At 41.2% G+C, this 54,840-nt stretch carries 73 protein-coding genes, 1 tRNA gene and 1 other RNA gene (1 of these 75 only partly in view); 6 read left to right on the top strand and 69 right to left on the bottom strand.

Annotation, left to right across the window (positions count from 1 at the left end; genetic code table 11):
• The 10 genes from comA to M1F74_RS08095 form a co-directional block, all read right to left on the bottom strand.
• Positions 1-1,359: the 5' portion of a peptide cleavage/export ABC transporter gene (gene comA, locus M1F74_RS08140; RefSeq protein ID WP_247946798.1), read on the bottom strand. The gene continues 795 nt to the left of window position 1, outside the view; only the first 1,359 of its 2,154 coding nucleotides appear in the window; the start codon lies at positions 1,357-1,359; its stop codon lies off the left edge, out of view.
• A gap of 210 nt (positions 1,360-1,569) precedes the next feature.
• Positions 1,570-1,779, bottom strand: coding sequence for a bacteriocin immunity protein (locus tag M1F74_RS08135; protein ID WP_247946797.1), 210 nt, complete (start codon positions 1,777-1,779; stop codon positions 1,570-1,572).
• A gap of 24 nt (positions 1,780-1,803) precedes the next feature.
• The gene (locus tag M1F74_RS08130) at positions 1,804-1,992 is read right to left on the bottom strand and encodes a hypothetical protein (protein ID WP_195217117.1); all 189 of its coding nucleotides are present in this window, start codon (positions 1,990-1,992) and stop codon (positions 1,804-1,806) included.
• 71 nt (positions 1,993-2,063) lie between these two features.
• Entirely contained in the window at positions 2,064-2,288 is a 225-nt protein-coding gene (locus tag M1F74_RS08125; protein ID WP_080585587.1) for a bacteriocin immunity protein, read from the bottom strand.
• A 3-nt stretch (positions 2,289-2,291) separates the two neighbouring features.
• Positions 2,292-2,474 carry a Blp family class II bacteriocin gene (locus M1F74_RS08120; protein ID WP_009729537.1) on the bottom strand — a complete coding sequence of 61 codons (183 nt, stop codon included), beginning with the start codon at positions 2,472-2,474 and terminating at the stop codon, positions 2,292-2,294.
• A gap of 24 nt (positions 2,475-2,498) precedes the next feature.
• Entirely contained in the window at positions 2,499-2,690 is a 192-nt protein-coding gene (locus M1F74_RS08115) for a class IIb bacteriocin, lactobin A/cerein 7B family (protein WP_000180812.1), read from the bottom strand.
• A gap of 318 nt (positions 2,691-3,008) precedes the next feature.
• Complete coding sequence (locus M1F74_RS08110) at positions 3,009-3,245, bottom strand: acyl carrier protein (protein ID WP_000136450.1); 237 nt, start codon at positions 3,243-3,245, stop codon at positions 3,009-3,011.
• A gap of 3 nt (positions 3,246-3,248) precedes the next feature.
• Positions 3,249-4,241 (bottom strand): phosphate acyltransferase PlsX, encoded by a 993-nt coding sequence (gene plsX / locus M1F74_RS08105; protein ID WP_247946796.1) that lies wholly within the window; start codon positions 4,239-4,241, stop codon positions 3,249-3,251.
• Positions 4,238-5,008, bottom strand: coding sequence for a DNA repair protein RecO (recO, locus tag M1F74_RS08100; RefSeq protein WP_125840616.1), 771 nt, complete (start codon positions 5,006-5,008; stop codon positions 4,238-4,240). The genes plsX and recO overlap by 4 nt, the downstream gene beginning before the upstream one ends.
• The gene (locus tag M1F74_RS08095) at positions 5,005-6,174 is read right to left on the bottom strand and encodes a pyridoxal phosphate-dependent aminotransferase (protein WP_247946795.1); all 1,170 of its coding nucleotides are present in this window, start codon (positions 6,172-6,174) and stop codon (positions 5,005-5,007) included. The genes recO and M1F74_RS08095 overlap by 4 nt, the downstream gene beginning before the upstream one ends.
• A 148-nt stretch (positions 6,175-6,322) precedes the next feature.
• Here M1F74_RS08095 and M1F74_RS08090 point away from each other — a divergent pair, with 148 nt between their 5' ends.
• A complete protein-coding gene (locus M1F74_RS08090) occupies positions 6,323-7,333 on the top strand; it encodes a YeiH family protein (protein WP_033605809.1) in 1,011 nt (336 codons plus the stop codon).
• A 27-nt stretch (positions 7,334-7,360) separates the two neighbouring features.
• On the opposite strand, the gene M1F74_RS08085 is transcribed toward M1F74_RS08090, so the two are convergent.
• From M1F74_RS08085 to M1F74_RS07820, 54 genes are all read right to left on the bottom strand, one after another.
• Entirely contained in the window at positions 7,361-7,798 is a 438-nt protein-coding gene (locus M1F74_RS08085) for a CoA-binding protein (protein WP_033583537.1), read from the bottom strand.
• Positions 7,799-7,917: 119 nt separating this feature from the next.
• Positions 7,918-8,886: a ribose-phosphate diphosphokinase gene (locus M1F74_RS08080; RefSeq protein WP_000010182.1), complete on the bottom strand. Its 969-nt coding sequence runs from the start codon at positions 8,884-8,886 to the stop codon at positions 7,918-7,920.
• 214 nt (positions 8,887-9,100) lie between these two features.
• A complete protein-coding gene (locus M1F74_RS08075; RefSeq protein ID WP_247946794.1) occupies positions 9,101-9,595 on the bottom strand; it encodes a beta-class carbonic anhydrase in 495 nt (164 codons plus the stop codon).
• 72 nt (positions 9,596-9,667) lie between these two features.
• Positions 9,668-11,029, bottom strand: coding sequence for a DNA repair protein RadA (gene radA / locus M1F74_RS08070; RefSeq protein ID WP_080566762.1), 1,362 nt, complete (start codon positions 11,027-11,029; stop codon positions 9,668-9,670).
• A gap of 13 nt (positions 11,030-11,042) precedes the next feature.
• Entirely contained in the window at positions 11,043-11,558 is a 516-nt protein-coding gene (locus M1F74_RS08065) for a histidine phosphatase family protein (protein ID WP_185774583.1), read from the bottom strand.
• Between the two features lies 1 nt (position 11,559).
• Positions 11,560-12,003 carry a dUTP diphosphatase gene (locus M1F74_RS08060; protein ID WP_247946793.1) on the bottom strand — a complete coding sequence of 148 codons (444 nt, stop codon included), beginning with the start codon at positions 12,001-12,003 and terminating at the stop codon, positions 11,560-11,562.
• Between the two features lie 288 nt (positions 12,004-12,291).
• Positions 12,292-13,158 carry a CHAP domain-containing protein gene (locus M1F74_RS10095; RefSeq protein ID WP_282184759.1) on the bottom strand — a complete coding sequence of 289 codons (867 nt, stop codon included), beginning with the start codon at positions 13,156-13,158 and terminating at the stop codon, positions 12,292-12,294.
• An 18-nt stretch (positions 13,159-13,176) separates the two neighbouring features.
• Entirely contained in the window at positions 13,177-14,709 is a 1,533-nt protein-coding gene (locus tag M1F74_RS08045; protein WP_247946792.1) for a collagen-like protein, read from the bottom strand.
• A 55-nt stretch (positions 14,710-14,764) separates the two neighbouring features.
• Complete coding sequence (locus M1F74_RS08040) at positions 14,765-15,097, bottom strand: phage holin (RefSeq protein ID WP_247946791.1); 333 nt, start codon at positions 15,095-15,097, stop codon at positions 14,765-14,767.
• A gap of 3 nt (positions 15,098-15,100) precedes the next feature.
• Positions 15,101-15,517: a phage holin family protein gene (locus M1F74_RS08035; RefSeq protein WP_247946790.1), complete on the bottom strand. Its 417-nt coding sequence runs from the start codon at positions 15,515-15,517 to the stop codon at positions 15,101-15,103.
• A gap of 11 nt (positions 15,518-15,528) precedes the next feature.
• Positions 15,529-16,134 carry a DUF1366 domain-containing protein gene (locus M1F74_RS08030; protein ID WP_247946789.1) on the bottom strand — a complete coding sequence of 202 codons (606 nt, stop codon included), beginning with the start codon at positions 16,132-16,134 and terminating at the stop codon, positions 15,529-15,531.
• A gap of 17 nt (positions 16,135-16,151) precedes the next feature.
• Positions 16,152-18,182, bottom strand: coding sequence for a DUF859 family phage minor structural protein (locus M1F74_RS08025; RefSeq protein ID WP_247946788.1), 2,031 nt, complete (start codon positions 18,180-18,182; stop codon positions 16,152-16,154).
• An 11-nt stretch (positions 18,183-18,193) separates the two neighbouring features.
• The gene (locus tag M1F74_RS08020; protein ID WP_247946787.1) at positions 18,194-20,806 is read right to left on the bottom strand and encodes a phage tail spike protein; all 2,613 of its coding nucleotides are present in this window, start codon (positions 20,804-20,806) and stop codon (positions 18,194-18,196) included.
• On the bottom strand, positions 20,806-22,302 hold the full coding sequence (locus M1F74_RS08015; RefSeq protein ID WP_247946786.1) for a distal tail protein Dit: 1,497 nt from the start codon (positions 22,300-22,302) through the stop codon (positions 20,806-20,808). The genes M1F74_RS08020 and M1F74_RS08015 overlap by 1 nt, the downstream gene beginning before the upstream one ends.
• Entirely contained in the window at positions 22,302-25,250 is a 2,949-nt protein-coding gene (locus M1F74_RS08010; protein WP_247946785.1) for a tail tape measure protein, read from the bottom strand. Before M1F74_RS08010 ends, M1F74_RS08015 begins: the two co-directional genes overlap by 1 nt.
• Positions 25,251-25,482: 232 nt before the next feature.
• A complete protein-coding gene (locus M1F74_RS08005; RefSeq protein ID WP_247946784.1) occupies positions 25,483-26,091 on the bottom strand; it encodes a hypothetical protein in 609 nt (202 codons plus the stop codon).
• A 14-nt stretch (positions 26,092-26,105) separates the two neighbouring features.
• On the bottom strand, positions 26,106-26,735 hold the full coding sequence (locus M1F74_RS08000; protein WP_247946783.1) for a Gp15 family bacteriophage protein: 630 nt from the start codon (positions 26,733-26,735) through the stop codon (positions 26,106-26,108).
• Between the two features lie 4 nt (positions 26,736-26,739).
• Entirely contained in the window at positions 26,740-27,096 is a 357-nt protein-coding gene (locus tag M1F74_RS07995) for a hypothetical protein (RefSeq protein ID WP_247946782.1), read from the bottom strand.
• Between the two features lie 51 nt (positions 27,097-27,147).
• Positions 27,148-27,609 (bottom strand): phage tail tube protein, encoded by a 462-nt coding sequence (locus M1F74_RS07990; protein ID WP_247946781.1) that lies wholly within the window; start codon positions 27,607-27,609, stop codon positions 27,148-27,150.
• A 3-nt stretch (positions 27,610-27,612) separates the two neighbouring features.
• Positions 27,613-28,017 carry a minor capsid protein gene (locus M1F74_RS07985; RefSeq protein ID WP_247946780.1) on the bottom strand — a complete coding sequence of 135 codons (405 nt, stop codon included), beginning with the start codon at positions 28,015-28,017 and terminating at the stop codon, positions 27,613-27,615.
• Complete coding sequence (locus M1F74_RS07980; RefSeq protein ID WP_247946779.1) at positions 28,014-28,409, bottom strand: minor capsid protein; 396 nt, start codon at positions 28,407-28,409, stop codon at positions 28,014-28,016. Before M1F74_RS07980 ends, M1F74_RS07985 begins: the two co-directional genes overlap by 4 nt.
• A complete protein-coding gene (locus M1F74_RS07975; protein ID WP_126420223.1) occupies positions 28,409-28,741 on the bottom strand; it encodes a putative minor capsid protein in 333 nt (110 codons plus the stop codon). The genes M1F74_RS07980 and M1F74_RS07975 overlap by 1 nt, the downstream gene beginning before the upstream one ends.
• Positions 28,731-29,132, bottom strand: a complete 402-nt coding sequence (locus tag M1F74_RS07970) for a hypothetical protein (RefSeq protein ID WP_247946778.1) — start codon at positions 29,130-29,132, stop codon at positions 28,731-28,733. The genes M1F74_RS07975 and M1F74_RS07970 overlap by 11 nt, the downstream gene beginning before the upstream one ends.
• 12 nt (positions 29,133-29,144) lie before the next feature.
• Complete coding sequence (locus M1F74_RS07965) at positions 29,145-29,345, bottom strand: hypothetical protein (RefSeq protein ID WP_213952413.1); 201 nt, start codon at positions 29,343-29,345, stop codon at positions 29,145-29,147.
• Positions 29,338-29,580 carry a Rho termination factor N-terminal domain-containing protein gene (locus M1F74_RS07960; RefSeq protein WP_247946777.1) on the bottom strand — a complete coding sequence of 81 codons (243 nt, stop codon included), beginning with the start codon at positions 29,578-29,580 and terminating at the stop codon, positions 29,338-29,340. Before M1F74_RS07960 ends, M1F74_RS07965 begins: the two co-directional genes overlap by 8 nt.
• A gap of 15 nt (positions 29,581-29,595) precedes the next feature.
• Positions 29,596-30,465, bottom strand: a complete 870-nt coding sequence (locus M1F74_RS07955) for a hypothetical protein (protein WP_247946776.1) — start codon at positions 30,463-30,465, stop codon at positions 29,596-29,598.
• A 14-nt stretch (positions 30,466-30,479) separates the two neighbouring features.
• Positions 30,480-31,049 carry a hypothetical protein gene (locus M1F74_RS07950; protein ID WP_247946775.1) on the bottom strand — a complete coding sequence of 190 codons (570 nt, stop codon included), beginning with the start codon at positions 31,047-31,049 and terminating at the stop codon, positions 30,480-30,482.
• 118 nt (positions 31,050-31,167) lie between these two features.
• Positions 31,168-31,425 carry a hypothetical protein gene (locus M1F74_RS07945; RefSeq protein WP_247946774.1) on the bottom strand — a complete coding sequence of 86 codons (258 nt, stop codon included), beginning with the start codon at positions 31,423-31,425 and terminating at the stop codon, positions 31,168-31,170.
• A complete protein-coding gene (locus M1F74_RS07940; protein ID WP_247946773.1) occupies positions 31,418-33,073 on the bottom strand; it encodes a phage minor capsid protein in 1,656 nt (551 codons plus the stop codon). Before M1F74_RS07940 ends, M1F74_RS07945 begins: the two co-directional genes overlap by 8 nt.
• 95 nt (positions 33,074-33,168) lie before the next feature.
• Complete coding sequence (locus M1F74_RS07935; protein WP_282184758.1) at positions 33,169-34,677, bottom strand: phage portal protein; 1,509 nt, start codon at positions 34,675-34,677, stop codon at positions 33,169-33,171.
• Between the two features lie 17 nt (positions 34,678-34,694).
• A complete protein-coding gene (locus M1F74_RS07930) occupies positions 34,695-35,984 on the bottom strand; it encodes a PBSX family phage terminase large subunit (protein ID WP_282184757.1) in 1,290 nt (429 codons plus the stop codon).
• Positions 35,974-36,687 carry a phage terminase small subunit gene (gene terS, locus M1F74_RS07925; protein WP_213952405.1) on the bottom strand — a complete coding sequence of 238 codons (714 nt, stop codon included), beginning with the start codon at positions 36,685-36,687 and terminating at the stop codon, positions 35,974-35,976. Before terS ends, M1F74_RS07930 begins: the two co-directional genes overlap by 11 nt.
• Positions 36,688-36,976: 289 nt before the next feature.
• The gene (locus M1F74_RS07920; RefSeq protein WP_247946771.1) at positions 36,977-37,426 is read right to left on the bottom strand and encodes a DUF1492 domain-containing protein; all 450 of its coding nucleotides are present in this window, start codon (positions 37,424-37,426) and stop codon (positions 36,977-36,979) included.
• Positions 37,427-37,501: 75 nt separating this feature from the next.
• Entirely contained in the window at positions 37,502-37,762 is a 261-nt protein-coding gene (locus tag M1F74_RS07915) for a hypothetical protein (protein WP_247943245.1), read from the bottom strand.
• Positions 37,759-37,887, bottom strand: coding sequence for a hypothetical protein (locus M1F74_RS10090; RefSeq protein WP_282184756.1), 129 nt, complete (start codon positions 37,885-37,887; stop codon positions 37,759-37,761). Before M1F74_RS10090 ends, M1F74_RS07915 begins: the two co-directional genes overlap by 4 nt.
• Positions 37,884-38,111 carry a hypothetical protein gene (locus M1F74_RS07910; RefSeq protein ID WP_247946770.1) on the bottom strand — a complete coding sequence of 76 codons (228 nt, stop codon included), beginning with the start codon at positions 38,109-38,111 and terminating at the stop codon, positions 37,884-37,886. Before M1F74_RS07910 ends, M1F74_RS10090 begins: the two co-directional genes overlap by 4 nt.
• A gap of 103 nt (positions 38,112-38,214) precedes the next feature.
• Complete coding sequence (locus M1F74_RS07905; RefSeq protein WP_247946769.1) at positions 38,215-38,913, bottom strand: DUF1642 domain-containing protein; 699 nt, start codon at positions 38,911-38,913, stop codon at positions 38,215-38,217.
• A complete protein-coding gene (locus M1F74_RS07900) occupies positions 38,910-39,065 on the bottom strand; it encodes a DUF7204 family protein (protein ID WP_247946768.1) in 156 nt (51 codons plus the stop codon). Before M1F74_RS07900 ends, M1F74_RS07905 begins: the two co-directional genes overlap by 4 nt.
• Before the next feature lie 379 nt (positions 39,066-39,444).
• Positions 39,445-40,845 carry a virulence-associated E family protein gene (locus M1F74_RS07895; RefSeq protein ID WP_247946767.1) on the bottom strand — a complete coding sequence of 467 codons (1,401 nt, stop codon included), beginning with the start codon at positions 40,843-40,845 and terminating at the stop codon, positions 39,445-39,447.
• Positions 40,829-41,656 (bottom strand): bifunctional DNA primase/polymerase, encoded by an 828-nt coding sequence (locus tag M1F74_RS07890; RefSeq protein ID WP_247946766.1) that lies wholly within the window; start codon positions 41,654-41,656, stop codon positions 40,829-40,831. The genes M1F74_RS07895 and M1F74_RS07890 overlap by 17 nt, the downstream gene beginning before the upstream one ends.
• Before the next feature lie 11 nt (positions 41,657-41,667).
• Positions 41,668-42,060, bottom strand: a complete 393-nt coding sequence (gene ssb / locus M1F74_RS07885; protein WP_247943251.1) for a single-stranded DNA-binding protein — start codon at positions 42,058-42,060, stop codon at positions 41,668-41,670.
• Positions 42,060-42,350: a hypothetical protein gene (locus M1F74_RS07880; RefSeq protein ID WP_247946765.1), complete on the bottom strand. Its 291-nt coding sequence runs from the start codon at positions 42,348-42,350 to the stop codon at positions 42,060-42,062. Before M1F74_RS07880 ends, ssb begins: the two co-directional genes overlap by 1 nt.
• Positions 42,350-43,060: an ERF family protein gene (locus M1F74_RS07875; RefSeq protein WP_247943253.1), complete on the bottom strand. Its 711-nt coding sequence runs from the start codon at positions 43,058-43,060 to the stop codon at positions 42,350-42,352. The genes M1F74_RS07880 and M1F74_RS07875 overlap by 1 nt, the downstream gene beginning before the upstream one ends.
• Before the next feature lie 11 nt (positions 43,061-43,071).
• Entirely contained in the window at positions 43,072-43,386 is a 315-nt protein-coding gene (locus M1F74_RS07870) for a hypothetical protein (protein WP_247946764.1), read from the bottom strand.
• Between the two features lie 11 nt (positions 43,387-43,397).
• Positions 43,398-44,573, bottom strand: coding sequence for a DEAD/DEAH box helicase family protein (locus M1F74_RS07865; RefSeq protein WP_247946763.1), 1,176 nt, complete (start codon positions 44,571-44,573; stop codon positions 43,398-43,400).
• Positions 44,542-45,006 (bottom strand): hypothetical protein, encoded by a 465-nt coding sequence (locus tag M1F74_RS07860; protein ID WP_247943256.1) that lies wholly within the window; start codon positions 45,004-45,006, stop codon positions 44,542-44,544. The genes M1F74_RS07865 and M1F74_RS07860 overlap by 32 nt, the downstream gene beginning before the upstream one ends.
• A complete protein-coding gene (locus M1F74_RS07855; RefSeq protein WP_247943257.1) occupies positions 45,003-45,485 on the bottom strand; it encodes a siphovirus Gp157 family protein in 483 nt (160 codons plus the stop codon). Before M1F74_RS07855 ends, M1F74_RS07860 begins: the two co-directional genes overlap by 4 nt.
• Positions 45,478-46,200, bottom strand: a complete 723-nt coding sequence (locus tag M1F74_RS07850; protein WP_348771768.1) for an HNH endonuclease signature motif containing protein — start codon at positions 46,198-46,200, stop codon at positions 45,478-45,480. Before M1F74_RS07850 ends, M1F74_RS07855 begins: the two co-directional genes overlap by 8 nt.
• Before the next feature lie 13 nt (positions 46,201-46,213).
• Entirely contained in the window at positions 46,214-46,444 is a 231-nt protein-coding gene (locus M1F74_RS07845; RefSeq protein WP_049524821.1) for a hypothetical protein, read from the bottom strand.
• Positions 46,445-46,786 (bottom strand): hypothetical protein, encoded by a 342-nt coding sequence (locus tag M1F74_RS07840; protein ID WP_125409062.1) that lies wholly within the window; start codon positions 46,784-46,786, stop codon positions 46,445-46,447.
• A gap of 12 nt (positions 46,787-46,798) precedes the next feature.
• Positions 46,799-46,990: a hypothetical protein gene (locus M1F74_RS07835; RefSeq protein WP_247946761.1), complete on the bottom strand. Its 192-nt coding sequence runs from the start codon at positions 46,988-46,990 to the stop codon at positions 46,799-46,801.
• On the bottom strand, positions 46,987-47,181 hold the full coding sequence (locus M1F74_RS07830; protein ID WP_247946760.1) for a hypothetical protein: 195 nt from the start codon (positions 47,179-47,181) through the stop codon (positions 46,987-46,989). The genes M1F74_RS07835 and M1F74_RS07830 overlap by 4 nt, the downstream gene beginning before the upstream one ends.
• On the bottom strand, positions 47,178-47,450 hold the full coding sequence (locus M1F74_RS07825) for a hypothetical protein (RefSeq protein WP_247946759.1): 273 nt from the start codon (positions 47,448-47,450) through the stop codon (positions 47,178-47,180). The genes M1F74_RS07830 and M1F74_RS07825 overlap by 4 nt, the downstream gene beginning before the upstream one ends.
• 281 nt (positions 47,451-47,731) lie before the next feature.
• Positions 47,732-47,923, bottom strand: coding sequence for a DNA-binding protein (locus M1F74_RS07820; RefSeq protein WP_001112858.1), 192 nt, complete (start codon positions 47,921-47,923; stop codon positions 47,732-47,734).
• Between the two features lie 296 nt (positions 47,924-48,219).
• Here M1F74_RS07820 and M1F74_RS07815 point away from each other — a divergent pair, with 296 nt between their 5' ends.
• The 4 genes from M1F74_RS07815 to M1F74_RS07800 all read left to right on the top strand — a co-directional run bounded on the left by M1F74_RS07815 (position 48,220) and on the right by M1F74_RS07800 (position 50,764).
• On the top strand, positions 48,220-48,579 hold the full coding sequence (locus M1F74_RS07815) for a helix-turn-helix domain-containing protein (protein ID WP_247946758.1): 360 nt from the start codon (positions 48,220-48,222) through the stop codon (positions 48,577-48,579).
• Between the two features lie 21 nt (positions 48,580-48,600).
• Positions 48,601-48,981, top strand: a complete 381-nt coding sequence (locus tag M1F74_RS07810) for an ImmA/IrrE family metallo-endopeptidase (protein ID WP_247946757.1) — start codon at positions 48,601-48,603, stop codon at positions 48,979-48,981.
• A gap of 18 nt (positions 48,982-48,999) precedes the next feature.
• Positions 49,000-49,464, top strand: coding sequence for a TM2 domain-containing protein (locus M1F74_RS07805; protein ID WP_247946756.1), 465 nt, complete (start codon positions 49,000-49,002; stop codon positions 49,462-49,464).
• Between the two features lie 157 nt (positions 49,465-49,621).
• A complete protein-coding gene (locus tag M1F74_RS07800; RefSeq protein ID WP_247946755.1) occupies positions 49,622-50,764 on the top strand; it encodes a tyrosine-type recombinase/integrase in 1,143 nt (380 codons plus the stop codon).
• Positions 50,765-50,844: 80 nt separating this feature from the next.
• On the opposite strand, the gene ffs is transcribed toward M1F74_RS07800, so the two are convergent.
• An RNA gene (gene ffs, locus M1F74_RS07795) (signal recognition particle sRNA small type) lies at positions 50,845-50,941 on the bottom strand.
• A 32-nt stretch (positions 50,942-50,973) separates the two neighbouring features.
• Entirely contained in the window at positions 50,974-51,441 is a 468-nt protein-coding gene (gene tadA / locus M1F74_RS07790) for a tRNA adenosine(34) deaminase TadA (RefSeq protein ID WP_247946754.1), read from the bottom strand.
• A 265-nt stretch (positions 51,442-51,706) separates the two neighbouring features.
• On the opposite strand from tadA, the gene M1F74_RS07785 reads away from it, so the two are divergent.
• Positions 51,707-52,252: a hypothetical protein gene (locus tag M1F74_RS07785; protein ID WP_247946753.1), complete on the top strand. Its 546-nt coding sequence runs from the start codon at positions 51,707-51,709 to the stop codon at positions 52,250-52,252.
• A 480-nt stretch (positions 52,253-52,732) separates the two neighbouring features.
• Here the strand turns inward: M1F74_RS07785 and M1F74_RS07780 are convergent, their stop codons facing one another.
• From M1F74_RS07780 to M1F74_RS07770, 3 genes are all read right to left on the bottom strand, one after another.
• Positions 52,733-54,019 (bottom strand): adenylosuccinate synthase, encoded by a 1,287-nt coding sequence (locus M1F74_RS07780; RefSeq protein WP_084850916.1) that lies wholly within the window; start codon positions 54,017-54,019, stop codon positions 52,733-52,735.
• Between the two features lie 242 nt (positions 54,020-54,261).
• Positions 54,262-54,498, bottom strand: coding sequence for a sigma(X)-activator ComW (gene comW, locus M1F74_RS07775; RefSeq protein WP_000939505.1), 237 nt, complete (start codon positions 54,496-54,498; stop codon positions 54,262-54,264).
• Positions 54,499-54,764: 266 nt separating this feature from the next.
• Positions 54,765-54,838: transfer RNA gene (locus M1F74_RS07770), tRNA-Asn, on the bottom strand.
• Positions 54,839-54,840 lie beyond the last annotated feature (2 nt).

Below are 54,840 nucleotides of genomic sequence, written 5' to 3'. Positions count from 1 at the left end.
AACCTGCGCTGTCTGAAGTTTGGTTTGCAGGTTGATGATATTTTCCAAAGGATTGGTAAAGTAAATAAGCAAAGTATTATAGGTAATCAACTGGCCCAAACTCATTTTCCCATCCATGACGAGTACTGCTCCCATCCAGAGAACGGCAATATTGAGCAGGAGCTGAGCAGCTTTTTTTAGAGCCTTTTGCTGACTTTCTGCCCGACTGTAGGTAAAGGATTTTTTCAGATAAGCTACAAATTCCTTATCAATCTTTTGATAGCGTGAACTTTCACTGGTCAAAGACTTAATGGTCTCAATACCGTTGATGTCCTCGATGATAGAAGAAGACAGAACCGCATTGGCTTCCATAGTGTCCCGATTCATCTTTTCAAAAGGCTTCATAAAGGCAAAGATAATCGCTGTATAAATGGGAAGTGCAAGCAGACTGATGAAAAAGAGCGTTATATTTTGTGAAAACAAGACAAGCGAGATAATCAAAATCGTCGACACATCTAGGAAAATCGAAAGAATGGTCGAAGCCAGCGCGTCAATGATACTGTTAGCATCCGTGAAACGAGACACGATTTCACCTGTCCTGCGTGTCGCAAAAAAGGACATCGGCAGGTGAAAAACATGCTTGATGTAGGACAAAATCACATCGATGGACAGGCGTTGCCCCAGAACAAGTAAAAGATATTCCTGCGCATAGGACAAAATCTGCTGGAGAATATAGACGATGACCAAACCAATAGAAATAATTCCCAGCGTCGAACGCATCTGGTCTGGTACGTAACTATCAATGATAGACTGCAGATAATAAGAACCTACAATGTTAATCAGGGTCACCAAGAGTGTCGCTAGGACGATATTGGTAATTAAGCCACGCTGTTTGAATAAGATTGGCAAGAAGGATAGGAGCCCCTGTTTTTTCTCCTTATGGGGTTTATAGTCTGGAGATGGCGCCATAAAGAGACTGACCCCTGTCCATTCTTGCGCAAATCGCTCACGGCAAATCTTCGTCAGCTTAACACTAGGATCTGGATCAGCGATGTGGATCGTCTTCTTGTCCTGACCAATCACCACATAGTAGTGAAGCAATTTCCCTTCCTTGAGCACATGAGCCACAAACGGAAAGGTCAAATCGGGCAAATCAAAGAGCGTCATATCCGCCTTGATAGCCCGCGTTTCAAAACCAATCTCCTCTGCTACCTTTACAAGCCCCAAAGCAGTCGTCCCATCCATGGTCGTCTTGGCTAACTCTCGTAGATGAGCCAAGGAGTAATAACTACCGTAGTAACCAAATACCATGGCCAAGGAAGCCACGCCACAATCCATCTGATCCACCTGAGGACGATAGTGCCTTTTCCCAAATTTCATATCCATCTCCTTTTTTCTAATAATCTCTAAAAACTTTGTAAGATTATTTTAACCAAACAAGGAAGAAATAAGGGAATTATTTCTGAAAAAACTATTTTTACGCCTAAAACGCACTTTAAAAAGCATAAACTATCGTTTAAATGTAAAAAGGCAGAACGAAAGTTCTGCCTGCTTAAAGCAACCGTTAAAAAATGAATGCCCAGAAATAAATTATTCTGAAATGATATTTTCTTTACTTTTATAAAGTAAGATAAAGGTCATCAAAAATAATGAAATCGTAGGTATATCAAAACATTCAAACCATGTAGGTAAATTTATTTTGTTTACATCAGCCACAATTCTAATCATTAGATAAGCCATTGAACTAAACAATACAATAAACTCTAGCCAAGCTTTTCCTAGTAATTGAACGACTTTCATCTCAAACTCCGATCTGATGGTTCATCAATTCCCTATCTTACTTTCTTTTGTTTTGTACTTGTATCCTAGATAAAACAGACCAAGTAGAATTGGATAGGTTTCTGGATAAAACAAGGTGTTGATCGGATTTTTCATAATCAAATACGTTGCGATATAAATAATGATCGATACGACAAAATACCCCTCAGCAAATCCTAATAAGAATTTTTTCATGATAGACTCCTATTTACCTGAAAAGAAAGGCGGGAAAACTCCACCATTTACATGCATAAAATCCTTTCCATTCAGATTGATCTTTTATAGTTTTGATTATTTTTCGTCAAATCCTTACAAAAAATACCAAAATAGCCCGAAGCAAGTAAACCAACTACAGTCCATTGCCAATCAAAGGATACTAATGAACCTGTACGAATCACATGAAGTACAAGATTGAGAGCTATAGCCAAGAAAGGAACTATAGTAGCTAATTTGGGTAAGAGTGTATTGAGATTAAGGTTCCGATTGTTCATAGTCTAACGCCCTCTGTATCCATTATAGACTCCCAATCCAAGTGTACCTCCTGCTACAGTAGCCGCTGCTCCATAAGCTGCTACTGCTTTCCAGCCTACAAGCACTACCGTACCTATCGTTAATGTAATAACACCGCCTTGAACCTCTTCAAGTTCTTGAAAAGATAATTCTTGAAATTGTTTCATTGTTAAGCCTCCTTTCTAATCATATTAAGGTCGCAATGCTTTTCCAATAGCATATCCTGCTCCATAAAGAGCTCCTCCAATTGTAACCACAGCACCTGCTACTTTTCCTGCTAAAATAATTCCAGCTGCTGTAATAATCAATCCCCCATTCACATCCGTCAACTCTTCTTCTGTAAGAGCTGCAAAGTTCTGTTCCATTTTGTCAAAGTTTGTCATCTTTTTTCTCCTTATTTTTTTCTATATATCTAATCTTTAACCTCTAAGCCACTTAAATAGCCAGATTGGGTAAATTACTGAAATCATTTTCTTATCTCCTTCCCTTTTTCCTTACCTATCTATTCGAAAAACAATTCGAAAATGAACAATTCATTCATTTTTATTTTAAAAACCACTTAATGAACCACGGATAAAGACCGGTCACATACATAAACATTCCTCCTTTTATCTTTCTCATCTCTTTATTCGCAATTTCTACTAAAAATTTTTCTTTTTTCTGCAAACAAAAAGGCAACATGATTTGCATGTTGCTTTTTGCTATTCTTTACTTTTGACAACTGCTACCACATCTCCTACACTTTGCAGTTGGTCAATTTCCTCATCACTGATTTCAATTCCGAATTCATCTTCTAGTGTCAAGACGAACTCCATCAAGTCAACTGAGTCCGCATCGAGATCGTCTTTCAAACTCAAAGATTCTGTCACGACAAAGTCCTCTCCCTGTCGCTCTTGAATAATGGTCACAATACGGTCAAAAATTTCTTTTTCTGTCATTTGTTATTCTCCTGAAAATTCACGCGCAGTCTGGGCAACTACGTCTGTTTCTAGCATAGTACGAATCTGGCGAATCGTACTATACACAGCCTTGGCATCACTTGAGCCATGAGTCTTGACAACCGGTGCCTTAACACCAAACAAGACTGCTCCACCAACATCTGAATAGTTGAGTTGCTTTTTCAAACCTCTAAAGCTATCCTTGAGAAGAAGAGCACCTAGTTTCGCTCGAAGACCACCACCTGTGATAGCTGTCTTAAGCAAGCCCATGATACCCATGGCTGTCCCTTCAATAGATTTGAGAACAGCGTTTCCCGTGAAACCATCTGCCACAACAACATCCGCAACGCCATTCATCAAATCACGCGCTTCCACGTTTCCGACAAAATTCAAGCTTTCATCCGCTGCTAGCAGGGCGTAGGTTTCCTTACGAAGAGGATCACCCTTGCTACTTTCTGTTCCATTATTGAGCAAACCAACACGTGGTTTCGAAATCCCACGAACATTTTTCGCGTAAAAGGAACCCAAAACAGCGTATTGGTGCAGATGATGAGCTGTATTTTCTGCATTGGCTCCAAGATCTAGCATGTCAAAGCCCTTGCCATCAATGGTCGGTAAGGTCGACATGAGTCCAGGACGGTCGATATTCTTGATACGACCTACAATGAAGAATCCTGCAGCCAACAAGGCACCTGTATTCCCAGCCGAGAGAACAGCGTCTGCCTCTCCTTCTTTGACTGCCTTAGCCGCTAATACCATACTGGCATTTTTCTTCTTACGAATAGCTTTTGTCGGCTCATCATCAAAATCAATCTTCTCATCCGTATGGATAATGCTGACGCGTTCTGTCGCTGTTAGATATTGCTTGATTTTGCTTTCGTCTCCATAGAGTTGAATCTCAATATCTGAAAAGTCAGCAAGGGCTTGATTGACACCCTCAACGATGGCTTGAGGTGCGTAATCGCCCCCCATAGCATCTACTGCAATTTTTTTCATTTATCTTCCTCTTTTAGTAATTGTCCCCAGTCTGCTAGGGAATCAATAAATTTCTTTGATTTTAGGTGAATTCCAACATACTCTTCGTAGATTTGGTCTATAAACTTGCGCAAGTCTTGCTTGATTTCAGGCTTGAGCGAAATTGTCTCCAAGGTCTCAAAATCAATAGCTTGAAATTGATTGAGCAGATAAGGGATATTGGGATTTAGATGACAACGTCTCTCATCTTCATGATAATGCTCTGGGCAGAGGCAGGCTCCATATTTAAAAGAAAAGTCAAAAGCCTGACCGACCCGATGACAAAAGACACACTCATTAAAATTAAGGCTAATCCCAAATCGGGTCAAGATTTGAATTTCAAAAATATTGGTCAAAACCTGATAATCCAAACCCTCTTCCATCAACTCCAAAGTCTTTTGCAAAAAAGCAAACAAGGGAGCATCCTGCTGATTATCCTGCAAACTAGCATCTGCAAGGGCAGCCACATAGGTCGCATAAGCCATAACAAAGAGATCACTATTAATCTTGGGAAAGGTCATCACCTCATGGTAGTCTTCGATATAGCTGAGTCCATCATCATTGATTCGCAAGAGAAACCGAGCCAACACCAAGGGCTGAATAACAGGGGCCAGTTTGGACTGACCAGCGTGTTTGACGAAAAACATGCGCTTGCCCGCTTGCTCGGTAAAAATCTTGACTAACTTGTCATCCTCACGAAAGTTACGATTGTAGAGCACCAAGCCTTGACTCGTGATAGACTGAATCATGCTTCTCTCATGTACTCCTCAAGTCGTTTCATAGCCTCTCTGATCGTTTCCATGCTGGCTGCATAAGACAGACGCACATAGCCTTCTCCATACTGACCAAAAGCAGCACCCGGAATAAAGGCAACAGCCTTCTTCTGGGCAAAATCCTTCAGAAAAGCAAAGGAGTCTTGATTGTAACCTGCTGGAATCTTAGCAAAGATATAGAAGGCACCGTCTGGTTTGATAATCTCAAAACCAAGATTAGTCATCTTCTCAATAATATAATCCCGACGCTGGATGTATTCCTTCTTCATAGGCTCTGCGTCGTTTTTACCAGCGGTCAAAGCCTCCACCGCAGCATGTTGAGCCATAGTGTTTGCGGCAGTAACCAAATATTGGTGACTCTTGATTAACTGAGCTGTAAAAGCTGCAGGAGCAAAGATAAAGCCTAAACGCCAACCTGTCATAGCATGAGACTTAGATAAACCATTGATAATAATAGACTGGTCTCTCAGCATAGTTCCCAAAGATACATGGGCTTGCCCTGTATAGGTCAATTCCGAGTAAACCTCATCACAGACAACAAAAATCTCATACTTGCGTAAAACGTCTGCCAAGGCTTCCAACTGCTCCCGACTATAGGTAATTCCTGTCGGATTAGCCGGATAGTTGAAAATGACAGCCTTGAGCTTGTCGCCTTGATCCAAAATGGCCTTTTCCAACATTTCAGGAGTCAAGACAAAGCCATTTTCAGTTGTATCAATCTCGACAATCTCTGCCCCAACTAGATTGACAATCGGCTCATAGCCTGGATAGGCAGGGGCTGGCAAGAGAACCTTGTCTCCTTCTTCCAAGATAGCTGTCAAAGTAGCAGATAAAGCCTCTGTCGCTCCGATAGTAACCAAGATTTCATTTTCAGGATTGTAGTCCAACTGGTATTTTTCTTTTACAAAATCACTGGCTGCCTGACGTAATGTTAACAGACCACTCATCCCTGTATAGTAGGATTGGTTCTGGTCGATGGCCCGCTTAGCCGCTTCCTTAACATGATCTGGCGTTGTAAAATCAGGTTCCCCCAAGGTCAAACGCAGGACCCCAGGAATCTCCGAAATAGCCTGGTCAAACTGGCGAATCAACGAAACTTGAATCTTATCTAATTGTTTATTAAAGCGCTTAGTTAAGTCCATAGATACCTCCTACTCTCAAACCGTATCTCTATTATACTACAAAAGCCCCCCGACCGCAAAAATACATTATAGAATAGCTTTCCACTTTCTATTTTACTTTTCCCGTTTACAGGTCTATAATGGTAACAGATTATGATTGGAGGTTTTTATGTCATTTCTATCAAAAAATGGAGCAGGCATCTTGGCCTGCCTTCTCATTTCTATCATTTCTTGGTTTCTAGGAGGACTTTTCCCCGTCGTGGGTGCACCCGTTTTTGCAATCTTTATAGGAATGCTCCTACACCCCTGGCTCTCGCCCTACAAACAACTAGATGCAGGTTTGACCTTTAGTTCCAAAAAATTACTCCAGTATGCCGTCATCTTGCTTGGTTTTGGTCTCAATATCTCGCAAGTCTTTGCAGTCGGACAAACCTCACTCCCTGTCATCCTTTCCACCATTTCGATTTCCTTAATCGTCGCCTACCTCTTCCAGCGTTTCTTTGCACTAGATACAAAACTGGCTACCTTGATTGGTGTGGGTTCTTCTATCTGTGGTGGCTCTGCCATTGCTGCTACAGCACCCGTTATCCATGCCAAAGAAAAGGAGGTTGCCCAAGCCATTTCCGTTATCTTTTTCTTCAATATCTTGGCTGCGCTTATCTTTCCAACTCTAGGAACCTGGCTTCACCTATCTAATGACGGCTTTGCCCTCTTTGCAGGAACTGCGGTCAATGATACTTCTTCTGTAACGGCCACAGCTAGTGCCTGGGACAGTCTTTATCAGACCAATACCCTCGAGTCTGCAACCATTGTTAAACTCACACGCACCTTAGCGATCATTCCCATCACTCTCTTTCTCTCCTACTGGCAAAGTCGCCAACAAGAAAATAAACAAGGCGTACAACTGAAAAAAGTTTTCCCACTTTTTATCCTTTATTTTATCCTGGCCTCTCTCTTAACGACTCTACTTACCTCTCTTGGTGTGTCCAGTAGTTTCTTTACCCCTCTCAAACAACTCTCTAAATTCTTTATCATCATGGCCATGAGTGCTATCGGTCTCAAAACCAATCTAATTGCCATGGTTAGATCCAGTGGTAAATCTATTGTCCTCGGAGCTCTTTGCTGGATTGCCATCATCCTCACCAGTCTTGGTATGCAAGCATTGATTGGTACTTTATAATACAAAAGGTAGCCCATGGCTACCTTTTTATTGCTCAAGAATTAAGCGAGTATGTTCTCTCTTGATACAGCGATTCATCACGATGTCATCGCATCCTCCAGCACGCAAGATTTCTTCCGCTTCTAGATTTTCAAGTCCTAATTGCGCCCAAAAAATCTTGGCATCAGCCTTGAGAAAATCACGCGCCACATCTGGCAAAAACTCGCTCCGTCGGTATACATTGACAATGTCCACAGGAAAAGGAATCTCAGCTAGACTCGCATAAGCCTTTTCTCCCAAGATTTCCCCACCTGCAGCCTTGGGATTAACTGGAATGATTTTATAGCCCCGAGCTTGCATTTCCTTGGTTACTCGATTACTAGTTGTTTCCTCACGGTCAGACAAACCCACTACCGCTAACGTTTTACTGGTCGCCAGATACTGACGGATTACACCATCACTTGGATTGATAAATTCTTGACTCATAGAAATTCTCCTTTTTTCTCAGTATAGCACATTTTGAAAAGGCTTGCAGGTTTTGACTATAAAAATCTCCTAGCAAGAAAAGAAGCCTGCTAGGAGTTCTGTCTACTTCAAGTGAAAGATTAAATCTTTTTCTCAATACAAAATAGAGGAGAAAGAGGACGTTTTTCGTGGATACGAACGATGGCATCTCCTAAGAGGTGGGCAATAGAGATCTGTTCAATCTTATCAATCAAACGCTCTTCTGGCAGGTAGATGGTATCCAAAACAACCAATTTTTTAATAGCTGATTTTTGGATATTATCCATAGCTGGCCCTGAAAGAACTGGGTGCGTACAGCTTGCATATACTTCAACAGCACCTGCTTCAGCAAGAGCATCCGCTGCATGACAAATCGTTCCAGCTGTATCAATCATATCGTCAATCAAGATACAAGTCTTACCTTCTACCTTACCGATAATATTCATCACTTCACTGGTATTCATCTTGTCTACACTACGGCGTTTGTCAATAATCGCAATCGGAGTTTTCAAAAACTCTGCCAATTTACGAGCACGAGTCACCCCACCATGGTCTGGACTGACAACGACATAGTCAGAGCCAACCATACCACGACGTTCAAAATAGTCCGCAATCAATGGAGCACCCATCAAGTGATCTACTGGAATATCAAAGAATCCCTGAATCTGTGCAGCATGCAAATCAATCGTCAACAAACGATCCACTCCAGCCACTTCTAGCATATTTGCAACAAGTTTTGAAGTGATCGGCTCACGCGCACGCGCCTTTCTATCCTGACGTGCATATCCGTAGTAAGGCATGACAACGTTGACAGATTCTGCACTGGCACGCTTCAAGGCATCTACCATAATCAAAATTTCGAGTAGATTGTCATTTACAGGTGAACTCGTTGATTGTAGGATAAAGACGTGTTTTCCACGGATTGATTCTTCGATGTTGACCTGAATCTCCCCATCTGAAAATTGGCGAACAGTCGATTTCCCCAACTCTATCCCAATTTCTTGCGCCACACGCTCTGCCAATTCTCTATTAGAAGAAAGGGCAAACAGCTTTAAATCAGAAAAAGACATGATTTCCTCCGGTATTTATGTATCACTTGTTTTTTACACAACATTTTCCATTTACCATTGTAGCGCTTTTTCCTTTATTTTTCAATCAAAAATAAAACAAGGGCAAACATTTATACCCTCGTTTTTTGCTATTTTATATTAGCTATATTAAAACTAAAAATCCTACATTTTAAAAATCGATTTTATGCTAGGATGAGATTTTTTCGAGACAAAGTTAGTATACTTCTCTCATACTTCCTGTATCCACATCATAAACAGCACCTGATATAACCACATCATCAGGAATCAGTGGAGATTTTCGAAGCAACTGCATATCCTCTCTCACACTCTCTTCAACATCCTGGAATGGTAAAAAATCTTGATCAGATACATCAACTCCGAGCTCGTGTTTCAACTGTTCATGAAAACTTTCATTTTGAAAGGTTTGAGCTCCACAGTCTGTATGGTGAAGCACTACAATCTCTCTTGTCCCCATTTGTTGCTGGGAAATCACCAGTGAACGAATCATGTCTTCAGTTACTCGACCACCCGCATTCCGCAAGATATGTGCATCTCCAAGTGCCAAACCTAGAGCTTGCGCAACGTGCAGACGTGAGTCCATGCAGGTCACAATAGCCACTCTGGTTTTGGGTTTGATTGGCAGATTTAACTGTCCGTGTAGGGCAACATAAGCCTGATTGGCTTGCATAAACTGTTCAAAATACGACACGATTCCCTCCTTGAAAATTTGATAGCCAAATATTTCTCCTATCTTATCATTTTTAAGAAGATTTGTCACGGATTATGCAAAGACCTTTTTCAAAACCTCCTGAATGGTAGTCACACCAATCACCTGAATTTTCTTGGGCGGAGTGATTCCTGTCAAGGAATTCTTGGGTACATAAATCTTGGTAAAGCCCAGTTTTGCAGCTTCATTGATGCGTTGTTCGATACGATTCACGCGTCGAATTTCTCCGGTCAAGCCCAGTTCACCCACAAAACATTCCTGAGGGTTGGTAGGCTTGTCCTTGTAACTAGAGGCAATAGCCACTGCGACGGCTAAGTCAATGGCAGGCTCATCCAATTTCACACCACCAGCAGATTTGAGATAGGCATCCTGATTTTGCAAGAGAAGCCCTGCCCGTTTTTCTAAAACAGCCATAATCAGACTAGCACGATTGAAATCAAGTCCTGTCGTTGTGCGCTTAGCATTTCCAAACATGGTTGGTGTTACCAAAGCCTGAACCTCCGCTAAAATCGGACGGGTCCCTTCCATGGTCACAACGATTGACGAGCCAGTAGCTCCATCCAAACGCTCCTCTAGGAAAACTTGACTCGGATTGAGCACCTCAACCAATCCGCCCGACTGCATCTCAAAGATGCCAATCTCATTAGTGGAACCAAAACGATTTTTGACTGCTCTCAAGATACGAAAGGTATGGTGACGTTCCCCTTCAAAGTAAAGCACCGTATCCACCATATGTTCCAACATACGTGGACCAGCCAAGGTTCCTTCCTTGGTCACATGCCCTACGATAAAAATAGCAATGTTATTAGTCTTCGCCAACTGCATGAGTTCAGCTGTCACCTCACGCACCTGAGAAACAGACCCCTGCACCCCTGAAATTTCAGGAGACATAATGGTCTGGATAGAGTCGATGATGAGAAAATCTGGTTGGATGCGCTCCACCTCAGCTCGAACGCTCTGCATATTGGTTTCTGCATAGAGATAAAACTCGCTATCAATATCTCCCAAGCGCTCTGCTCGTAGCTTAATCTGCTGAGCAGACTCCTCCCCACTGACATAGAGAACCGTACCCACTTGGGACAACTGGGTTGAAACTTGTAGGAGAAGGGTTGATTTCCCGATTCCTGGATCCCCACCGATAAGGACGAGACTCCCTGGTACCACTCCACCTCCAAGCACACGGTTAAATTCCTCCATCTCCGTCTTGGTTCGATTGACGTTGATTGAAGTCACCTCAGCCAGTTTCATAGGCTTGGTTTTCTCACCTGTCAAGGACACACGCGCATTCTTGACCTCTGCAACCTCAACCTCTTCTACAAAAGAAGACCAAGACCCACAGTTAGGACAACGTCCCAGATATTTAGGGGAATTATACCCACAATTTTGACATACAAATGTCGCTTTTTTCTTTGCGATGATAAACCTCTTTCTAAATCTCTATCTCACACTCTATCACTTGGCAAAAATCAATTTTTTCATTAGGTACAAACTGGCGCATGAGCATTCGATGAGCGACAACTACCACAGTCTGATGTTCTCGATACTTAGTCATGCATTCTAGAAAACGAGACTTCATCTCCGCAGCTGTCTCATATTGAATAGAACTATTAGGAAGCAACTCCCCCTTGTTTTCTAAAAAAAGACATCTAGCTCTTTCAAAGTTCTCTATACCTGTTTCATAAACCTGCCATTCGTGTAACAAAGGCTCCACCCTCAAAGGAAGGCCAGTAGCACAAGAAACATAAGAAGCCGTTTCTAAAGCTCTCGTTACTGCTGAAGTCACTAGTAAGTTAGCTGATTGTAGTAAGGGATTTTGGCAAAGTTCCTGAGCTTGTTGTCGTCCCTTCTCAGATAAGGGGGCCAAATCCATCCCAAAACCTGTATAAGAACGTTCCTCTAACTCACGGTAATCTGGCTCCCCATGACGTACAAAGATAATCTTCATCTTAGTGCCCTGTTGATCCAAATCCACCAGTTCGCACGCCGTCTGCCTCATCTCCATCTGCGATTAAAAATGGTGCAAAGACAGCCTGAACCACACGTTCCCCAACTTCAAGAACCACTTCCTGGTCAGTAATGTTTCTCATCTGCGCAAAGATATGTCCCTCATTTCCAGGATTTCCATAATAATCCCCATCAATGACCCCAACAGAGTTAATCAAGACCAAGCCCTTCTTACGAGGATTTGATGAACGGTCATAAAGATAAAGCACTTCTGTCGGCTGCATATAGGCCTTAACACCTGTCGGAACTAAGACAATCTCACCCGGGGCAATCACCGTACGTTCTGCTACCTTTAAATCGTAACCTGCTGCATGCGCTGTCTCACGCTTCGGCAATAAATTTTCATCTGTAAAAGTAGAAACCAATTCAAAACCACGAATTTTCATAATCTTCTCTTTTCTATTATCATTTATTCTAGGCTATTTTATCTTATTTATTCGAAAAAAGCACGAAAAAAGAGCACACAACAGCTTATGAAGATACGATAATTTACACTGTTTCACAATACGTTGAAATTTAGAGCTTTAAAGCGAGAACAAAGTTGACTTTTTACATCATTTTACAGACATTTACGACATTTTTGCCCCTTTTTTGCCCCTTTTACAAACAAAAAAAACCGCAAGCGTGAGCCTGCGGTCAAGTGTAATTAAATTTTGAACTTCTTTCTATATTTTTTATTTGGTAGTAATCAAGCCGTCAGGCTCGATTGTAAATTCTGCTTTCTCAGCCAATCGGCCATCTTCAAGCATGAGATAGTAGCCACCATTATACGGCACGAAGCAGTCTGATTTCATATCGCCATTTTGAGCATCCAGGTAATACCACTTTTCATAGTATTTCACCCAGCCAGTCTGCATGGCACCATCTGCATTGAAGTAGTACCATTTTCCATTGATTTTCTTCCAACCAGTATTGGCCATGTATCCGTCCTTATCGAACCAATACCAATAGCCATCTGTGTGTTTTAACCAACGATTAGCATACATATAGCCTGACTCGTCGAAATAGAACCAGTTGCCATTAATCGCTTCAAATTTTGAGGTAGGGTATGAGCCATCTTTACGGCTCCACCACCAACCAGTATCGTCGTGTTTCCAGCCAGTTTGGTCTTCTTGAGGCGGCACGATATAGCCTACAATCGAATTTACTGAACGTTCATAATATCGACAAGGGCCACCGACATCGAGATAGTCCCAGTTGCCATCGATATTCTGTTCAATGGTCTTGATTGTAGAGCCGTCTGAATCTTCGTAAACAAGGCCAGTGTGACCGTAGTTCACACCGTCGCCTGCTACGAAGTTCTTGACGAAGAACCAACCAGCCTTTGGATACTGTGCCCCATAAACCACTTGTAAGCCTGCTGCTTCTGCTGAACGTAGTAAGTCAATAGCATTCCCCCAAAGTCGAGCACCAAAGAATTTATAAACGCCCATACACGTCAAGTCTGCGCACTGGTATCCATACATTCCATCATAATCGACACCAGCACCAGCGTCTGCTTTATCGATAAAGAATTGGATCATTTCATTAATTTTACTCATTTATTCTCCTTTTTCGTTTTAAGGTAACCTTGTAGGCCAAGGTTCGTCCGTTAAGTACATTATTGAGCTAACACGGATATCTCCAATATCTTTATTGGTAGGCACTGGGTCAGTAAACTGAAGTCTCAGCATATTACCATCTCCACTTCCTCCTAAATACCATGTCCCGTAGGGCGTTCCTGCGTCATTGTATATACCTCCAATAAGACTGAACTCGGAACGGAAACCTTGAGGTATTCCACCTAAACCTAAAATGAAACAATTTCGGTCACGGTCACTAGGTTGTAAGACATATCCGGGACCTCCCCGTCTTACAATACCAAACCAGCCCCAACTTAACCCACCAAATTGGTAAGTAACCATGTTATTTACACGTCTGATTTTTAAATAAGAAGCTCCTAGTTTTGACACAATAGGGAGGTTTATCCATCCAGTGTCACCCATTAGAACCTGCCATCCTTGGTTATCCGAACCGAAACGTTTGATCCACTTGAGAGCCTTGTTTGTAACAGCAGTATCAACATAGGTAGTCCCAACAGGGGCGGTAACTCGACCATTAGGCATCCCGACACCGTGTATCTCATACTCAGATACTTGCCCGCTAGTGTTTGCCGGGGCATTTGCCGGTAAGGTTACGCTGCCTCCTCCGTCCGATAGAATAAGCGTGTTTCCAGCTAAAGATATCTTTTGAGGAATGCCTACTCCGTCACGTCCATTTTCACCTCTAGGTCCAGTAGGCCCGACAGGTCCTTGTGGTCCAGCAGGTCCGATTGGTCCCTGTTCTCCTCTCGGTCCAATAGGTCCGATATCCCCTTTTGGTCCTGGTTGTCCTGTTAAACCTTGCTCACCTTTCGGACCGGGTTGTCCATCGAGCCCACGCTCGCCTTGAAGTCCTTGAGGACCAGGTAGGCCTTGTAACCCTTGAAGCCCCTGTGGTCCTTGAGGACCATTTTCTCCAGGCGGACCTGGAGGTCCAGGAGTAAGAGAAATATTCTGCAGCTCTTCCTTAGTAGCGAACTGATTCGTGTCGATTTCAGGCTTGGCTTCTAGCAGTGCTAACCGTCGAATGACTTCTGAGTCGTCATAGGTCGCACCTTCAATCTTGATATGCTTCAGCGCTTCCTCTAATTCCAACTTGGTCACAATATCAGTCACTGCCACAATGCGTTTAGTTTCCTTCTCGATAACAGGGGCACCGTCGAGCTTGTCGATTTCAGAAACGCGTACACCAAACGAGAACCTGAAAAGGTCTGCAGATTGCAGATCTTTTTCAGCATAGACAAAACCAGTCACAGTTTCGTCAGTCGTGATCATCGATGTATCAAATGGGATAGAAACGTGCTTATCTTCAACCGTTCCGACAACTTCCAAAAAGCGATTTGTTTTCTTGAAGTGGAATAAGACGGTCACTTTCTCAGCGTTGATACTGTTCAAGGTCAAGTCAATAAAAGCGCTATTCTTGTCATGCGAGTAGAATTCCTCGCTTACTTTGTCAGCGCCATCTCGGACATTTACACAAATGTCCGTATCTTTTTTTATGGCCTTTTTCAAATGCTAACCTCCTTTCTAGTAAAAAAGAAAGAGAACCTAAAAAGGTTCTCTTGATTTATTTTTCAGACCATGCATCATTCATCTGCTTGACTGCAGATTCAACGAAAGTATCCAGGTCTTTGTCGGTCATGCCGATATTATACTTGTTAAGTTCTGCCCGAATTTTAATTCGAGCTTGTTCTAACTTCTCTTCACCTTTGTAGCCAGTTTCAGCTGATACTTGCTCAACTGCGTTGACGGCATTTCGGGCTAAGATTTCGACAATTTTGACGGTATTCTCACCGCCTTTTTTAATAAGGTACTCTTTAACAGTTTTGACTGCAATGCCAGCTAAAATGACAAGAATGCTAATTGCTGAATTGATAATGATTTCATTGATTTGTTGCATTTGTTATTCTCCTTTGTTTTTATCATCATCTTTCTCGAGCAAGCGCTGAAACGCTTTTAAAATTGGCTGAAAAAGAGTGATATTTCCTTTTAGTTTGCGGTAATTTTCAATAAGTGATTGAAAAGTAAATGCGATGTAACCGAGATAAATCGAGTACAAGAATGCGAAGCCTGTTTTTTCAGGAAGTAGAACGGACATCGGGATGAGGATCATCAGCAAGAGGACCCCTAAAATCTTACGAAGGAGTCCATTGATACCGATTTTACTCTTGTACTCGATGTCAGGGTTTGCGATAGCAGCAATCGTTCCAGTCAGGAAATCAATGATTTCCATTAAAACAATCAAAGAAAGAGCGTACAAGACCAGACCATCTTCAGTCTGGACTACGCTTCTGAAAAAATTAAAAAATTCGATTTGCATACAACCTCCTATTACTCAATACGAGGCATAACAATCGTCAAGACACCTTGCTGCAACATCTCAGCAAGTGATTGCTCTTTGTAAGTATAGCCCTCAGTGGCTTGCATTTGGAACTTAAAGATAGTTTGTGTGCCTTTTGGCCATTTTGCATTAGTATCAAATGGATAAGCACCTGAGATGATGTCCCCGTTTGAGTAGCGTGTGTCCTTAGCAAGTGGCTTGATGAATGCTGCGACCTTGCCATAAGCATGGGTAGGCATACCACCATTTTGAGATACTGCCAAGGCAATCAAGACCTCAGTGATAGCTGATACCGTGTCAAGATTTTCTTTAGTTTCTGTTGCTGCTTGCTCAGCTTGAGCCGCTGCCTCTTTGTTCTTTTGGAGTTCTTGAGCTACCTTGCTGAATTTTTCGTTTTCTGCTCGGTTTGGGAAATTCTCCTCATAGATCGACTCCAGAGCTAATTCAAAAAGCTCTGTGTTTGATAAGCTGATTTTATCAGCTGGTAGCAAGATTGGTACATTTGCCCCACTTGCATTGATCAATGTGACCTTAGTGGCTGATACTGCACCACTTCCGTCGTATTCTAAAGATTTTGAACCGTATTCTAATTTCATATAGTTTCCTTTCGTTTTTAAATTTTAAATGAAATATTGTCAAAATTGAGCCAATCAGCGTCAACGTTTCCCTTGACGACTATGTTACCGCTCGAATAGAGACCTAAAACAGCCGTGCCATAGCTATTATTTAGAGCTGATACAAACATAGTTTGTTTAGGTCTAAATCCGACAGGTAAGACACCAATAACTGTCTCTTTTGTTGTTCTGCCTTTGTAAGCCGTGCCTCTGATGTAAACCACTCCATCAAATGTTTTTGAGTACTGAACTTTGTCATAATCAGGATGATGTACCCAGCCGTTTTGCAAAGGTAGGACTTGCCAAGTAGAGTCTTGAGTATATTTTTGGATGTCATCTTTAGTAGCGATCTCTTTCCATTGAGATGGTCTCCATCTACTGTCATTGTTGTAAGTCCTAAAGAAAAACCTATTTGATGTTACCCCTGTGAAAAATTGGACGCCTTTCCAGCTATCAAGCCAAAAATTTTGATACAGACCCCAATCGTTGCCAGTAGGATTGTCGTCATATTTATCACTTCTCCAACCGAACTCAGTTCCTTGCTTATTCCAAACGTCGTTCCATTGAGCACTACCTCTACTTAGGCCCCCGTTATTATCAGTCAGTCGATACTGCTGAATAGGTTTGTCATCTACAAAGATGTCCCCTTTTACGTCAAGAGCACCACGCTCACGGATTTTGTTGACCCCAACTCCTGACCTGTCATAAGACAAAACCACGCTTTCCGTGGCCACGTTGACCATGAAATCAGACCGTGTGAACTTGTCCTCTAGTGTACCAATGACGACCCATGACTGATTAGCTAGATAATTGCCAGCTAGGTTAGCCTGAGAGTTGACTAGGGTTGAGATACTTGTCCAGGATCCAGTGGCTGGTCCTGTGTCTACTTGAAAGTTAGTAGTCCCAAGTCTTGCAACCTTGAATGTCAGGGTCATTGTATTTTTTTGACTACCTGAGACAGCCAAAGGCGCTATCTTGGCATTTCGTGTGACTGTTAATGTGCTAGAGGTTGAGCCCGTTCTTGCAATGCTAAAGCTCAATGCTGGAGCAAAATACTCAAGCACGGTTACAGATACCTCTTTAGTATCAGACCATCTACCACGGCTATCCGAGACTCTTGCTCTGATGTTGATGGTGCCGTGATAGTTCATAATACCAAGACCGCCACCGTTTGAACTTGTAGACTGGTTTTTGCCAACGATTTCAGCATAGTATCCAGTGATGGATGAGCCGTAAGAACCGACTGCGCCATTAAAAGCTACTTTGATGTTAGAGATTACCTGGATGAACGTGTTTCCGTTTGGGATAAGGTTCTGAGCAGCACCGTTCAAGTCTGACAGGGAAACTCCTGTAAATGTGGGTTTTACGTTACTTGGTACGCTAGCGGTCAAGGTTGTTGACTGCGTTCCTGTCTTAGTAGAGCCTGAGTAGGTGTCTACATAGATTGTACCTGTTCCACTCGCTGAGTTGGGAATGTCATTTGCAAAGTCAAGAGGGATCGTCCAGCTAGTAGATGTGTCTACATTCGTTGCAATCGTTCCACTCTTGCCAGCCCAAGCATAGCGCACTGTGTGCTTAAAACTTGAGCTTTGACGGTTGATGTTGATAGTAACTGAACTACCAATAACTCCAGCTCCCACGCTTACAGAGCTAGAGCGTGGGATAGTCGTTAGGCTGAGACTAGCTGATACTGTGATAGTCCCATGCAAGCCATTGTTAGGATTGAACGTACAAGAAATAGGGAGCTTTTTAGTCCCATCTGCATTGTGGCTGATTGTACTTGACCCACTAGCAAGAGTGTACTCCTCGCCTGATGTCTCCCACGTCGGGTAGCTGTAATGCACGTTACGACCGTCAAGATTAAGTGACAGCGTACTATCTCCCTGCTTATTGTGAGTATAATAAGCACCTGTACGGCTGACTGTCATCCGCCAGTTGACAGTTGAAGTGTTAGCCGTGATACTCTGAGATCCTTGATCTACATATACATTGAGATACAAGCTCCCGCTTGAATTACTAAATTTAGCCATTTTACTCCTTTCTATCCAACGTAGCGGATGACATTCATATCAGGATTGATATGATACTGCTCTTCTCTAAATCTGCCTATTTGGATAGTCTTAGAGAAGATACCATTTTCAATATGGATGACCCCTTGACTGATGTACATAACTTCTACACCAGCGCTAAACATTGAGATACGGCCGTTAGGGTTGAACATCATGCTAGAGCTACCATCATTCTTACCAATGACAAGCCCCTCATTTGAGGAACTCATATAGGTGTCAATGAAATTCCAGCGATCAGAGAGCTCTCCAAGATCCTTAGCAATGTTAGAAACACGCTGACTAGCTGAAATCAAATCTTTCTCAGCTTGTGCTCTTGCGGTCTCATTTGCATTGACAAAGTCCTTATAAGCCTTTATCCAATTATCAAGTGTGTCAGCACTAGCTTTAGCCTCAAGCTCGGCCTGGATAATTCCAGCTTTCTCATTTAGAGCGTTCAGCTGCTCCTGAGTTAGCCCTTGATCGGCTTTAGAATTAAGGCTATCCTCAATATCCTCAGGAGCTGGTATCCAATCAATAGGGACTGTCCCAGTATTGACTCTTAGATTTGAGATGATGACCGTTCCATCTGAACCTTTCTCAAAATTTAGATACAAGGCAATCTCTTCAATTAGATCACTTGTCCTACCGTTTGAGTATGGTTTCCACAGCCAAGGTTGAGAATACGTGCCAGATTTAACAGATGTAGTATCTATGTGTTGTATTCCTAAGGCTTTATCATCAGTAGTAAAATCCCACTGTTCTGGCGAACCGTTTCTATACTTAATTACACGATTAAGCCTAAAACCTTTGATGGTTTCAGAGGCCACATAATCAAACGTTAAATAAAGTGGTTGAACCGTTGGCCAATTCTGAGCTGATTGTGCTAGTGTATAGATTTTCCCTTGATTTCCTATAGTTGCTCTAGCAGTTCCTAGTGCAAAGTTACGAGCGCCAACCCTCACATTATCAAAGAGAGCTGTCCAGTTGTAGCTTGTAGGATCCTGACTGTCTGCCTCTGTAAAATCTGTGTAAGTCCCAAAATAGCGCTTGTTGGCGCTTGATGACGTACTGAACCCATCACGTCCGTCCTCTGAATTGGCCCAAGCTCTATGCAAGTACTGAGTTTTTCCTGCCGTTCCGTCAGACGTATTGATAAGAGTCAACTGGTCAGAGGCTACCTCTTTGTTATCAATCCACGCTGAGACTGTCAAAACCATCTTTTGGTTGATGTCGGCAGCTCTCACAATGTAACTAGAGCTTGTAGCCTTGATTACACCATTCACCACCCAGCGCCATCCACTGTTGATGACCTTGTTCCCTCTCATTAAGGTAGGAGTCACAATCGTCTGTCCTTGACCGTTCTTAAAGGCTATACCGTTGTCAGTGGCTAGCTTGATTGTGTAAGGCTTAGCCTCTTCTATCATCCTGTCTAGCTGTTGCTGAATACCTTGAGAAAGTCTATTCTCAAGCGCTTTTGCGTTTGAAAAAGTGGTCTTATTATTCTTCGGATTGGTAAAGCTGATAGTTTGCTCAGATACCCTCATCTCAAGCAAAAGAGTAGGGTTAAATCCGTCATCATAGACCTTAACTGTATCCCCGATATCTAAATCTGCGAACCCCTCTGCCTCGTAAGTGACTGCAGGGTAGCAATTCTTCTTCAGTTCACGGTAAGCCATCGAACGGATGACCTCAGGATTTGAACTTTCTACCGTCATGTCTTTACGAGTCCACTGGTCACGATCGCCTGTTGAGTGAGTAAATGTAGATGGATACATCTGCATTGAGAGAGGGGCATACAAAGCAGCTCCCGACTGATAAAACTCACGCTCGCCCTTTGCGTTGTTAACTGACCAAGGACCAAGGCCTCTAATATCAACTACGTTGCCTTTATCATCCTTACCAGTAGGTACTACAGTGTTGTAGATCCTGGTCTTATCAATCGTGCGAGTTAAGGTTTTTAGATTTTTGCCGTAAACCAATACAGTCGGACTCAACTGACCTACACCTTGATGGTTATCATCATGCTCATGGTAGACATTGACGGTGAATGACTTGATAGAACTATCAGCATTCAACCTTGTGTCGAATTCAATCTCAGCACCAAACTTCTTGGCCAGACTTAGTAGCCTATTCAGTTTAGTATCTGTGCCCTCCCACTCAGCAGAAATCTTCTTGTCTGATACTTCATTAATACCGATTTTCAAGAAAGTATAGTTGAGCAGGTCCATCTCCTCGCAAAACTCCTTGAAGCTCATAGCCTTAGGAGATTTATAAGGAATTGAGTACTCATTGATAAGTTCAAGGTTTAGGTTGATGCCGTAGCATTTAATGACCTTCTCGTTTTCCTCGACTTTTCGGATAGTATGCAGGTAGGTTTTGCCTTTGTAATGGAACGACACAAATGCCTTCTCGTTTAGAGCGTTATAGGCTCTTTTTTGTCCGATGTCTGAGATAATGGCCTTTTTAAAGACCGTAAAGTCAAAGATACTAGAGCCTGTTTCGAGGTATCTTGTCCAGGTATCATTGAAATAATTCAATGTTCCTTGCTTGTTATTGTCAATGAATGCCACTTTTCTCAAACTTGAATCATGGATTGTTAATAACATTACAAATACCTCTCTTCAAACTCCACTTTGATAGTAGGCTTGGTCTTAATCCAACTTGAGCAATAGACTTCCAATCGGCTATTGCCTGGAGGGATAGTCAGCCAGTGCGAACCGTCAACGACGTCTACTGTCCTCTCAATTCCGTCAAGCGTTACTGAGTCCGTCTCGCTATTGACAATGAGATTAGAGCCGATAGGGTACCGATTAGGTACATCTCCAATAGATGGCACAAAGTCCTTACGAAACATCAACTCATCAACGTACATATGCGACACCATAGGTTTATCGTGATAAGCTCCTAAGGTCACATGGATTTTAGCTGATTTTCTATCCTTGATTTCAGGAATGACAAAGCTATAATACGAGCCATTATAGTAGACTTGAACCCTTTCTGCGTTTCGCTTGAGCTCAAACTGACCTCTTGATGGGACAAACGGATTTTTGTTTTTATCGTCAGAACCAGTAAAAGTGAAACATTTCAAAAAGTTATACTTCCCTTTGCCGTCTGAACCAAAAACGTTGAACTCGCATTCTTGCCCTTTAGATCGTTTGAACGTCTCGACACCGTACAGAAATTGACCGCTAGTGTCTGATACAGTTATCTTAATAAAACCGTACTGATCAGCACCGCCTGATTGAAATACCTGTTTACAAAACAGATAATCATTGAGCGAGCCTACACCTCCAGCGCTATCTGTTGGAATATCCCAGGAAAGACCTGTAGCATAGTTCCCGTACTTGCCAGGTGTGGCTTGGTCTCGCAGTTTGATGTGTTTCTTATTCCAAAGAGTAGTCAGCTCAGATACTCCTGTCACAGTTTCCCCGTTATCGTTCGTGATTGCTCTGTTTTTGACCGCTCTGTTGAAAGCATCTGAAATCCTATCCCCTCTAAAGTCAACCAAGACCTCAGAGCGCTTGACGGTGCCTGTGTCGGTTTCCTCACGGTCTCCAACCTCAAAAGCTCCGCTAGTATTTACAAGACCTATGTAGCCATTTTCTGCATTGTGTTTGACCGTTACGATTGGAAAAGCCTCGACGTTGCCATTATTGACTAGGTCAAAAACAACCTTGTCACGCAACTCTTGACCGTTGTCGAACCGTCTATAAGTCGAACTATGAGCGACGCCATCAGGAACTAAAATCTCAAACTCGCCCTTCTGGAGCCATCTAGCCACGTTGTCGACATCCACAGAGCCAATGACAAGTCCCATGTAATACTTGCCAGGTTCGTCTGAAATGGTAATCTTAACAGGCTTGTCTGTGTTCAAGATTGTGGCCAAAGCGTGCTTGGCTGACTCGGTATCTCTTGCCGTTTTTTTCTGAACGGCAAATTTAATTTTGATTTTTTTAGGTCCAGTTCTTACTTCCTGGACGTTAACGCCTAAAAAAGGAGCGTCATTTGTCGTGACGTTCCTCTCATTTCCTATCGGGCGTATTACTTCGCTTATTTTGATAACCTCAGAGAGGTCATGATTGTTATAGATTACTGTGTCCATTAATAATTACCTCTCATCATGTTATCGATCATGAGCTTGTCGTTTTGGAACTCGGTCATCTGTTGACCAATCTGTCCGACAAGTACTCCACTTTCCATCATCATGTTTACAGGTCGTTTGACCGCCTTCTCAGCAACCTCTAGAGCTTGCTCGACAATTCGATTAGATTTTTCTTGTACGACCTTAACACTTGCCTTGATTTGACGGTCAAGGTCAGATTTGACCTGGAGAGTCTTAGTAAGGCTTGATTGCCCTACTCCGATGATGTCTTCTGGCGCAAAGTTAAAGGCTTTGATTTGGTCGAATACATCGCCCATGGCATCATCTACCTTGTGAGCATCTGCCAGGATACCAACTGCCACCCCTTGCGAGATATAACGTCCGACATTGTCTCTAAATAGTCGTGATGGACTGTGGATTTTAGCCTTGGCTTGTGCAGCTCTTTCAGCTTGAGCGACAAGCGCATTAGCTGCAGCTGTCACAGCTCCTAGAGCTGAATACATACCACTTGCTAAACCTTGACCAATCATAGAGCCTACATAGCGCATAGTGGACACACCTCTCATCCCTGTAGATTGGATAGAGCTGACCATTGTAGCCATCGCTGACATTGCTGAACCAACTCCAGAGCGTATGCCGTTTGTAATCCCTTCAGAAACTCCGCGACCTGCCTGTTGGCCTGCCTGTGTCATTTGAACCGATGACTGTGTAATCAAAGACACAATCAATGCCATGCTTGACTGAACCGATGATACAGCCTGAGTCATTGCTGAAGCTATGCTTGAAGCAAGCTGAGAAATGGAAACTGAAGCTGACGAAGCTGAAGCGTTAATCATCGTTAGAGTAGATGACATCGCTGAAGCACCGCTCTGTGCCATCGTCATTGCAGTAGCCAAAGACATCAGACCTGTCTGTAACATCATGATACTAGACACGGATCCAGAAAGGCTTGCAAAGGAAGCCGTAACCGATGAAGCAAAAGCGCTCACCGAAGCTCCAGCGCTTGTCAATGTTTCTGGCAATGTTCCAAGGCTAGTACTTAGTGATGATAGAGCAGTAGGTACTGATTGCAAAGCAAGGCTTGCAAGTTGAGCTGATGTAGCAATCAGCATCAATCCAGTTCCTGCTTGTTGCAACCCAGGACCAGCCGTAGCGATGCCTGAGTTGGCAATAGCAGCAAGACCTGCTGAAACAACCGTCAAAGTCCCTGCAAGGTCAGCTAAATTGAGACCCACAAGGATTTGAATACCCTCAGCCATTGCCTTTACACCTAGACCTGCATTTCTTGCAGCCGTACCAATCGACGTGAATACATTAGCAATACCATCTAAAACTGTTCTAACTGCACCACCAACTGAGCTGATGACTGTTGAAATGCCATTGAATACACTCTCAATGCCCTTACCGATACCTTGAGCAGCCGTAGAGATTGACTCTCCAACTGATTTAAAAATATCGGCAATACCTTGTAGAGCGATGTTAATAGCCGTACCTACAGAGATGATGATGTTAGCTATGCCATCCATAGCCGTGCGAATACCATCGGCAATAGCCTGGATAATACTGATAATCTGAGGCGCATTACTTGAAATCGTGTTGATGATCAAGGCGAAACCATTGGCGATAGCGTCAACTAATACGGCTATCCCTAGCGCAGCGACTGCGACACCTGCTCCAATTAGAGCGATTGCAGCACCAAAAGCTAGAATACCGACTGCGCCTACTGTTAAGGCTGGGCCGATTGCTGCAGCACCCACTGCAAGCAAGGCTATTCCTGCCACAATTGCAAGTAAGGCAATCTGTGCACCAGCTCCAGCACTTGATAATTGGATAGCAGCTTGAACCAATACATAGATACCTGCTGCAGCTGCTAAGATACCAGCTCCAACCATGAGCACGGCTACACCTAACTTCATGACTGAACTAGCACTTGCTCCAGCTGATGTACCGACTGCGGTCGTCCCTGCACTCATTGCAGCACTCGCTCCAGCGTTTGCAGCTTGAGCAGCAGTAAGCCCTAAGACATTCCCAATCAGCGATACAATGTTTTTTCCGAAATCAAAGGCTGATTTTAATCCTTTAGCGATTGCAACCCCTGCCTTGATACTCTTTAGAGCTACGGCCATGGTAAGCAATGCGGTCGCTACATTTCTGATTGTGTTAGCGTCAAGTCCTTTGATAAAATTAGCGAATGAACTCGCCATCTGTGAAACGAAATTTACAATCTTGCCTGCAGCTTCTCCGATTGTATCCCAAGGGATAGCGTCGCCTAACTTGACTGCAAGGTCAAGCGCTGCCTCTGATAAGTCCTTAAAGGCTTGATAGGCACTCTTAATCGCTCCTGTATTTTCAAAGGCTTCAACTGCGAATTGGAAACCCATTGCTAGGTTCTGGATCATGGTATTAGCCGTTTCAATGATGTTGCTTACACCTTTGATGACATTTCCAAAACCACTAGCCTCGCCAGTGAAAGACTCAAACAAGGACTGAGCCGTAACAATGACGTCTCTGAAAGTGTCCTTGAATGAGTCAAAGACACCCTCATCAACTCCGAGTGATGCAAACAAAGACTTAAATCCTTGTTCAATTTTAGGACCAGCTTCTGCCAAAGCCGTCTCAACAGCTTGTGGAAGTTGCCTCATGATATTCCCGACCATTGGCAAGAAATTGCCTAGCAGGAATGTAGAGGTAGTAGATACTAACGCCTTCAAAGACTGAGTGATGTCTTGACCGAGTGACAAGTTGGCCAAAAAGTTAGAAGCTGAAGCCTTCATTGCTGCAAACGAGCCACTGAAAGTAGTCCGAGCTTCTTCTGCTGCAACTCCTGCCACTCCTAATTCTTGTTGAACTAGGTCAATAGCTTCTACGATGTCTGCAAAGTTGTTGATATCAAACTTCTTACCCATCGCCCTCTCAAGTTTGCTGGCATCTTTAAGAAGTCGTTCCATTTCTTGTTTTGTACCACCATACAGTACACATTCGCCATAATTCGCTAAATTATGACCGTCTTTTTCAAGACTGCTCTATGTCGCCATAGAGATTAGACTATCTCTTATGTATTAAATACATCCTAGCGCTTCGGCTCGCTTAAGCCTACTCTACTCCATTAAGGAAGCATTGTTCCTCTGTTTCGATAGTCGTTACACTTTCAAGATTAAATCTTGCTTAGCACGGTATTGCCTAAGATACTCTTAGGGTTTCACCGTTTTCACTAGGTTTATACTCGGCTATGGTTTTTCTACCGAGCTTTAAATTGTCCAACATGGTGTAGTTCTGTTTTGCAAAACCTTGGAATGTCTGTTGGATTGAACCGATATCAGTACCCATTTTAGCTGAGTTGTCGGCCATAGCCATGATAGCCTTGTCTGCCATTTGTGCAGCCTTCACTGCGTCACCACCGAGCGCTTGTTTTAAACTAGCACCGAATGAAACGGCTTGCTCTGCGTATGTATTGGCAGAGATACCAGCTGAAGCCGCAGCGTTCGCATATTGCTTCACTGACTCAGCTGCGGTTGTATAGAGCGTGTCGACACCACCAAACGATTGTTGGAGCTTGGCTCCTTCGTCTAAAGCCGTAGCGAAAACACTCTTCATGGCATTTCCAAGGGATTGAATCCCTGCAATCAGAGCACCGCTCACAATGTTAGCACCTAAAACCGATTTAAAGACCGAGCCTACTCGCTCTCCGCTTTCAGCTAATCCACCCATCATGCTTTTTAAACGTTCGACACCTGACTGTGCCTTATTGCCATCCATGTCAACCTGGATGACAACTTTCCCATCTGCCATTGTGTACCTCCTTTCTATTCGTAATAATCGTAGTCGTCGTCTTCCAGTTCGTCTTCTTCGTCGTCTGGCAGACGATATTCTTTTTGTAGTTTTCGCATATTATCGATGTATTCCTGACTGTCACCTTTTTGTGGCTCGTAAGAGCGAATCTTCACGACCTCTACAAATTTGGTTCCTTCAGGCAAACCGACAAGTAATGCGTTGAATTTTTTCCAGTGCAACTTTCCAATCTCTTCAATTAAGTCGATTTTGTAGGCTTGCATGAAAGAAGCAAAGATATAAGCTCCGTCATGCTTCACGTTGTAGAGTCTTTTCTGTGGTTCTTCTGTTGACGTCGAGGATTTTATGACATTACCTGCCAAGTCGTACTCAACGTCATCTTCTCTTTTGCCGTTTTGTATATGTTCTTCAAAGATTGCCAATATCACTTGCATGGCCTCGTTTACGGTCAAAAAATCAAAAGAAACACCTGTCAGGATCCGCAACGCAAAGAAAGGTCGCATAATGTCTGAAACTTCGTCGTCTTTCCACAATTCAAAGACTTTCAAAACTCTATCGAACGATAAGAGCAGAGGGAAAGTCTGTTCTTTGCCTTCAATTTCTAGAACAAGCTCATCAACTAGCTTTCTAGAAATATCTAACATGGCATCACGCTAGATACTTCTTGAATGCATCTTCCGAGTTGCGTTCTCGGTAATCTTTGATAATTCCAAGAACAGTCTGAATCAGATAATTAAATGCGACCGTCGAGTCCTCATCTGCGAATTTGAAGACTTTTTCAAATACTTCAGCACCAAAAAGACGAGTCCACCCGTCCTCGACGATTTCTTTGCCCCTCTTAACGATTGCCGTGTCAGAAAGTTTTTCCATTTTTTTCCATTCTTTCTTCAAATTATCAAGAAATGAGTCAAGTTCTTTGACACCCTTGTCATTTGCTGAATATTCCAGTTGGAATTCTCCAAAATCAATAGGGATGATGTTACTAGCTTTTTTAATGACTACCATGTTTATGCTCCTTTTCAAAAAATAAAAAGGCGTGAATTATCACGCCTTAGATTATCCTGGTACTACTGTTGATTTCTTAGGTTTACGAGTCCATACGACCTTAAATTTAATACTTTCATTTTCAGAGGCTTCACCGTCTCCGATTTCGATACCAGAAAGACGAGCTGGCCCCTCGTATTGAGTTTTTCCAGTTGCGTCAACCTCCTTGTACCAAACCAAAAGCTCGTCACCTACTGCGTCTTCTTTATCAGCGATAAAGTTCTGAGCCTTGTCGTCTGTATCACGAACGCCTTCAAAAGAACGGCCTCGTGTCTTACTGATCACTTGTTCTTCAGGTGTTCCGTCGCCGGCAAAATCTGTGAAGTCGTCTGTCTTCTCATCGTTCTCTGGTGATGATGACTTGAAGCCTTTAGCAATCCAGAGGTAATCTGTTGCAGTTGGCGGAGTGTCTGGAGTTGCTTCTTTGTAAGGCGCAATGTAATGTTTACGTTTTACGTTTTTATTTTTTGGCATTAGTTATTCATTCCTTTCAATTTCAAGGCTGGCAGTTACGTCCAGCAAGTAAATGTAAAAGCCTTGCTCGTCTAAATCGTTTAAGTAAGGCTTGTCGACTTTCAGACCTAAGAATTCGTAAGAGCCATTCTTACTTGGCAATTCTAGGTCCATTTTTGACAAGGCAGCGTTAATCTGCCACAGTGTATTATTGTTTAATTCCTGATCTCGTGACTTGATAGCAATTTCAAAAGGCAAGCTGACTGTTTGAGTTCCAGCCATATCCTCGTCTACAACCTCTCCACCAGGGAGAGGAAAGACGACCAATCCCTCTTTCTCGGTTAAATAACCAAGTTTAGACGGGATTTTGTCTTGAATACCCTCGATATGCTCAAGCAAGACATCTACAAAGTCATTGTTTTGGTTCATTTCAATCCCATCGCTTTCAATCCGACATCGCCCCATTTCTTAGAGTGTAGGGCTGCGGCTTTCTTATCCCACCTCGGACCAGTTCCAGGTGTTGGCCGTTGGCTCAACAACTTCTCCTTATTAGCAAAGAAGAACTTTCTTTGTTTCTCAGAAAAGAACCCTTTCCGCTTCTTGCCATAATATAGCAATCTTGCGTAAGGTGTCACATACACTACCGAATCTTGTCTGACATGGGCGCTAGATCTTAAAATTCCCTTCCTTTTTGGGACGTATGGCTCCATGTCCAGTAGCATTTGGTTAGCGATGGCCAACTTACCCTTTGCGAAGTTCTCAGGCGATACCTTCTTTTTAACGCCGTTCAGGTCAATCTTGACACTTACACCACCACCCACTAAATCACCTCGATTTCATAAGCTAAAAGCCTACTCGTCAAGGGATGATACTGTGGAATGATGTTTTTAACAACGTAGCTGACTCCGTCCTCTTCGACAATGCCACCGATGAAGCTCTTATCGAGCGACACGGGGCAATATTTGTGATACACAATCACGGTTGAGGAATTGTACTCGCTACGATGATTACCTGAGCCAGAATGAGAGTAGGATCTATCGAATTTACAAGGAGATAATAAAAGGGGTTCAGAATAGGTTTCTTTCCCCCACTTATCCTCTCCGATTGACTTCTTGATAGTCACAGAATCAGGTAGCATTCTCTTATCTATCATAATCAACCCTCGCAAAGCCAAATCCAGCCATTCGAAGCCAGTTCTCCGTGTCCTTGGATAAATTATATCGTTCAGCTACTGAAAGCGAGCCCGAGCCGTTCTGTGAGCCTGTGCGATAGCTTACCGACGTCCGTCCGACTGACATACTAGCAATAGACTGTTTGTCCTCTGCTGTCATGACTCCTGAACTATCTAAATAAGCTATCTGATAAGCCATAGCGAGCTTGACCGCTCTTTTTCGTGCTTCATTGTCGCTTTCAAAGCTATTCAAGAAATAGAAATCTCTTGTAAAAGCATCAATAGCGAGCTTGGCACGCTTTAAGAGTTTGTAAAAGTCGCCCTCGCACTCAAAACCGAGTTCAGTGAACTCTTCTTTAGTTAAGTAAGACATCTATTCACCTCCTTACAAGGCGAATGTCTCCGCCTCAAATAGATCTTGCTTAGGCTCTTCAACGAGTTCAAGGCAATCTTCACCAACAACCTCATTAAAGAGGCCATTGATTCGATTAGCTTCGTCTTGATCTAACTCGTATTCTTGCCCTTTGTCAAAATGACGGTCAGACTTAGCTAGATAAGCGTTCAATTTTGCTTTAAACTTAGCCATTTAGCACCTCCAAAAGTTCATCTTTGGTCTTGTTTGAATAGCCCTCAAACCCTCGCTCTTTAGCAAGAGCTTTCAGCTCAACCAAAGTGAGATCTGCGAGTTGATGAGTAGCAAGTAGTTCTTCAAGCTCTGCCTCGTCAACCACTTCTTCAAAGCCGTCAGCGACTAATTGCGCTTCGAGCAAGCTCCCTTCTTGGACTGTGTAGACCTGGTTCAATTTTTCATACTTCTTCATGGATTACCTCCCTTATTAGGCTTTGTGAGAAACGTAGACACCGTCTTTCTTAGTCCCTAGGACGAAGAGGTCATGATACAAACGGTTTTGGTATAAGTATCCGTCGCCTTCTGTATGTTGACCAGGTGCGAAAAGATAGATAGAGTTAAATTTAGCTTTTGCAATTACTGCAGGTTTAGCAACGATCAAGAAGTTAATGTCTTTACCGTCTGCTGCCTTAACAAATCCAGTAGTGAAATCAAATTTAGTCTTGAAGCGTGCATCGTCCCAAACTTCGATAAGCTGAACTCCATCAAGTGAAGTGACACGAGTGTCGATTCCTTGAGGTGATGTAGTAGCGATTGAGCGTGTGAACTCTTTAGAGCGTTCCAAGAAGTCCATAACTTCGCTAGAAACATAAACAACGATGTTCTGAGCACCGTATTTACGAACTGGCAAAAGAGCAGCCTTCAAGCGTGAGTAAATATTCACTTCTGACAAGTCAGCTTCAGACTTGAAGTGTGTACCTGTGATAGCTTCTGTTGCAAGTTTAGAGAAACGGTAAGCGTCAACTTCTGGAGTTGCGTGCTCAGTGATGAATGTATTTGATACGTTAGCAGCTGAAAGCTCTTGGTTTGTTTCGTCAACGTCTGCAGAATCCACAAAGAACTCAACGTCACGGTCGAATCCGAGTGTGTAGACTTTCTTGTCGTTTGAAACTGTACCAGCGTTGTAGCCTTTAGATCGTGTGTGCGCCTTGTAGCCAGTAACTGAAATTGTAGGCAATTCAAACGATTTAGCGCCTAACCAGTTTACTTGTGGTGTTTCCAAAATGTTAGTAAGTGCACCTTGCATCAATTTCTTTTCAAAAGTGCCCTCATGTTTAGTGATATAGTTAATTGTCATTGATCATTCTCCTGTTAGTTATTTAATCCTAGAGCCTTTAGAAAGGCGTCTTCTTGGTTCGTTCCAGCCGTTGGATTTCCTCCAGCTGAAAATGTCGGTTTCTTCTCCTCTGGTTGCTCTGTGCGACCAAATTGAGGGTATTTCTGCAATACTTGGCCGATAGCATCTTCAATAGACACATCATCGGATACCAAGCGATTTGAAAGAGTGATGACGTCGTCCACAGACTCAGCATTCACTCCCAAAGTCAGAGCTGACAGTTTAGCTTCAAGAAGTCGTTGACTTGATAAAGCAACCTCTAACTCTTTCTCCTTAGCAGCAAGCGCTTCTGACTGTTTCTCAGCCTCGCTCTTTTGTGAGTCCTTCCACTCCTTGAGTTGTTGGAGTCCTTCTTTAGCGCTCTTGAAATTTTCAAACCCTAGGTCTTTGAAGATTTTCTCTTGTGCTTTCCTAGACTCCTTAGCGACAAGACCAGTCACTTCGTCCTGAGTGAATGTCTTGATAGGTTGCTCTTGAGTTTGTGACTCAGTGGTTTCTCCAGTATTGGCTGACTGGTCAGTTTGTGTTTGAATGTCTTCTGGCATTCTTCTGTCCTCCTAAAATTAGGTATTATCTTCCGTTCTTTACCGACTGCGGATAAAGTCAAGCAAAAAACCGCATCGAATTCGACACGGTTTGTATAAGTTTTGTTTCTGTCAATGTTTAAATCATTTCCTTAATCTTGCCATGATATTTTTCAAGCCACTCACGATTATCAGATAGGTTATAACTTTTTAATTCTTCCAACATCATAGGTATATTGTCATTCAGCAGGTCAAATAATGGTTCGTTTTCAATTTCCAACAAATCACCTTCTGTTGAAGCTAACCACTCGCTAAAATCAAAAGAGAAATCCCAGACGCTAACTTTCTCATCAAGGACTTGTTCAAACATTTCTAAAACTTCTTTACTTTTATTCAATTTTAGTAAATCCTTTCTTAATCTTATTTTGTGGAAATACAGTAACAACTACACCAGTGGTAGGCTCTGTAAAAATAGAAATCCTGTTATAATGTCTGACATGCCGTCCATCTCTATCAGAAATATAATTTACTGGTTGACTCATTATGTTAAGGATAGATTGGTAGTTGTATTTTATTGTTCCATTTTTGCGTTGTAATCTCTCAATATATCTAGCGATACCATGATCACCAAATAAAATCCCGTCTTTTTTGAAATTCCAATAAGCCTCTTTTGCTTGTTCTTTTTGCCTGTCGTTAAGTCGTTCTTTTATATCACCGTTAAGGTAAGAGATGACACGATTATCATGCCTAAGTTGCCATTTTTGGTCACGGTCTAAGGCTTTGAAATCACTATAAGATTTAGGGGCTTTATTTCCTAAATTTTGTAGTATTTCAGAATACTCCTTTTTGGAGCGTTTGTCAATAGTTTTGTATAACTTTTGAACTGCATCATCATTGTAGTGGTATCTTTCTCTTTCCTCATCCCGTTTCAGGAATGGGTGCTTATCGACGTAGTCTTTTAAGGCGGCGTTTTGAGTGCCTATCTTACTTTTGTACTTGTCTATTAGCTCTTTATCGCCCAATTTCTCAGCGACGTGTAGCTTTTCCTTATTCGCTCTGATAGACCGTTCTAGAGCTCTCTGTTTAGCTTCTGCGTTAGCATTTTCTTCCGCTTGTTCTGGTGTAACCTCTGCCACGTCCTCGCCTAAATCAGGCTTGTAGTTAGCTCCTGGGATAAATGGCGTTATCATGTGCCCACAGTTGATACCAAGACACCCTCCAGGTTTACCATAACCGTAGTCAGACAAAGCAAGAATCTTCTCGCCATGCTCGGTTCTAGCGTGACCAGTCGTGACTATCTGATGTTGCAAAGGAGCGCACATTTCTCTCGCTGATGCTTTCTTTGAAAAGTAAAAGGTATCAATGCCCAGCTCTTCAGCTGGTCTCGTTCGCATTTCTCGAAAAGTTCGATAGGTTGTCGTCTTGATAACAGTCCGTGCGTAATTGTCTATCTTCCAATTTCTCCCAGCGCTATCTTGAAAACCCTGAAATCCTTTCTCTTGCCACTTCATGACCGTGTCAGAAATAGCCTTGTCTGATGTAGAAAGGCCAGTGACAACTCTAGCGACAGACTGCTCCACAATACCTTGATAAGCACCAATAACAGCCTTAGGAAGCGTTGTGTTTATTAGATTGTGTAGCTCGTCAATCGCTTGGTTGGCATAATCAGCAAGAATTTCTTGAATGTAATTATTACCTCCTAATGATCCACGGCCTAAATCTTCCATGAGCTGTTGCTTCGTGTCCGTGTAGAGCTTCAGACCTTCATTTTCTACAATGTGTCGCAGCTGTTCTTCAGCTACACCTGAACGCTCAGAGATTAGCTTTAGGTTCTCCTCGTTCAGCATGTGCATCTGTTGCATCTTCTCAAGTTGCCAGATGTACGGTTGTTTGTCAAGATAAACCGTGCCACGTTCGGTCACACGTTCGACCACGTTGTCAAACAAATCCAAGGCTAACTGATGATAGATGTCTGCGACATTGCTCGCTTGAAGCAGCAGTTGCTCGTCATTGAATTGTATCGGCGGTCTCTTGTTTCCTTTCATTTAGCATCCTCTCTAGCCTTGGTCTTGAGCTTTTCATAAATAACTTGGCAGGGTTTGGAGCTAACCAGAAAATCCTTGAAATTAGGTTCATTTAATCACTCCCCGTAAATATCAATGTCTTGTTGACTTCGCTGACTGTTGGCAGTATCCATTGTTTCCTGGTTGATTGCTTGAATCATATTCTTAGCATCGGTTTCTGACATATTGAATGCCTTCTGGATAGCGTGAGCCTTGCTGACAATGCCACTGGCCAAAGCCTTGGTCCAATAGTCAAGCTCATTGTTCTTGTCAGTGAAAACTCCGTCGTCCAGATTGATTGCAATCTTCTCCATCTGAGGAATTTGACCGCTATACAATCCATAAAGACTACCAAGCTCGCAGATTGAGATAATCAATTCTTTCAAAGATTGCTCAACCAAGCTGACAATACTGTTTCTCATTTGGTAAGTATCAGAGTTTTCAGAAACGACCTCTGTCGCAGTCTTCAAGCTCTGACCGTCAAATGTAAACATCCCAGCGGATACACCTAGAAGCATTTCAAAGAGCGATAAGCCTTCGTTGATGGTCTTGATGTAATCATCTGCTCGGATTGCAGTTGTTAGGTCTGTGATGCTTCCTCCATCCATGTCATTAGTGGATAAGCGTAAGTAGACGTTTTGCTCAGTATCGAAACGCTTGACAAGCTGGACGTCTCCGTCTTTATTAACTACTCGAGTCTCTGTAAGGTTTTCAGGAACTGCCACTCTGCGTTGTCCCATCTTGACTTCCCACTTGAACTCGTCATAAGTGGTGTTAATAAAATCAATCGTGCTCTTGGCATTATCAAAGATAGACAATCCTAGAGGTGAATTGATGTCCTTGTTGTTCATTCCTGGAGGTTTTAAGTAAGAAAAAAGCGGTCTTGTTAGACCGTCAAGTTCAACTTGTTCTTCTAAATCCTCATAGACTTCAGCTAGAGGAACACGTCCACCTACTTGTTCAGAGCTTTCAGACCTGTATAGTTCGTTAGTGATGATGTACTTCCCGTCGCTTGACCACTCGTGGAACTCAATCAACGTGTAGTAGATGTTCTTCTGACCTGAAGCCTTAATCGTCTTAGTCACGATAGCAGCGCTTGAAATATCCTGCGTGTTAGACTGAAGCGGTAGAAAGACTGGAGCTTGAATGAATGATACTCTCACTCGTCCATTATCCACATAGGGCCTCATGGCAAGACCTCCAAGGGCTAAACAACTCTCAAGGTAGCGCTCAAAATTCTTGTTAAAGCGATCATTCTTCAATGTTTCTTGAATGAATGTATTTGCTTCTTTATCGTCCAATTTAATCGAGGCTTGCTCATTAAAGACCAGACTAGCAATCTTCTTGGCAGCGGTCCGAGCAATTGGCAAAACAGTCATTTCTCTCTGTCTCGTCATGCCGTCCGTGTTCGTGTAAGTAACCGTTCCAGCGTTGCTTTGATAGTATTTGAGGTTCTCGTTAATCCGTCGATACTCTGCGCTTGTTATTGCGATTTTAGGATGGTCTGTGATACTTGCCAGACTTTCTGTCGTCATTCTGTATTGACTCCTTTTTATTAGATTTTTAATGGTTTGTATAATTCCCATTCTTTGATATGCTCCTGTTAAAAATTAGCGTATTTCTTGTAAAAGACATTGACACTATATCTGAATTCGTCCATTGCGTGGTTGTCTTTATCAATGGGCCTTCCGTTATCGTCACGACTATAAAGACCAATCTCTTTCAAGAAATAGTAATGGTCGTACTCTTCCTCTGAATGATTGATAAGCAGGAACTGACCTGAAGAGATGATATTCTGGCCACGTTCAATCCCTACCTCGATACCCTTCGCCTTGCTGCTGACGTCATGGGCGTTGTTCAAAGCCCCTCTTGTCTGAATCCCTAGCTTGTGCAATTCCTCTCGTAAGGATCTACACGCTGGGTCAATCCAGACATCGGTATAGCGCATTTGATACTTGCTAACACACCACTGAATGAAAGCTCGAAGCTCGACTGCATAGGTAGACATGGCTTTAACTTGACCAGTCTCAGCTCCGCTATGGTAATAATGAGCTACACGGTTAAGTCTGAAAAAGGTTTTGCCATCCTCTCGATGTCTAGTAACGATATTACAAGACATCGATGTGGCATCAGATTGTCCACCATCGCCATTGAAATACATTTCTATAGGTTCGCCTACCAAGTTATCCTTGATGTTCTTTTCAAGGTCAAATAGGCCGTAAATAACGCCCTGAGGCATGACACGCTGACCAAGCACGTCTCTCTTGTAGAGATAAGGATTCTTCTTCAGCGATTGAATAATAGATTGCTTACGCTCTTCTGACAGAATGGGATTGTCATCCATGGTCCAATGCGTCCAGCGTGTATTTTGGACGTCAAAGACATCCTTAATAACTGGATGTTGTGGTGCTGGAGGGTTTAGGTCAGCTAGATGGTATCTGAGCTTAGCAGCCCACGTCCGTCTGAATGCTTCCTGAATAAAATCCATATTCAGTAGGTTGATTTCACAAAAGACCACTGAGCCTAAAGACATACCAGTGATAGCACCCACACTATTCGCTTTACCGCCCCCTTTATAGTAAACACGTTTAGTGCCGTTGGGTGTGTCGATTAAGAGGTGATCTCCGTGCTCGTCGTGTTTGATTTTACAATTACCGTCGAAGATATGCATTAGACCTGTGCCGTCACCGTCAATGAATAGACGGTAGGCTTGCTCTTGATTGTATGCAGCTATCAAATGGTTCTCATCTTGTGACTCAATCAAGTACCTGGCATATCTAAAATGACCAGCGGTTGTCTTACCGCTTCGAGGTGTGCCCTCGTTGACTTCAAGCTCATAGTTGAATGGCCTGCGAATGATTTTGAGTTGTTTATTTGAAAACTTAATCTTCAACCTCGTCACCGCCCTTCACTGCATCAAGCAAAGACTCCATAAGAGATGTATCGGACTTGGAACCTTGATTGCTCTCGATCTTGATTTTGAGCAATTCAATCCGTTGTCTTTGTTCCTCGGTCGCAAGAGGGGATTGCGTAAGCTCATCATAGGTTTTTATCATACTTCTGAGTTCAGCCTGTGCTCTTGCTATTGCAGCCATCGCTTTTCCTTGCTTGTCCCATGCCGTGTGAACCTCATAGCTTTCACTGCCTTTAGCTGTACTGGCAATAAGCATGGTAGTAGTATCATGAACATCTTGCACATACAAGATACGCTGAGCGTGTAGCAGATTAGCATAAGTCAGCGTGATGTTTTCCCATAGGATGTCAATAGGCTGTTTTTCTGAAAGCTCTTGTGCTATCTCATATATCTCTTGAGGGAGATACTTAGCAAACAGCCCATGTTTGAGGGCGTTTTGGTTACCTATACTTCCGCCTTTGCTATTCTTATTGCCTTTCGGCGCTCCCCGTTTCCTTTTTGAAGTACTACATTCATCTTTTGAAGTACTACAATTACTCCATTTATCTCTTAACTTCCAAACTGAGATAGTTTTTTCAGGCACGCCCAACATGTCGCCAATATTGCGGTTAGTGATGTTTCCGTTATTCTGCTTATAAATTTCAAAAGCTTTATCTCGGTTCGGGTCTCGTGCTCTGCCCAATCTATTACCTCCTATTTGTCCGTTTTGTAAATCAAAAAGGCCACACAATGTGTGACCTTTTTGCAAGGCGACTACTGACCTCGACTAGAATCGATATTATATTCTTACCTTTTCTTTTTTTATTTTTTTGTAGCCTTTTTTTGCGATATTGAAACATCCTACTCTATCGCCACTGGTAACCCAAGCCAGCAGTTTTTCAGAAGCTTTTCTAGGATTTTGCCTAAGGTGCCTTTGCTTTAATTCTTGATGATACTATAATAGCACGATTGTTAGACCAGTGCACTTAAATCTAGTTCGCATTAGTTCGCATTAGTTCGCATTTATCAACTACAGCACCCAATTCACGGATTGCATCTTTCTTCTTTTTGTAAAAAGTAGTCTTGCTGCATTGTAAAAATTCAATCATATCATACACGCTTGCTTTCTGAATATAAACCATCCTTAAAATTGTTCGACTTGAAGGCTTAGGTATTTTATCAATCAATTTACTGAGCTCAATTCTGCGCTGGATAGCTTCAGCAGTTGCTTGCTTCATGTACTCTTTCAAGGAATCTTGCATGCTAAAAATATCGATGTAACGTTCATCTAATCGAGCCTTCTGACCACCTTGAACCTTATTCATGCTCATTTTAGGGCTAGAAAGTAAACTAGCTTCAAGATTAGCAAGCTCGTCTATTCGATTCTGTATCTCTTCATCCAAATTCTGTAGTTCATCAAGTAACTCTTTAGCCTTGTTCACTCTCTATCTCCTTTATGATATAATAATATTATTGAAAACGTTGTCGAGGCAGAGAGTGCCTTGGCTTTTTTTATTTTAGTAGCTATTGAGTATCATCATCGTCTTTTCGTAGCTTAGATATACTTTTGCTCTTTCCTCCTCGTATCCGAATACTTTTGGAATTCTGAAGTAAATGATTGTAGCGTTGTCATGTTGTTTGACAACTGAGAAGATGTGCTTGAGCAAGCTTTTTCTAAAAGCTATGTTAGGAAAAATCACAAGCTCTTGAGCTCCTATTCCTGTTGTAGTCACTTTATTTATTTTGCTCCCTATGTACGGATATTTTTTAGGTCTCATTCTTGTTTTTCCTCCTCTGTTTGAAAGACTTTGCCTCCTCGAAAAGTCGGGCCGTATTTTTTGAAATGTTCAAGATTAACTTGCCTTGTCTGCTCTAGTGTTTCAATAAATTTTTTTGGTGTCATCTTGCACCTCCCATGAAATTATTAACAATATTTTGCTGTTCAGTATCGATTATTTTATTTTTATAATTCAATATCGGAGCCATAACATCATTTTTCAATGCAGGTTTCAAAATGATTTCATTTGTGTTCGAAAATCTTTTACCATCGATTTTGATTTTGATGTCATAACCGTTAGCGATATGTTCAAGGTCATTTTTAGACAGGGAGATTTCAAATTTACTCATTCTTCCACATCCTCACCATCGTCTTGAAATGATTCTCCAAGTATTTCTAAGGCGTATTTTTGTCCATCTTTTACAAATTTTAACCACTCTTCATCTGATGTTATCATTCTGTGACCTCCTCGATCTTGATTCCTGGACAATCGAATACCCATCCGAAACCAGCTTCTTCTAGTTCTTTTCGGGTGTGAGTTCGCCCTTCTACGATGGTCCCGAGTGTATCAATCCAAATCCAGCTGTCGTCATGTTCGATGCGTGTCAAAACACCTCCGCTCGAAGCAATATTAAGCATTACAATCTTATACTTTTTTTCTTTCTCTACCTCGTAGCCGTCAAGCCATGCACGAGCGAAGAGTTCTTGCCGTTTTAGCTTATCTACACAAAGCCATTCAAGAACCTCATCTGAAGCATTTGATAGTGCATAATGCAAGCCTTTGTTCCAGCCTTTTGCATACCCAATCCACTGAGCCACAACCGACGGGATTTTGACTTTTTCACGTTCAATCATGCCCTCAATTTTTCCTTGCTCATAACCCTCACGCCATTTTGCGCGACTGAATTCTTGCTTAAATTCACTCATGATTACCTTTAACCAAACTTCACGATCATGCAATGGCAATTCTCGTAATCTTGCTAGTATATTCTTGACATAGCGAGGTGCTTCGTCTGCGTGACCCATTTCTGGTTCGTCTAGTTGTTCAATTGATTCCAATATCCAATTTCTATTAATTGTAATTGTATCTGCGATAGGCCCCTCTGTATAAGGCAAAACCTCGATACGTTTAATCAATTCCTGCTTATTCATTCTTCCAACTCCTCAAGTTTCACCTTATACATTCGATTTCCTCGATACTTGCTCTCGAGCTGAGCCTTACATTTGGCAGCGTCTCCCTCTTTCTTAAAAAAGTGAGTTTCGTCTACCATGTTGTCAAAATATAGTGTTACTGTATATGACATTTCTTCTCCTTAATTTATTAAAAAATATGTTTGTTTAATGAATATTTTTTCTAAGGTTACAGGTTACATCACTTTTTGAAAAACATATTTTATAAAAAACAAGAATGCTGTTATATCAACGTTTATAGCACTTGCTATTTTTACTTATTAAATATTTTATATAAATGATGTAACCTTACTAATAGACACCCTAAAACATCAGTAGTATCAAGGCTTTAGGAGGGTTACATCACTTTTTTAAAAATTTAATCAAAAATAGCACTCAAACCATTGATATAACTGGTTTTTCTTGCGGTTACATCAATGATGTAACCTGATGTAACCGAAGCACGATTTTTGACCATTTTTCACCCAAAAGGTTACATCACTTTCACCGAGGTTACATCACTTCTGTTTGTATATTTTTTCTAAAATATGCACGTAGTGTCTTCCCTTTAACCTTCTTTATTTTGTATTCCCAATCCTGATTATTGTCCATAATCAACTTGATCTTCCTAGCAATCTTTTCACCTCTCGCGCTATCGATATCAAAGACATTCTTTAATATCTGTTTGGCAGACACACTCGATTGAAGCTTCACACCTTCATATAGCAGACCGGACTCATTGCGATAGCTGCCATCATTGAAGTAGCACCAGGTATATTGATGTTGCTGAGTGACTGAGAAATCTTCCCATTCTTCTGGAACCAACATTTCAAGATAGTCGTATACTTGCGATTCGGCTTCATCTTTATAAGTGAAGCGCTCCTTATAGACCGCAAGCTCATTTTCGAACTCATCATCAAAGGTAAGGATAAATCCTTTTTTGTAAATAGCGACTGCTTCACCCCAAAGCTGGAGCACATCATTCTCTGTCATATCAAAAGGTTTTACAAACTGCTGACCTGCATCCACCAGTATGGGCAGAAAGCGCCGTTCACCAGTCTTGTCTCCCAGGTACTCGATTTTATTGCTGGTCCTTGCGATCACAAAGTTTTTAGGGAATTTTTCGGCCCTGCGACCGTACGACCTACGGAAAGAAAGTTCTGTTTTAGTCACGAAAGCTTTTAACTCATCAAAAGTGGTCTTCCTGGAAGCAACCATCTCATCGTCGTTGACAATCAGTGATTTCAGCATAATCTCATAGTTGTCCTTGTCCATAAAATCTTTAGCCGAATCCGTGTACCAATCAACAGCTATCTTTTGCAAGAAAGTGGTCTTTCCAGCCCCCTGGCCACCGACAAGATCCAGTGTGTAGTCAAATTTAACCCAGGGATTAAAAACCTTAGAAACTGCACCAACAAAGAACATAACAGCTATCTTCTGAACGAAGATGCTATCCTCTGCACCCAACCAAGTTTGAAATACCTGGGCAAGTCGTTCTTTATGATCCCATGACTCATAAGCATTTTCCATGTATTCTTTAACCGGATTGTAGGTCTTTTCTGCAAAGAATGCTTCGATGCCATCCCTTAATGCTCCAGCCTTGAAAACTGTCTTGAAGTGATTTTCTAAGTAAACGCTCAAATAGGATTCAAAGGCAGAAGGTAGCTGCCCCTTCCTCAACTGGATAGCATCCAATTTGACATCCTCCACAATTTCGTGTTCCCCAGTAAATTCATTGTGCCGGAGAAAATCATTGAGCTTACTGTCACTTTTCATAGCAAGTAATACATTTCTGGGGCTGTCAGCCACAATAGATTCGATTTCAATCTGTTCACCTTCGTCATTCAAAATTTTCTTTTTCCGACGCGAAAACTGCTTGATTGAAATATTCGTAACATCACCTATTATGGTCACCCCCCCTCATGTGTTTCTTGATCATCGATTCGACAGTCCTACTTAATTCTTTGTGACTAAGAGGCTCTACCGAATTGTTATTGGCTGTTTTTGCTAGTTGCAGTATACAGTTCGGTTCTACTGATCTGCTCAAGAGCCCCCCTACAAATTTTGCAAGAGTGTCATTTCTGCTACCTTCATCACCAAACCCTAGGACAACCATTTCAAATAATTCGGTTGTCCTGTTTCGTTTACCAGCACCTTTGCTGATTTGATAGTAGATATTATCCAGATCGCTACCAGAGTTCTTTTTGTTGTATTCCTTCTTGATGGCCATTACAAGAGATCGACTAGCCGTGACCATAGTGCCACCCTCTTTAGATTTTTCTAAGTCCCAGGCATATTCTCCTTTTGGGGTCTTAGATGGAGCAACTAAAACATAGTTATTTGGATGCGCCTTGATGTCGACGCCAGGTAGAAAGCCTATCATTTGAGTCATGGTCACGTCTGGATGCTTAAAGTAAAAGATATGTTTTCCACCACTTGCAGTTCTTGCCTGCAGCGTTGGAGTTATCAAATTCAGATGCTCCCAATTTGCCAAGCTCTCGTATCCGTTATGCTTACCGTGTAAGTCAATATCGATTACGAAGAATTTGTCAGTCCGGACAGCAATGTTGCTATCCGGATACTGACTCCAAAAATCCTCAATTTCTTGCGCAGTCATAGCTGGTTTATCAGCAAATTTGATCATCGGTTGCTTATTTGAAGGACTAATAGGAATAACCGAAAATCCTTTTTTTTGATAAGCCAAGGCATGTTCTTTCATTCCCATTTAGTAACTCCTTAGAATGGTAAATCGTCGTCTTGAATATCCATCGGGTTGTCATTCCCAAATGTATCATTCGAACTTTGTTGATTACGACTTTCCAACATTTGGAAATTCTCAGCCACGACTTCTGTCACGTAGACACGTTGTCCTTGCTGGTTATCGTAACTACGAGTCTGGATACGACCTGTGATTCCGATAAGAGAGCCTTTTTTAGCCCAGTTAGCAAGATTCTCAGCCTGTTGGCGCCACATAACGCAGTTGATAAAGTCAGCTTCGCGCTCGCCATTTTGACTCTTGAATGTACGGTTTACTGCAAGAGTAAAAGTCGCAACTGCTACATTTTGCGGTGTATAGCGAAGTTCAGCATCACGGGTCATGCGCCCTACAAGTACAACATTGTTAATCATTATTTTATTACCTCCAAAATTCTACTTAACGTACTCTCATGAATTGAGTATAATCCAGGGTTATTTCTCTTCAAAGGCTTGATAATTTTAGTAACAATTTCTTTTAAGGACATATCTGAAATTTCAAGCCAAAAGAAATCGTTCTTAGTGTAGTTGTAAACACAATCAATTTCTCCGTGCTTATAACATACACCCCAAATCTCACCTTGATGCTGATAAACTAGGATCTTATCATAATAATAAATCTGTAATTCAATCGGATGTTTGCGCCCCAGTTCCGTATATCCCATTATTCAATACCTCTCGCTTTCTTCGCATCTTCGATAATCTTCTGAGCTTCCTTCAATCGATCAGCTGGAATGTTTTCAGGTTTGTCAACACCCAATTTATCGATGAACCATTTTCCAATTGTTGCAGCAGGACTCCCTGTAGCTTCAGCCATATTTTTGAGTTCTGTCCGAATGGCTTTAGCCTGTGCTCCTGTAATGGTTTTAGCTCCGTTGCTTTTAGCTGTAGCATTGGCCGGTTGCTCTTGCTGGCTATTTGGTTTTTGAGCTGTTTTTTGCGACGTACGTCCTGTTTGGTTATTCTGATTATGATATTCATCCGTATCAGGGTCCTTGTTGTCATCAATCATAAAAAGTCCGTTTAGCGCGTACTTACGGGCGTAGCTGGATGCAGCACCTGTAACTTGACTACCATCCATCCCTTTCTTGCTATCATCTTCTCTAGCATATGCTGTAGTCCCAATAGTTTCACCAACCGCATAAAGAGTCGCAGTTGCTTCGACATAGTACCTGTCACCGATCTGCACAATTCCATCTTGCAAAATCAACACCGCATCATGTTCCTGTAGTATTGGCTTCAGCGCTTCTAAGATGTCCTCTGCGCTTCGATAGCTGTACTTCCCAAAACTGTTATACTGTCCTTTCGGAGCAACCAACTTCTGCTGAATGCTCTGTAAAGTGACAAAGATAGGGGATTGTTGTTTTGTTACCATACATCTCCCCTTTATAAACTTCTCAATAGATCAAACAAATCAGGCTTAGTATTTTGACGCTCGATTTTTTGAACATCGCCACCATTTGGATAAGTTAGATCAAATGTAGCCTTAACCCGAACGATCTCCATTCCGTGTGTTTTAGCCAATGCTTTTAGCGCTGTTTTCTGTTCAAGATAACAATCATATGGCATTGTAAGAGCACCTCGAATATCATCCACAAAACTGGCCTGAGTAGCTAATGAAGAACGCTTGTTCTTAAGTTCATTTAAAAAATGTCCGTTTTGTTTGTCACGCATTACAATATAATCACTTGAAAGTTTCATTTTGATTCTCCTTAGAAATAAAATTCAATGACACGCACGTCATGTTGTTGACGGCTGCCTGTTACTCGCCATAAAAGTTGGCGATAATCGTCATAATCTCCATCCGATGGATTAACAGGGTCTAAGACCACAATAGTTTTAAATTTATGCTGAAGGCCATCAACCCCTACACCTAAAACTTGGCTTGTAGCAACCACATTTGTTTGTTCAAGAGAGTCCTTCTTGTCTCCAGTCCAAATACCAATTTCTGGATGACGTTCTCGAATGACCTCTACAATCTGCTTGGATTTGCTAACTATCAACATTTCTGTCCTACTTGCTAGTAGAAGATCCAATTGAAGTAGCATTGGAGTATCTGCATTGACAGCCTTCAACTTCGGAAAGTCAACCTCAAATCCTGTCTGGATTAAATATCGTTCAAAAGTCTTTCGACCAAATGTTTGTTTGGCCATGGCGTACTTACCATCTTTTCCAACAATATTCAATTTCCTAAATTGTTCCAATTCGTTCGGGTTAGCTGTTAGACACCAGATAGGTTCAAAGACAACCTCAAATCCGTTGTTTTCTTCGGCTTCCTCAATAGTTTCTACTTCTTCCCAGCGGAAGAAGTTGGGCAGATTGCTTACATAGCTTTCATAATCTCGGAAGTCATCCCACTCTTGCTTAGAATAGCTGAACTTGGAATACTTCATCTTGCCGTGAGCTAGTTGCCAGTTTTCCCTTTGATTAGGATCAGCCATCCCAAAAAATGTTTTTTCTAGAGGGTAGAAGTTTTGTCCCTTCTTCCTGATTGGGGTTGCTGATAGTCCAACTGTATAGCCACGTTTGACCTTGCGATAAGCCTTCACGTTGGCATCACTAGACATGTTCTGCCACTCGTCAATAATGAATACATCGCACTCAATAGACTCACCGCTTGCAAGTCTGTTCTGCAATCTGCGGTCCGTCATCGTTTCTAATTCAAAATCAGTGTTGTATCCTAGATTTTGACAAGTGCTATTCCATCCGTTCAGGATAGCTAAACGATTATTGATAACCAGGACTTTTTTCGCTGACTTGTGCTTAGCTATTTCAAAAGCACAGATGGTCTTACCACGCCCTCCATATGCCTCAAGAAAGATCCCAGGACAATTACGGTCGCTTCGTTTAACTGCTTCAGCTTGCCATTTGCGTAATTCGATTGCCAATGTCCACAATCACCTCCTCGATGTCATTCCGTTGGGCATAAAATAGCCCAAGCCTTGCAGCTGCCCTCACATCATTGTGATGGCTTTTTTCAAAGGACCATAACCCAAGAGCTTTCAGCAAGTCATTTGGTATATCTGTCTGATACCCTGCATTACGCTGCAGAACCAAGTCCGGATAGCATAGTTCAATGGCTGCAATAGTTTCTACAACTGAGTTGTCCCTGGAATAATCATTGTCCCTAACTTCAAATTTTTCAACGACCACTATGTCAAATTCAAGACTCCGACCAATTTTCTTAAACCAAGTTTTAAAATTTTGACTACCATAAGGTACCACCCAATAGTCAACCAGTTTTGCATTATCCAATAGCACAATCCCTGTTGTACTGGTTTCAATTTTGTTACTACTTGGATCAATTGCTAAAATTTTCATTTAATCACCAACTTTTCTGTCCGGACAAGTTCCGCGCCTTTAATTTTCTTACCAGCCTTCAGCAATTCTTTGAGTGTTTTTTTGTCCGGCGCAAGCGTCATTTTTTTTGTAAAATATTTTTTCGGAAGGTCGTCTTCGTTGACCTTAACTGATTCTGGATTCTTAGCAATTTTTATAGTAAGAGCACCGCTCTTAACTTCGGTTTGCCCCGTGACATTCATAGCTGTCATAATGTTGTCCTTGACATAATCCAGCTTTTTCTGTGCCGCCTGTTTCTTCGCTTTGAAGCTCTCTTCCTCCGCCTTGTACATGGCCACGTCGGCTTCTAGATTCTTGATAACATGGGCATACCCTTCTGCTTTCTGTTCGAATTGTTCTTGCCAATCGATAGCCTCAAGCGTGTCCGTTTTTGTTTCGTCATCAATATCCATTTGATAAATTGTCAGAAACTGACCTGTCAGTTCGTATAAACTAGCCATTTTTTTCTACCTCTCTGATTTTGTTTGTAAGTTTTGTTAGTCCAATACCAGATTTAGTCAAATCAGCGTTGGACGTAAATAGATGATTTTGATTCATTCTAGCGATTTCATTTTTAGATAAACATGCCAGGTTTGAAATATCATAGTTTGTTTTGTCACCATCCAGGAAAACGATTGAGTGCCCCTTTGGTATCGGGCCATGTTGTTCCTCCCAGACCTTGCGATGCTTCAAAACCCATTGATTAGGTTCTCCAATTTTCTCTTTTGGGTACCCATCTGTTGTGTAGTTGATAGTGCCGACAGGTACATAATTTGGAGGCCTATTACCTTTTTTGAAGTAACCACTATTAGGTGGCCTGTTCGGAAACTTCTTCCCTTTGTTGTAAGGAGTCTGACCTTTCTCGAATCTTCCCGTCAAACCACTATGTAGATTATTATTTCTCCGATAACTCTTAATCTGTTTCTCCGTTAGCGATAAGCCAAATTTTTGGTTCATTTCATTTGCGACATCACGAGAAATCTTATTTTTTTGGATCGATACAAGGTAATCATGTTGTTCTTTTGTCAGCAGTTTACCTTGATATACTTTTCCAACTGGTAACCCTAGACGTTTACGCACTCCGCCGATTTGGGTCTTGTTGTAATTCGTCCCAAATTTCTCATTTAGTAACCTAGTTACTTCGGGAGTTAATCGACCAGGGCATATTTCATGCATGTACTCTGTGTACTCATCCTTCCAGCAAAGCGATCGGGGCATTTACCTCACCTACCTTGTCTTTGAATTTTTCAGCATCTAACGCCAACTGGCCAGCTTGTAGGATTTGACCTGAGATAGCGACCATTTGTTTCGAGCGCTGCAATTCCACTTTTAATTCATCAGCAGTAAGATCCCTATCATCCAATGTTTCTAGTTGGGCGAAAAGAGTATTGGTTAAATCTGTCAATTTATTTCGAACCATCTACTTCGTCACCTCTTTCATCAATTTATTTGCTTCTTTGATTAGTAAACGCATAACGTTGCTATCGGTTTCTTTCTCTGCTGCTCTTGTCAGCATATCAACCCACTCACGTCTGTTGTCATTCTTCCAATCAACCAACTCAGTGAGTTCCTTTGTGTGGTTGAAGTAGGGCGAGTAATCGTATGACTTATCTTCCAAGCGGACACATCTGCCCGCCTTGATGTCTTTGGCCAGGTTCGCCCTTACGTTGCTATTTGTTGTACCGACAACCTCAGCCACTTCATCATATGAGGCAGCAGGGTGCTCTCTATAATATTCCCTAATTCGTTCCGCTTGCGTCATGTCTTTCTCTCCTTATTTCAACCCTTCCGGCGGCTCTACATCATATGTAAATTGCTTGTCTGAATTTCTCAGATTCATGCGTGCTACATTGCTTGCTATTCGCTGGCGGTCTTTCTGCTTCATTTCAGCGTGGTCATCCAGTGTATTCACTAGCGACCATAGACCGATTCCTACGATTGTTACCAGGTAAATGTATTCCATCATTTTGAGTTTTCCTTTTCTTTATAGATTGCCACAATGTTTTCAAGATCAGCAATACGCTGATTGGCATTTTGAAGTTTTTCTTGTGTTTCAATCAGTGATTGATTGAGGTCCAGAGCGACCGCTCTCCAGTCCAGATTGGTTTCTTCGACCTCTTCCGAAAAGTAGTTTTTAATTCTTGTTAGTAGGTTCATCCGACTGACCTCATTTTCTTGCTTTTTTTCATTTCTTTCTCCCATACCTGAGTCCCACGATATTGCAGATATTCGTCAAAGCCTTTGATTGTGACGAGCTGGCCATCATTCCTAAGATGCTTCTGTTGGCTAGGCAACTTCTTCATCTCACGTCTCATGTCTCCTGCTTGCCGTTTTGAGCATCCGAAGATGTGTTCTAATTCTTCATCATTAGCCGAAACCTTTTCGATGATCACATCTTTAATTCTTACAATTTCAACTGCTTCCATTTTTGCTCCTTTCTGTGATATAATTAAATTGAAAATTTTAGTAAGCGCCTGACTTTCGTTAGGTGCTTTTTGTATTCAGTCGCATACAGTAACCGTATAAACTATCTTGCTTGTTCCATTGCTAGAATGTACGGTTTGTTTTTCTACTGTTATGTCTGTCGTATCATTGGACATTTTGAAGAACAAATACAACAAACATTCTCGTAAAATTTTTAATTTCAAAGGAACGCATAGAAAACGATTAAGTTCCTGTTCAACTTTACATGTTTCCATTCTTCCTCCTACTCAATCCCATAATCTTCAATAACCTGAAGAATAAAACTGTTCGCTCGTGGACCTTTTGTCGTCCCACTAAGAATATTTGTTACTTCCTGTCGTTTAAAGCCATAAGCAACCGCTAGAGTTGTCTTTTTAATGCCTTTCTCTTTTAAGAAAGCATTAACCTTTTCACGACCGTTTGCGATATCTGGCATATGCGTTCCTCCTTTTTACACTTTATGTAAATAAGAAACAACTAAATTTTTAACTATTTTTCTGCATTACACTTGACAACTCACACCAAATTGGCTAAAATGAAAGCATAATAAAAACAATGATAAATCTATAAATACCGTTCGCCAAAACATTTTTATAATTTATTTTCTTAGTTGTTTTTTTAGTTATTTCTTACTTACAAAAAACATTTTACACCATTTGGGATAATTAGTCAATCTTTTTACACCAAATTTGTTAAATTTTTTTGTAATGTCTTAGAAAGGTTGATTTAACAATGTTTGAGACATTTGAAAAAATTAAAGAATTAGCAAAAAAGCGTGGAAAAGCTCTTGGGCAAGTCGAAGAAGACTTGGGTTATGGCAGAAATACACTGTATAAGATAAAAAACTCTACGCCAAATGCTGAGCGTATCGCAGAAATTGCTAACTACTTCAACGTATCCACCGACTACCTGCTCGGACGTACAGATAATCCTGCTATCGCTAACACAAAAGAACAATTCTTTTTTGAGGGCAAAGAAGTAGATGTTGAACAACTCGCTTCGACTGCTATGCGTTTTAATGGAAAGCCACTAACTGAAGAAGATAAAAAAGCAATTCAAAATATTATCGAAATTTATCTCAGAAAGCAATAATAATCAAAGGTTGGATTGTTTATGACTGAAAAAGAATTTTCTCAAAATCTAGGTATAGATATTGAGATTTTTGAAGATGGTCTATTTCCGGATGAAGCATTTTATATCCCAGCCCTCCAAACTATGTTTTTGAGTGATGCTATATCAGATGAGAAAAGAGTCCAGGTTGCCCTACATGAAATAGGCCATAAAAATCACGCGCCAGATACTTATCGCCTTTTCAGGGAGAAATGCGAGCTTGAAGCTAACCGAAATATGATCCATCATCTGATAAAGGCCGAGTTGGATATCGCTGAAGATACCACTACATTTAATTACCTAGTGTTTATGGAAAAGTATAATTTAAAAACCATTGCTGATGAAACAATGGTTAAAGAAGAGTATTTGGCGTTGGTTAATTAAAGATGAAAGGAATAAAAAATGGCTAAAATTATCAAAATAACTGGTGCGGAGATCACAATCGCACACAATGAAGAGTACCTAAAATTGAGCCCATCTGAGTTAAATTTTGTCCCACAATTGGGAGATGAGGTCGAAGTTCACAAGGTTGATGGAGAAATCATTGTCATGAAAAAAGACAGTGAGAAAGATGACAAAATCAATATTAGTATCGTAAACGAGAATAACGCTATCCAAAATCAGTCGCAAGTTGTTAACACCCAACAAGCTACATACGGAATGCACTATGTGAATAAATGGTTATATGTTCTACTAGCTATATTCTTCGGTGGATTCGGTGCGCATCATTTTTACGCCGGGTATAATGGCAAAGGAATCTTGTATTTGGTTTTACTCGTTACCGGTATATCTGTTCTTCTTGGTCTAATTCAGGGAATTTTAACTGTGTTCAAAACACCGGATGCAAATGGGAAAATTGCCGTATAATAAAAAAACAACTATTTCCATTTGGGAACACAACTCAAAAAATCCCCACACTCGCAAAGTTTGGCGACTCTGAGTGTGAGGAACTTCAGTATAAGAAACAACCATTCAAAAGGTCGTTTTCTTATACCCATTTTATCAAAAAAGTGAGGTAAACGCAATGTGGATAGAAGAATTACCCAACGGGAAATATAAATTTTTTGAGAGATACAAAGATCCATATACTGAGAAATTAAAGAAGGTCTCAGTCACGATGGAGAAGAAAACTCCCCAGGCAAGAAATCAAGCTGCGATTTTACTGCAGGAAAAGATAAATCAAAAATTAGGAGAAAAACAACATTTTGTTTCTGATATAACTTTTGAAAAACTATATGAGGAATTTGAGGAGAACTGGAAACACGGTGTTAAAAATTCAACCGTCTACGCTTCAAAAAATGTTAAAAAAGAGATTTTAAAGCAAATCGAGGGCGACTATTTAATTAGAAACATTGATAGACGATTATTACAAAAAGTGATAGATCAGCTATTACAAGATGGAAGGTCTCATAACTATGTTTCTAAAATCAAGTTCAAGCTTAATCAGATAATGAAATTCGCTGTCAGAATGAATTATATTGATACAAATGAAATGCTATTTGTTGAAATGCCTAGAAAGGTAATTACAACTGACGATCTCAGAAAGAAAAATACAAAATACTTAGATCAGAAAGAGTTTAAGTTATTCATCCAAAACTTAAAAGAAGAAGCTCTTTGTGATTATCGAATCACAAAGTATATCCGAATAGCTAAAGTTCTTTTTCTTACCGGCATGCGGTATGGAGAGCTTGCTGCCTTAAATTACAAGGAGGATATAGATTTTTCTAAGAAGACCATTCACATCAAGCATACATACGATTTCAGACAAAAAGAGAGAACTACACCAAAGACAGTCAAATCTGATAGGGTTATAACAGCACCTCAAAAAGTGTTAGACATTATCAAAGAGCAGATAATAGAGAATGCGACAAATGGATTTGATACAGATTTTATTTTCATCAACACTCTAGGAGAGCCGATAACAAATGTTCGGGTGATTGCAGCCTTGAAAAGACACGGACAGAAAATTGGCATAGATAAGAACATCACTACACATATGTTTAGACACTCTCATATATCTCTACTTGCTGAATTAGGTATCCCCTTGACTGCTATCATGGATAGAGTAGGACATAGCGACTCAAAGACCACGCTAGAGATTTATTCCCATGTCACTCAAAAAATGGTATCAGACATATCTAGCAAGTTAGACAAGATAAAATTTTAAATTCTGCCCCTCGACTGCCCCTTTTCCTTACACAAGACAAACAAAAGCCCCTTAAAGTGTTGATATTAGAGGGCTTTTTGAATGTACGAAAAAAGAGCACACAATTCACACTCGCTTAGGGCTGCTGGATTCCTCCCCTGACCCGCTTCACGCAGAACTGTTGCTCCACTGTCTATTATACCACATTCTCCTCTATTTTTAAAGAGAAATTATTTTTTCCGTCGATTTCGGAAAAAGTCCTGCATAATCGCTGCACAGTCATCTTCCAAAATTCCCGTTTCTACCTCTACACGATGATTGAGACGCTCATCTGTCAAAATATCGTACAAGCTCCCAGCTGCACCAAATTTCTGATTTTTAGCCCCGTAGACTACGTTTGGAATACGGGCAAGCCCAATCGCCCCGCTACACATGACACAAGGCTCAATGGTCACAAAAAGCGTACAATCGAGCAGGCGCCAACTTTCTTCACTCACGTTCGCATTCTCTATGGCCATGATTTCTGCATGCATAACCGCCCGTTGCAACTCCTCGCGCGCATTATGCCCCCTACCAATGATTTCTCCATCCTTGACAATCACACAACCAATTGGAATTTCATCGTGTTCTAGAGCAATTTCTGCCTCTCTCAAAGCCTCTTTCATGAAGCATTCTTTTTCTTCAACTGTATAATCCATAGTTTCTCTCTTTTCCTGCTTATCAATTCTATCATTATAGCATGTTTTCCTAGACAAAAAAAGAGCTCTATAATATTTACACTGACTAACTTTAGATATTATCAAATCGCTGGATTGTAGAAATAATGTTTTAAAAAGAGTATAATATTAGCAAAATTGATAGAAAATCAGAAATCATGAACTTAAAATAATGGAGATAACTGACATAGAAAGTTCAAGAGATGAATATACTGAAATTTATACAATAAACAATATGAAAGGGTAAATGATGAAATTAGAGTTATTACTGGATAAACCAAAATTTACCTTAATGTTTCCATATAAAAATCAATTTAATAGAGCAGGGGGACCATTCATGATATCTTTATCTGTTATGATTCTCTGGATTTTAAAGCATCTGATAGCTTATAATACCGATTTTACAGACAAGATTATTATAGCAATTGTACTGATTTATGTTCCACTTCTTCTATGGTTTATGGGGTATTATCTCTTCATAAATGGAGTAAAATTAGAAGTTCATAAAAACAATACTGTTCAGTATTATACCTATAGTAGCAGAGGCCTCAGCGTATTACATTATCAATTTAAACTTCAAGATATCGAACAAATAACCATTAAAAAGCGTCCCTTTAATTGTGCAAAGTTAACCATGAAAATTAGAAATCCTATTTTTTTAGAAGGATATGAGAAAAATCTAAATAAGCTAATAAGTGTCAGTATTATCACAGATAAACTGAAAGCAGATGTTTTTATGCACGAAATGAACCAAATTCAAAATGACAAATCAAGAAACCAAGTTATCAAATAAGCTAATTTACAAAAAATTTAATTTTATCTAACTTATAAATTCTAAAGAAAATAGTTCACTGAAGAGGCTGGGATCAAAAATCCCAACCTCATTTTTGCTTAGTTGTACACCTATAATTTATTAGTAGATTAAACTGTTTGTTGGTATTTTAAAATTCAAAAGCTCCTTTGAATAAAACTTCCTTTCTCTATCCACAACCTTAACCAATCTACCGAATTGTTAAAACCATGAAGTTCTAGGTCTATCAAATTAAGACTTGGTCTACAGATTTCTGTCCCACTGTTTTTTTCTTTATCTTAAAAAGTCAAGTAGAAGCCTGTATAGGACTCATGAACTAAAAAAGCCACCCAATGGGGTGACTTAATAGGGAGATTATTATGAAAAAGAAAAGTTTAGGATATTTGTTACAACAAGTTAGGAGGTCTTCTTGTAACTGTCTATAGTATACCCGACCTATCTTAAACAAATCTTAAAAATCTCTTAAGACCAAACACTTTCTAAAATATTGGTTTGTTCACGATCAGGACCTACTGAGAAAGTAGAAATACGAACCCCAACCAACTCGCTTACACGACGAACATAGTTACGTGCATTCTCAGGAAGGTCTTCTAAATTACGGACTCCAGTGATATCTTCTGACCAACCTGGCAATTCCTCATAGATTGGCTTGCAGCGTTTCAACTGCTCAAGACTAGCAGGATAGTAGTCAATACGTTGACCATCAAGATCATAGGCCACACAGATTTTCACAGTATCCAAACCACTCAAAACATCTATAGAGTTCAATGAAAGATTGGTAATTCCAGATACACGGCGGCTGTGACGCATCACAACTGAGTCAAACCAACCCACACGACGTGGACGGCCAGTTGTTGTACCGTATTCATGACCTACTTCACGGATGCGATCTCCCACTTCATCAAACAATTCAGTTGGGAAAGGTCCGTCCCCTACACGACTCGTATAGGCTTTACAAACACCTACAACCTTGTCAATCTTACTTGGACCAACACCAGACCCAATTGTCACACCACCAGCGACAGGGTTTGAAGAAGTAACAAATGGATAAGTACCTTGGTCAATATCCAACATAACACCTTGCGCACCTTCAAACAGCACACGTTTGCCATTATCAAGCGCATCGTTCAAGATAACAGAAGTATCTGTCACGTATTGCTTGATTTGTTGACCATACTCATAATACTCTTCAAAAATATCATCAACTGAAATAGGTTCACTATCATACAATTTTTCAAACAAACGATTCTTTTCCGCAAGATTGCGTTCCAAACGCTCACGGAAAATTTCTTTATCCAAAAGATCTGCAATACGGATACCTACACGGGCTGCCTTGTCCATATAGGCTGGACCGATTCCCTTTATTGTAGTACCAATCTTATTATCACCCTTAGCTTCTTCTTGCAAGCGATCCAACTCAATGTGGTAAGGCAAAATAACATGCGCACGATCAGAGATACGTAGATTATCTGTTGTAACACCTTCTTCATGCAGATAAGACAATTCTTTCACAAGTGATTTAGGGTTTACAACCATACCGTTTCCAATAACTGAAATTTTTTCAGGGAAGAAAATTCCAGATGGAATCAAGTGCAACTTAAACTTTTTACCATCAATAACAATGGTGTGGCCTGCATTGTCACCACCTTGGTAACGAGCAATTACTTCCGCATTGGCTGAAAGAAAATCTGTAATTTTTCCTTTACCTTCATCGCCCCATTGGGTACCTACAACAACAACTGAAGTCATAATAAATTTCGTCTGAGCTACTAGGAGCTCGTCCTTTCTCATATACATGGCAGGAATTTCACCCACAATTATATCTTACAACTTATTATAAGAAAAAAACACTTTTTTATCAAGAAGAAACAGTAGAAAAGATTTGGGATTTCTGTAAATAACAAAATCCAAAACCTTAAAAATTAAATAAAATCCTAAAAAATATAAAATCAATACAGATTATTGTTCGTGATATATGATTTATGAGTTTCTTATTGGATAAGAGTTGTACCACCTTGCAGGAATTCATCTAGATATAGACGATAAGCTGTTTTAAAGTGATATAGTGAAAAGTCCCTGTCACTTTTTATTTTAAATCGGATTAAATAATATAGTAAAAAACGAAGATGAAGTGATTCCCACTCAGCACAACTCTGGCCTAAAGAGGCATATTCTTGTTCAACTAGTTTCAAAAAGACGAATGCTCGATCATAAAATTTCTGAAGCATATAAAAATTCCCTTTCTTATTACTAACACTAGTCTAACAAAAAAAGGAATTAAAAAAGCTTCAAATCCTATAAAAGAAGAATTTAAAGCCAAACGAACTAAAAATAAAATAAAGAGGTAATTATAGGTACAAAAACTAAGACTTAGATTTTCAACTATCTACTTCACTTAAAAGTCATAACTACCCGTTTATGTACTTCACCTGACGGAGCAAGACGGACTAATAGTCACATAAAAAAACGTTCAATTGAACGTTTTTTGTCAGTACTCCGCCAGTAGGACTCGAACCTACGACATCATGATTAACAGTCATGCGCTACTACCAACTGAGCTATGGCGGATA

The sequence above is a fragment of the Streptococcus oralis genome (genome assembly GCF_023109315.1).
In the GTDB taxonomy this organism is placed as follows: domain Bacteria; phylum Bacillota; class Bacilli; order Lactobacillales; family Streptococcaceae; genus Streptococcus; species Streptococcus oralis_BS.
The sequence above is the reverse complement of the archived record's forward strand: the minus strand, read 5'-3'. Positions and strand labels throughout refer to the sequence as shown.

What these genes read in the sequence shown, in the direction of transcription:
- M1F74_RS08135 (WP_247946797.1), bottom strand. Translation starts at nt 1,779, where the DNA reads ATGAAAGTCGTTCAATTACTAGGAAAAGCTTGGCTAGAGTTTATTGTA.
- M1F74_RS08130 (WP_195217117.1), bottom strand. Translation starts at nt 1,992, where the DNA reads ATGAAAAAATTCTTATTAGGATTTGCTGAGGGGTATTTTGTCGTATCG.
- M1F74_RS08125 (WP_080585587.1), bottom strand. Translation starts at nt 2,288, where the DNA reads ATGAACAATCGGAACCTTAATCTCAATACACTCTTACCCAAATTAGCT.
- M1F74_RS08120 (WP_009729537.1), bottom strand. Translation starts at nt 2,474, where the DNA reads ATGAAACAATTTCAAGAATTATCTTTTCAAGAACTTGAAGAGGTTCAA.
- M1F74_RS08115 (WP_000180812.1), bottom strand. Translation starts at nt 2,690, where the DNA reads ATGACAAACTTTGACAAAATGGAACAGAACTTTGCAGCTCTTACAGAA.
- M1F74_RS08110 (WP_000136450.1), bottom strand. Translation starts at nt 3,245, where the DNA reads ATGACAGAAAAAGAAATTTTTGACCGTATTGTGACCATTATTCAAGAG.
- plsX (WP_247946796.1), bottom strand. Translation starts at nt 4,241, where the DNA reads ATGAAAAAAATTGCAGTAGATGCTATGGGGGGCGATTACGCACCTCAA.
- recO (WP_125840616.1), bottom strand. Translation starts at nt 5,008, where the DNA reads ATGATTCAGTCTATCACGAGTCAAGGCTTGGTGCTCTACAATCGTAAC.
- M1F74_RS08095 (WP_247946795.1), bottom strand. Translation starts at nt 6,174, where the DNA reads ATGGACTTAACTAAGCGCTTTAATAAACAATTAGATAAGATTCAAGTT.
- M1F74_RS08090 (WP_033605809.1), top strand. Translation starts at nt 6,323, where the DNA reads ATGTCATTTCTATCAAAAAATGGAGCAGGCATCTTGGCCTGCCTTCTC.
- M1F74_RS08085 (WP_033583537.1), bottom strand. Translation starts at nt 7,798, where the DNA reads ATGAGTCAAGAATTTATCAATCCAAGTGATGGTGTAATCCGTCAGTAT.
- M1F74_RS08080 (WP_000010182.1), bottom strand. Translation starts at nt 8,886, where the DNA reads ATGTCTTTTTCTGATTTAAAGCTGTTTGCCCTTTCTTCTAATAGAGAA.
- M1F74_RS08065 (WP_185774583.1), bottom strand. Translation starts at nt 11,558, where the DNA reads ATGAAGATTATCTTTGTACGTCATGGGGAGCCAGATTACCGTGAGTTA.
- M1F74_RS08060 (WP_247946793.1), bottom strand. Translation starts at nt 12,003, where the DNA reads ATGAAAATTCGTGGTTTTGAATTGGTTTCTACTTTTACAGATGAAAAT.
- M1F74_RS10095 (WP_282184759.1), bottom strand. Translation starts at nt 13,158, where the DNA reads ATGAGTAAAATTAATGAAATGATCCAATTCTTTATCGATAAAGCAGAC.
- M1F74_RS08040 (WP_247946791.1), bottom strand. Translation starts at nt 15,097, where the DNA reads ATGCAACAAATCAATGAAATCATTATCAATTCAGCAATTAGCATTCTT.
- M1F74_RS08035 (WP_247946790.1), bottom strand. Translation starts at nt 15,517, where the DNA reads ATGCAAATCGAATTTTTTAATTTTTTCAGAAGCGTAGTCCAGACTGAA.
- M1F74_RS08030 (WP_247946789.1), bottom strand. Translation starts at nt 16,134, where the DNA reads ATGAAATTAGAATACGGTTCAAAATCTTTAGAATACGACGGAAGTGGT.
- M1F74_RS08025 (WP_247946788.1), bottom strand. Translation starts at nt 18,182, where the DNA reads ATGGCTAAATTTAGTAATTCAAGCGGGAGCTTGTATCTCAATGTATAT.
- M1F74_RS08020 (WP_247946787.1), bottom strand. Translation starts at nt 20,806, where the DNA reads ATGTTATTAACAATCCATGATTCAAGTTTGAGAAAAGTGGCATTCATT.
- M1F74_RS08015 (WP_247946786.1), bottom strand. Translation starts at nt 22,302, where the DNA reads ATGGACACAGTAATCTATAACAATCATGACCTCTCTGAGGTTATCAAA.
- M1F74_RS08010 (WP_247946785.1), bottom strand. Translation starts at nt 25,250, where the DNA reads ATGGAACGACTTCTTAAAGATGCCAGCAAACTTGAGAGGGCGATGGGT.
- M1F74_RS08005 (WP_247946784.1), bottom strand. Translation starts at nt 26,091, where the DNA reads ATGGCAGATGGGAAAGTTGTCATCCAGGTTGACATGGATGGCAATAAG.
- M1F74_RS08000 (WP_247946783.1), bottom strand. Translation starts at nt 26,735, where the DNA reads ATGTTAGATATTTCTAGAAAGCTAGTTGATGAGCTTGTTCTAGAAATT.
- M1F74_RS07995 (WP_247946782.1), bottom strand. Translation starts at nt 27,096, where the DNA reads ATGGTAGTCATTAAAAAAGCTAGTAACATCATCCCTATTGATTTTGGA.
- M1F74_RS07990 (WP_247946781.1), bottom strand. Translation starts at nt 27,609, where the DNA reads ATGCCAAAAAATAAAAACGTAAAACGTAAACATTACATTGCGCCTTAC.
- M1F74_RS07985 (WP_247946780.1), bottom strand. Translation starts at nt 28,017, where the DNA reads ATGAACCAAAACAATGACTTTGTAGATGTCTTGCTTGAGCATATCGAG.
- M1F74_RS07975 (WP_126420223.1), bottom strand. Translation starts at nt 28,741, where the DNA reads ATGATAGATAAGAGAATGCTACCTGATTCTGTGACTATCAAGAAGTCA.
- M1F74_RS07970 (WP_247946778.1), bottom strand. Translation starts at nt 29,132, where the DNA reads ATGTCTTACTTAACTAAAGAAGAGTTCACTGAACTCGGTTTTGAGTGC.
- M1F74_RS07965 (WP_213952413.1), bottom strand. Translation starts at nt 29,345, where the DNA reads ATGGCTAAGTTTAAAGCAAAATTGAACGCTTATCTAGCTAAGTCTGAC.
- M1F74_RS07960 (WP_247946777.1), bottom strand. Translation starts at nt 29,580, where the DNA reads ATGAAGAAGTATGAAAAATTGAACCAGGTCTACACAGTCCAAGAAGGG.
- M1F74_RS07955 (WP_247946776.1), bottom strand. Translation starts at nt 30,465, where the DNA reads ATGACAATTAACTATATCACTAAACATGAGGGCACTTTTGAAAAGAAA.
- M1F74_RS07950 (WP_247946775.1), bottom strand. Translation starts at nt 31,049, where the DNA reads ATGCCAGAAGACATTCAAACACAAACTGACCAGTCAGCCAATACTGGA.
- M1F74_RS07940 (WP_247946773.1), bottom strand. Translation starts at nt 33,073, where the DNA reads ATGAAAGGAAACAAGAGACCGCCGATACAATTCAATGACGAGCAACTG.
- M1F74_RS07935 (WP_282184758.1), bottom strand. Translation starts at nt 34,677, where the DNA reads ATGGGAATTATACAAACCATTAAAAATCTAATAAAAAGGAGTCAATAC.
- M1F74_RS07915 (WP_247943245.1), bottom strand. Translation starts at nt 37,762, where the DNA reads ATGAGACCTAAAAAATATCCGTACATAGGGAGCAAAATAAATAAAGTG.
- M1F74_RS10090 (WP_282184756.1), bottom strand. Translation starts at nt 37,887, where the DNA reads ATGACACCAAAAAAATTTATTGAAACACTAGAGCAGACAAGGCAAGTT.
- M1F74_RS07910 (WP_247946770.1), bottom strand. Translation starts at nt 38,111, where the DNA reads ATGAGTAAATTTGAAATCTCCCTGTCTAAAAATGACCTTGAACATATC.
- M1F74_RS07905 (WP_247946769.1), bottom strand. Translation starts at nt 38,913, where the DNA reads ATGAATAAGCAGGAATTGATTAAACGTATCGAGGTTTTGCCTTATACA.
- M1F74_RS07900 (WP_247946768.1), bottom strand. Translation starts at nt 39,065, where the DNA reads ATGTCATATACAGTAACACTATATTTTGACAACATGGTAGACGAAACT.
- M1F74_RS07890 (WP_247946766.1), bottom strand. Translation starts at nt 41,656, where the DNA reads ATGGGAATGAAAGAACATGCCTTGGCTTATCAAAAAAAAGGATTTTCG.
- ssb (WP_247943251.1), bottom strand. Translation starts at nt 42,060, where the DNA reads ATGATTAACAATGTTGTACTTGTAGGGCGCATGACCCGTGATGCTGAA.
- M1F74_RS07880 (WP_247946765.1), bottom strand. Translation starts at nt 42,350, where the DNA reads ATGGGATATACGGAACTGGGGCGCAAACATCCGATTGAATTACAGATT.
- M1F74_RS07875 (WP_247943253.1), bottom strand. Translation starts at nt 43,060, where the DNA reads ATGGTAACAAAACAACAATCCCCTATCTTTGTCACTTTACAGAGCATT.
- M1F74_RS07870 (WP_247946764.1), bottom strand. Translation starts at nt 43,386, where the DNA reads ATGAAACTTTCAAGTGATTATATTGTAATGCGTGACAAACAAAACGGA.
- M1F74_RS07860 (WP_247943256.1), bottom strand. Translation starts at nt 45,006, where the DNA reads ATGAAAATTTTAGCAATTGATCCAAGTAGTAACAAAATTGAAACCAGT.
- M1F74_RS07855 (WP_247943257.1), bottom strand. Translation starts at nt 45,485, where the DNA reads ATGGCTAGTTTATACGAACTGACAGGTCAGTTTCTGACAATTTATCAA.
- M1F74_RS07850 (WP_348771768.1), bottom strand. Translation starts at nt 46,200, where the DNA reads ATGCATGAAATATGCCCTGGTCGATTAACTCCCGAAGTAACTAGGTTA.
- M1F74_RS07845 (WP_049524821.1), bottom strand. Translation starts at nt 46,444, where the DNA reads ATGGTTCGAAATAAATTGACAGATTTAACCAATACTCTTTTCGCCCAA.
- M1F74_RS07840 (WP_125409062.1), bottom strand. Translation starts at nt 46,786, where the DNA reads ATGACGCAAGCGGAACGAATTAGGGAATATTATAGAGAGCACCCTGCT.
- M1F74_RS07835 (WP_247946761.1), bottom strand. Translation starts at nt 46,990, where the DNA reads ATGATGGAATACATTTACCTGGTAACAATCGTAGGAATCGGTCTATGG.
- M1F74_RS07830 (WP_247946760.1), bottom strand. Translation starts at nt 47,181, where the DNA reads ATGAACCTACTAACAAGAATTAAAAACTACTTTTCGGAAGAGGTCGAA.
- M1F74_RS07825 (WP_247946759.1), bottom strand. Translation starts at nt 47,450, where the DNA reads ATGGAAGCAGTTGAAATTGTAAGAATTAAAGATGTGATCATCGAAAAG.
- M1F74_RS07820 (WP_001112858.1), bottom strand. Translation starts at nt 47,923, where the DNA reads ATGCCAGATATCGCAAACGGTCGTGAAAAGGTTAATGCTTTCTTAAAA.
- M1F74_RS07815 (WP_247946758.1), top strand. Translation starts at nt 48,220, where the DNA reads ATGTTTGAGACATTTGAAAAAATTAAAGAATTAGCAAAAAAGCGTGGA.
- M1F74_RS07810 (WP_247946757.1), top strand. Translation starts at nt 48,601, where the DNA reads ATGACTGAAAAAGAATTTTCTCAAAATCTAGGTATAGATATTGAGATT.
- M1F74_RS07805 (WP_247946756.1), top strand. Translation starts at nt 49,000, where the DNA reads ATGGCTAAAATTATCAAAATAACTGGTGCGGAGATCACAATCGCACAC.
- M1F74_RS07800 (WP_247946755.1), top strand. Translation starts at nt 49,622, where the DNA reads ATGTGGATAGAAGAATTACCCAACGGGAAATATAAATTTTTTGAGAGA.
- tadA (WP_247946754.1), bottom strand. Translation starts at nt 51,441, where the DNA reads ATGGATTATACAGTTGAAGAAAAAGAATGCTTCATGAAAGAGGCTTTG.
- M1F74_RS07785 (WP_247946753.1), top strand. Translation starts at nt 51,707, where the DNA reads ATGATGAAATTAGAGTTATTACTGGATAAACCAAAATTTACCTTAATG.
- M1F74_RS07780 (WP_084850916.1), bottom strand. Translation starts at nt 54,019, where the DNA reads ATGACTTCAGTTGTTGTTGTAGGTACCCAATGGGGCGATGAAGGTAAA.
- comW (WP_000939505.1), bottom strand. Translation starts at nt 54,498, where the DNA reads ATGCTTCAGAAATTTTATGATCGAGCATTCGTCTTTTTGAAACTAGTT.